General features: G+C 42.6%; 48 protein-coding genes, 2 tRNA genes and 1 pseudogene (1 of these 51 only partly in view). 23 read left to right on the forward strand and 28 right to left on the reverse strand.

From position 1 onward, the window contains the following. Window positions 1–49: 49 nt before the first annotated feature. A complete protein-coding gene (locus tag BJP37_RS35020) occupies window positions 50–241 on the forward strand; it encodes a DUF4351 domain-containing protein (RefSeq protein ID WP_269087080.1) in 192 nt (63 codons plus the stop codon). Between the two features lie 287 nt (window positions 242–528). On the opposite strand, the gene BJP37_RS28835 is transcribed toward BJP37_RS35020, so the two are convergent. From BJP37_RS28835 to BJP37_RS28850, 5 genes are all read right to left on the reverse strand, one after another. Next, window positions 529–3,471, reverse strand: coding sequence for a tetratricopeptide repeat protein (locus BJP37_RS28835; RefSeq protein ID WP_075903991.1), 2,943 nt, complete (start codon window positions 3,469–3,471; stop codon window positions 529–531). Window positions 3,472–3,752: 281 nt separating this feature from the next. Next, complete coding sequence (locus tag BJP37_RS28840; protein WP_075903993.1) at window positions 3,753–8,792, reverse strand: WD40 domain-containing protein; 5,040 nt, start codon at window positions 8,790–8,792, stop codon at window positions 3,753–3,755. Then, the gene (locus BJP37_RS28845; RefSeq protein WP_075903995.1) at window positions 8,771–10,141 is read right to left on the reverse strand and encodes an AAA family ATPase; all 1,371 of its coding nucleotides are present in this window, start codon (window positions 10,139–10,141) and stop codon (window positions 8,771–8,773) included. Before BJP37_RS28845 ends, BJP37_RS28840 begins: the two co-directional genes overlap by 22 nt. Window positions 10,142–10,187: 46 nt before the next feature. Next, window positions 10,188–10,319 carry a hypothetical protein gene (locus BJP37_RS44015; RefSeq protein ID WP_269087081.1) on the reverse strand — a complete coding sequence of 44 codons (132 nt, stop codon included), beginning with the start codon at window positions 10,317–10,319 and terminating at the stop codon, window positions 10,188–10,190. Window positions 10,320–10,472: 153 nt separating this feature from the next. After that, window positions 10,473–11,006 carry an ureidoglycolate lyase gene (locus BJP37_RS28850; protein WP_075903997.1) on the reverse strand — a complete coding sequence of 178 codons (534 nt, stop codon included), beginning with the start codon at window positions 11,004–11,006 and terminating at the stop codon, window positions 10,473–10,475. A gap of 341 nt (window positions 11,007–11,347) precedes the next feature. Between BJP37_RS28850 and gntT the strand changes: the two genes are divergently transcribed. Continuing rightward, on the forward strand, window positions 11,348–12,667 hold the full coding sequence (gntT, locus tag BJP37_RS28855; protein WP_081431370.1) for a guanitoxin biosynthesis MATE family efflux transporter GntT: 1,320 nt from the start codon (window positions 11,348–11,350) through the stop codon (window positions 12,665–12,667). Between the two features lie 455 nt (window positions 12,668–13,122). Beyond that, complete coding sequence (locus tag BJP37_RS28860) at window positions 13,123–14,601, forward strand: sodium-dependent transporter (protein WP_075904001.1); 1,479 nt, start codon at window positions 13,123–13,125, stop codon at window positions 14,599–14,601. 165 nt (window positions 14,602–14,766) lie between these two features. On the opposite strand, the gene BJP37_RS28865 is transcribed toward BJP37_RS28860, so the two are convergent. The 4 genes from BJP37_RS28865 to BJP37_RS28880 form a co-directional block, all read right to left on the reverse strand. Continuing rightward, on the reverse strand, window positions 14,767–15,528 hold the full coding sequence (locus BJP37_RS28865; RefSeq protein ID WP_070395489.1) for a phytochelatin synthase family protein: 762 nt from the start codon (window positions 15,526–15,528) through the stop codon (window positions 14,767–14,769). Between the two features lie 77 nt (window positions 15,529–15,605). Continuing rightward, window positions 15,606–16,868, reverse strand: a complete 1,263-nt coding sequence (gene iscB, locus BJP37_RS28870) for an RNA-guided endonuclease IscB (protein ID WP_075904003.1) — start codon at window positions 16,866–16,868, stop codon at window positions 15,606–15,608. Between the two features lie 548 nt (window positions 16,869–17,416). Continuing rightward, window positions 17,417–17,689 carry a cyanobactin biosynthesis PatC/TenC/TruC family protein gene (locus BJP37_RS28875; protein ID WP_075904005.1) on the reverse strand — a complete coding sequence of 91 codons (273 nt, stop codon included), beginning with the start codon at window positions 17,687–17,689 and terminating at the stop codon, window positions 17,417–17,419. Between the two features lie 95 nt (window positions 17,690–17,784). After that, on the reverse strand, window positions 17,785–17,991 hold the full coding sequence (locus tag BJP37_RS28880) for a cyanobactin biosynthesis system PatB/AcyB/McaB family protein (protein WP_075904007.1): 207 nt from the start codon (window positions 17,989–17,991) through the stop codon (window positions 17,785–17,787). A 400-nt stretch (window positions 17,992–18,391) separates the two neighbouring features. Here BJP37_RS28880 and BJP37_RS28885 point away from each other — a divergent pair, with 400 nt between their 5' ends. From BJP37_RS28885 to BJP37_RS28910, 6 genes are all read left to right on the forward strand, one after another. After that, on the forward strand, window positions 18,392–18,601 hold the full coding sequence (locus BJP37_RS28885; protein WP_075904009.1) for an ion channel: 210 nt from the start codon (window positions 18,392–18,394) through the stop codon (window positions 18,599–18,601). A gap of 141 nt (window positions 18,602–18,742) precedes the next feature. After that, on the forward strand, window positions 18,743–18,883 hold the full coding sequence (locus tag BJP37_RS45210; RefSeq protein ID WP_438941517.1) for a hypothetical protein: 141 nt from the start codon (window positions 18,743–18,745) through the stop codon (window positions 18,881–18,883). Between the two features lie 86 nt (window positions 18,884–18,969). After that, window positions 18,970–21,078 (forward strand): GNAT family N-acetyltransferase, encoded by a 2,109-nt coding sequence (locus BJP37_RS28895; RefSeq protein ID WP_229415478.1) that lies wholly within the window; start codon window positions 18,970–18,972, stop codon window positions 21,076–21,078. 21 nt (window positions 21,079–21,099) lie between these two features. Beyond that, the gene (locus BJP37_RS28900) at window positions 21,100–21,546 is read left to right on the forward strand and encodes an ASCH domain-containing protein (RefSeq protein ID WP_075904013.1); all 447 of its coding nucleotides are present in this window, start codon (window positions 21,100–21,102) and stop codon (window positions 21,544–21,546) included. 171 nt (window positions 21,547–21,717) lie between these two features. Next, window positions 21,718–23,334, forward strand: coding sequence for an McrB family protein (locus BJP37_RS28905; RefSeq protein WP_075904015.1), 1,617 nt, complete (start codon window positions 21,718–21,720; stop codon window positions 23,332–23,334). Window positions 23,335–23,493: 159 nt separating this feature from the next. Next, window positions 23,494–24,678, forward strand: a complete 1,185-nt coding sequence (locus BJP37_RS28910) for an McrC family protein (RefSeq protein WP_075904017.1) — start codon at window positions 23,494–23,496, stop codon at window positions 24,676–24,678. Window positions 24,679–24,726: 48 nt separating this feature from the next. On the opposite strand, the gene BJP37_RS28915 is transcribed toward BJP37_RS28910, so the two are convergent. Both BJP37_RS28915 and BJP37_RS28920 read right to left on the reverse strand, forming a co-directional pair. Then, window positions 24,727–25,200, reverse strand: coding sequence for a L,D-transpeptidase (locus BJP37_RS28915; protein WP_229415479.1), 474 nt, complete (start codon window positions 25,198–25,200; stop codon window positions 24,727–24,729). A 97-nt stretch (window positions 25,201–25,297) separates the two neighbouring features. Continuing rightward, the gene (locus tag BJP37_RS28920; protein WP_198954219.1) at window positions 25,298–25,945 is read right to left on the reverse strand and encodes a bifunctional 4-hydroxy-2-oxoglutarate aldolase/2-dehydro-3-deoxy-phosphogluconate aldolase; all 648 of its coding nucleotides are present in this window, start codon (window positions 25,943–25,945) and stop codon (window positions 25,298–25,300) included. A gap of 90 nt (window positions 25,946–26,035) precedes the next feature. Between BJP37_RS28920 and BJP37_RS35025 the strand changes: the two are divergent. From BJP37_RS35025 to BJP37_RS28930, 3 genes and pseudogenes are all read left to right on the forward strand, one after another. Beyond that, window positions 26,036–26,264 (forward strand): annotated as a pseudogene (locus BJP37_RS35025) (hypothetical protein); the annotation flags it as partial. Window positions 26,265–26,380: 116 nt separating this feature from the next. Beyond that, window positions 26,381–26,710 carry a DUF433 domain-containing protein gene (locus tag BJP37_RS28925; protein WP_070395498.1) on the forward strand — a complete coding sequence of 110 codons (330 nt, stop codon included), beginning with the start codon at window positions 26,381–26,383 and terminating at the stop codon, window positions 26,708–26,710. A gap of 8 nt (window positions 26,711–26,718) precedes the next feature. Further along, the gene (locus BJP37_RS28930; protein WP_070395499.1) at window positions 26,719–27,069 is read left to right on the forward strand and encodes a DUF5615 family PIN-like protein; all 351 of its coding nucleotides are present in this window, start codon (window positions 26,719–26,721) and stop codon (window positions 27,067–27,069) included. Window positions 27,070–27,522: 453 nt separating this feature from the next. Here BJP37_RS28930 and BJP37_RS28935 read toward each other — a convergent pair. From BJP37_RS28935 to BJP37_RS41675, 3 genes are all read right to left on the reverse strand, one after another. Beyond that, window positions 27,523–27,594: transfer RNA gene (locus tag BJP37_RS28935), tRNA-Thr, on the reverse strand. A 200-nt stretch (window positions 27,595–27,794) separates the two neighbouring features. After that, a tRNA-Tyr gene (locus BJP37_RS28940) sits at window positions 27,795–27,879 on the reverse strand. A gap of 71 nt (window positions 27,880–27,950) precedes the next feature. Then, window positions 27,951–28,091, reverse strand: a complete 141-nt coding sequence (locus tag BJP37_RS41675; RefSeq protein ID WP_198954220.1) for a hypothetical protein — start codon at window positions 28,089–28,091, stop codon at window positions 27,951–27,953. Between the two features lie 198 nt (window positions 28,092–28,289). Between BJP37_RS41675 and BJP37_RS28945 the strand changes: the two genes are divergently transcribed. Continuing rightward, window positions 28,290–29,276, forward strand: a complete 987-nt coding sequence (locus BJP37_RS28945) for an SGNH/GDSL hydrolase family protein (protein ID WP_075904022.1) — start codon at window positions 28,290–28,292, stop codon at window positions 29,274–29,276. Window positions 29,277–29,915: 639 nt separating this feature from the next. Here BJP37_RS28945 and BJP37_RS28950 read toward each other — a convergent pair. Beyond that, window positions 29,916–31,001 carry a Gfo/Idh/MocA family protein gene (locus tag BJP37_RS28950; protein ID WP_143727850.1) on the reverse strand — a complete coding sequence of 362 codons (1,086 nt, stop codon included), beginning with the start codon at window positions 30,999–31,001 and terminating at the stop codon, window positions 29,916–29,918. Window positions 31,002–31,319: 318 nt separating this feature from the next. On the opposite strand from BJP37_RS28950, the gene queC reads away from it, so the two are divergent. Then, window positions 31,320–32,006 carry a 7-cyano-7-deazaguanine synthase QueC gene (gene queC / locus BJP37_RS28955; RefSeq protein WP_075904026.1) on the forward strand — a complete coding sequence of 229 codons (687 nt, stop codon included), beginning with the start codon at window positions 31,320–31,322 and terminating at the stop codon, window positions 32,004–32,006. 82 nt (window positions 32,007–32,088) lie between these two features. Here the strand turns inward: queC and BJP37_RS28960 are convergent, their stop codons facing one another. Then, a complete protein-coding gene (locus BJP37_RS28960) occupies window positions 32,089–32,937 on the reverse strand; it encodes an FkbM family methyltransferase (RefSeq protein ID WP_075904028.1) in 849 nt (282 codons plus the stop codon). Between the two features lie 1,651 nt (window positions 32,938–34,588). Here BJP37_RS28960 and BJP37_RS28965 point away from each other — a divergent pair. Together BJP37_RS28965 and BJP37_RS28970 are read left to right on the forward strand one after the other, a co-directional pair. Further along, complete coding sequence (locus tag BJP37_RS28965) at window positions 34,589–35,914, forward strand: MFS transporter (protein ID WP_075904030.1); 1,326 nt, start codon at window positions 34,589–34,591, stop codon at window positions 35,912–35,914. Window positions 35,915–36,167: 253 nt separating this feature from the next. Next, complete coding sequence (locus tag BJP37_RS28970) at window positions 36,168–37,400, forward strand: glycosyltransferase (RefSeq protein ID WP_075904032.1); 1,233 nt, start codon at window positions 36,168–36,170, stop codon at window positions 37,398–37,400. A 172-nt stretch (window positions 37,401–37,572) separates the two neighbouring features. Here BJP37_RS28970 and BJP37_RS28975 read toward each other — a convergent pair whose 3' ends face one another. Next, the gene (locus tag BJP37_RS28975; protein ID WP_075904034.1) at window positions 37,573–37,824 is read right to left on the reverse strand and encodes a DUF6761 family protein; all 252 of its coding nucleotides are present in this window, start codon (window positions 37,822–37,824) and stop codon (window positions 37,573–37,575) included. A gap of 376 nt (window positions 37,825–38,200) precedes the next feature. Here BJP37_RS28975 and BJP37_RS28980 point away from each other — a divergent pair, with 376 nt between their 5' ends. After that, window positions 38,201–38,935: a response regulator transcription factor gene (locus tag BJP37_RS28980; protein WP_075904036.1), complete on the forward strand. Its 735-nt coding sequence runs from the start codon at window positions 38,201–38,203 to the stop codon at window positions 38,933–38,935. Window positions 38,936–38,977: 42 nt separating this feature from the next. Here BJP37_RS28980 and BJP37_RS28985 read toward each other — a convergent pair whose 3' ends face one another. The 5 genes from BJP37_RS28985 to BJP37_RS29005 all read right to left on the reverse strand — a co-directional run bounded on the left by BJP37_RS28985 (window position 38,978) and on the right by BJP37_RS29005 (window position 43,382). Further along, window positions 38,978–40,078, reverse strand: coding sequence for an acyltransferase family protein (locus tag BJP37_RS28985; protein WP_075904038.1), 1,101 nt, complete (start codon window positions 40,076–40,078; stop codon window positions 38,978–38,980). Window positions 40,079–40,176: 98 nt separating this feature from the next. Further along, on the reverse strand, window positions 40,177–40,935 hold the full coding sequence (locus tag BJP37_RS28990; RefSeq protein WP_075904040.1) for an ABC transporter ATP-binding protein: 759 nt from the start codon (window positions 40,933–40,935) through the stop codon (window positions 40,177–40,179). A gap of 406 nt (window positions 40,936–41,341) precedes the next feature. Continuing rightward, window positions 41,342–41,950 carry a hypothetical protein gene (locus tag BJP37_RS28995; protein WP_229415480.1) on the reverse strand — a complete coding sequence of 203 codons (609 nt, stop codon included), beginning with the start codon at window positions 41,948–41,950 and terminating at the stop codon, window positions 41,342–41,344. Between the two features lie 253 nt (window positions 41,951–42,203). Then, entirely contained in the window at window positions 42,204–43,043 is an 840-nt protein-coding gene (locus BJP37_RS29000; protein ID WP_075904042.1) for a DUF4351 domain-containing protein, read from the reverse strand. Between the two features lie 117 nt (window positions 43,044–43,160). Beyond that, entirely contained in the window at window positions 43,161–43,382 is a 222-nt protein-coding gene (locus tag BJP37_RS29005) for a hypothetical protein (RefSeq protein ID WP_075906567.1), read from the reverse strand. A gap of 497 nt (window positions 43,383–43,879) precedes the next feature. On the opposite strand from BJP37_RS29005, the gene BJP37_RS29015 reads away from it, so the two are divergent. Then, a complete protein-coding gene (locus BJP37_RS29015) occupies window positions 43,880–44,311 on the forward strand; it encodes a MerR family transcriptional regulator (protein ID WP_071106764.1) in 432 nt (143 codons plus the stop codon). Window positions 44,312–44,474: 163 nt separating this feature from the next. Here BJP37_RS29015 and BJP37_RS29020 read toward each other — a convergent pair whose 3' ends face one another. Next, a complete protein-coding gene (locus BJP37_RS29020) occupies window positions 44,475–45,329 on the reverse strand; it encodes an Rpn family recombination-promoting nuclease/putative transposase (protein ID WP_075904044.1) in 855 nt (284 codons plus the stop codon). Between the two features lie 680 nt (window positions 45,330–46,009). Here BJP37_RS29020 and BJP37_RS29025 point away from each other — a divergent pair. Continuing rightward, entirely contained in the window at window positions 46,010–49,366 is a 3,357-nt protein-coding gene (locus BJP37_RS29025; RefSeq protein ID WP_143727851.1) for an SdrD B-like domain-containing protein, read from the forward strand. Between the two features lie 663 nt (window positions 49,367–50,029). Next, entirely contained in the window at window positions 50,030–50,581 is a 552-nt protein-coding gene (locus BJP37_RS29030; protein ID WP_075904048.1) for an Npun_F5560 family protein, read from the forward strand. A gap of 108 nt (window positions 50,582–50,689) precedes the next feature. Here the strand turns inward: BJP37_RS29030 and BJP37_RS40240 are convergent, their stop codons facing one another. Further along, entirely contained in the window at window positions 50,690–50,848 is a 159-nt protein-coding gene (locus BJP37_RS40240; protein WP_158069815.1) for a hypothetical protein, read from the reverse strand. 115 nt (window positions 50,849–50,963) lie between these two features. On the opposite strand from BJP37_RS40240, the gene BJP37_RS29035 reads away from it, so the two are divergent. Continuing rightward, on the forward strand, window positions 50,964–52,898 hold the full coding sequence (locus BJP37_RS29035; protein ID WP_075904051.1) for a WD40 repeat domain-containing serine/threonine-protein kinase: 1,935 nt from the start codon (window positions 50,964–50,966) through the stop codon (window positions 52,896–52,898). A 90-nt stretch (window positions 52,899–52,988) separates the two neighbouring features. Here the strand turns inward: BJP37_RS29035 and BJP37_RS29040 are convergent, their stop codons facing one another. The 3 genes from BJP37_RS29040 to BJP37_RS44020 form a co-directional block, all read right to left on the reverse strand. Beyond that, the gene (locus BJP37_RS29040; protein WP_075904053.1) at window positions 52,989–53,606 is read right to left on the reverse strand and encodes a PEP-CTERM sorting domain-containing protein; all 618 of its coding nucleotides are present in this window, start codon (window positions 53,604–53,606) and stop codon (window positions 52,989–52,991) included. A gap of 179 nt (window positions 53,607–53,785) precedes the next feature. Then, entirely contained in the window at window positions 53,786–54,463 is a 678-nt protein-coding gene (locus BJP37_RS29045) for a PEP-CTERM sorting domain-containing protein (protein WP_075904055.1), read from the reverse strand. A gap of 348 nt (window positions 54,464–54,811) precedes the next feature. Continuing rightward, window positions 54,812–54,937, reverse strand: coding sequence for a hypothetical protein (locus BJP37_RS44020; RefSeq protein WP_269087082.1), 126 nt, complete (start codon window positions 54,935–54,937; stop codon window positions 54,812–54,814). A gap of 657 nt (window positions 54,938–55,594) precedes the next feature. Between BJP37_RS44020 and BJP37_RS29050 the strand changes: the two genes are divergently transcribed. Together BJP37_RS29050 and BJP37_RS29055 are read left to right on the forward strand one after the other, a co-directional pair. Further along, window positions 55,595–56,749 (forward strand): DUF819 family protein, encoded by a 1,155-nt coding sequence (locus BJP37_RS29050; RefSeq protein ID WP_075904057.1) that lies wholly within the window; start codon window positions 55,595–55,597, stop codon window positions 56,747–56,749. Between the two features lie 280 nt (window positions 56,750–57,029). Beyond that, window positions 57,030–57,392 carry a hypothetical protein gene (locus BJP37_RS29055; protein WP_075904059.1) on the forward strand — a complete coding sequence of 121 codons (363 nt, stop codon included), beginning with the start codon at window positions 57,030–57,032 and terminating at the stop codon, window positions 57,390–57,392. Window positions 57,393–57,572: 180 nt separating this feature from the next. On the opposite strand, the gene BJP37_RS29060 is transcribed toward BJP37_RS29055, so the two are convergent. After that, window positions 57,573–57,671, reverse strand: the final stretch of a protein-coding gene (locus BJP37_RS29060; protein WP_075904060.1) for a tocopherol cyclase family protein. Its footprint extends 999 nt past the window's final position; only the last 99 of its 1,098 coding nucleotides appear in the window; the start codon falls outside the window, past its right edge; its stop codon occupies window positions 57,573–57,575.

Consider the following 57,671-nt stretch of genomic DNA (forward strand, 5'->3'; position numbering starts at 1 on the left):
GGCATAGATCTTTCCCGACTCACTCTATACAATAAGTCTACACCCGGATTTGATATTACAGCAAGGAAAACTGGAGCTAATTATGCGTCAGTTGACACGCCAGGTTGGAACAATTGAGCCTACTCTAGAATCACTCATCAACAACTTATCTGTTGCTGATTTAGATCAATTGAGTGAAGCATTGTTCGATTTTTCCGATGGCTCGGATTTATCCAGTTGGTTAGAGGGACTGAAAGGCTAATCAGATGTAAGCATATGCGCTACGCGCACGCTACGCGAACAGCCGTCAGCGGTCAGCTGTCAGCCCTTGGCTTAAAACAAGATATTCGGCTTAGGAGTTCAACGGACTCAAAGCCAAATACAATGAATTCCTTGGCCGAAAGGCCAAGGAACTGAGATTAAACCAATGCTTACCTCTTTAATTCAAAAGCTGATAGCTGATAGCTGATAGCTGATAGCTGATAGCTGATAGCTGATAGCTGATAGCTGATAGCTGATAGCTGATAGCTGATAGCTGATAGCTTAGAATCAGCAACGTCTACGAATAGCCTCAGCTAAATAATCATAAATCAGTTGATATTGAGCTTCTGGTTCTTGCTGCCATCTCATCACTAAACCTGACTTGACCAATAGCTCTAGGATAAAATCTAAGTTGTCAGTGGATAACTGTAACTCTGCTCCTAAATCGTCTTTTGTTCGGAATGGTCGAGTGCCATCCTTATCCGTTAACAAACCCAAAATTTTCCAAGCCGCGTTTTGGTTTTCTGAACCACAATCAGAAACAACCCCTTCTAAATAGCGCTCCACTAGCTTTTCTTTTGATCCGTTTTGTCGATAAGCCGCTAAAGTATTGATTTGCTCAGTTTGCAGTTGCACTCCCACTATCTGTAATTCAATCGGGCTTACTTCTCCCACTGGTTCATTCTTAGCTAGGTCGTTTACCAACTCATCGACTAATGCATCCTCTAGGTAAAATTTAGCTCTAGTGGTTAGATTATAAATAATCGATTTTGCCTCGTCTGGAGAAAAATTACCGACATAATAAAGGATACCTTTATTAAGAATATCATTATTAATGGCATCCAAATCTACCTGACGAGCGCACTTTAATAATAGGTGTAGATAATCCTCCCGTAAACACAGGATAACTTTGAGATAAGGAATATTAAGACAGTCACGGAAAAACTCAAAGAAGCGTTTTTGTTCAGCTGGCTCTCGGCAAGCAAAGAAAAACTCTTCAAATTGGTCAAAAATCAGGATGTTAATCTGGTTTTGCCGTTGATTTTTTTGCAACTGGTCTAGAAGAGTAGCCGGTTCTTCGCGTAGCGTGGCCTTTTGGCCAAGGTTGTTTTTATAACCTTCAACCTTTAAACCTTCAACCTTTAGACCTTCAACCTTTAAACCTTCAACCTTCAACGGTGAAGAACCTTCACCCTTCGCCTCTAGGATACGTTTACCCAACTCTTTTTCCCAGTCAGTGTAAACCTTCAACCTAATCGGGACTATATCACGGTTACCAATGGGTTGCTGTTTTAGGGCGGGGATTAGCCCAGCTTCTAGTAAGGAACTCTTGCCCACTCCAGCTTGACCATAAATTACAGTTAGTTTGTGCTGGGTACTGGCAATGCGTTGCACTAGCTCTTGTACTTTGTGTTGCCAATGGGAAGCAGTCATGGCCTGAGATACGGTAGCGCTACCTTTACTCTTGGTCTGTGCTAAGTGATTCTGTGCTAAGTGATTCTGTGCTAACTGATTCTGTTGGGAGGATTTGAGTTTACCCGCACCGATAAAAGCAAGTAAACCATGCTCTTGTGCGATCGCAAGCCGTTCTTGTTTTACTGTAAATGCTGCTTGATATCGTTTTTGTTGCCAGTAGAGGGTTCCTAGAGTTTCCAGGATTTCCAGGTAGAGTTTCGGCTCATCACTAATCCCTAACTCCCTAGCCCGTTCCAGATGGCGAATCGCTGTGGAATGCTGACCCAAGTGCTGTTGGGCTTGAGCCAGAAGTAACAGATAGCGACCAACGGGAGATTTCTGTGTGATCTGTTCTGCATCTTGATCTATCTTAACTATTCCATTGAGGCAAGATAAAGCAGAATTTTCCTGATAGTCAAGGTACTGTTGCTGTTTTTGGGGTTGGATACTTGCCGGATGATAGGACAATTTTTTACTTCCCCCTCTTCCCTGTGTTCCATAGGCCAACAAATCTTCCCTATCCTGTGCAGCACCCTGTTCTTCTGTGACTTTTGTTATAATTACATTGGCATATAGTGCGTTTGTGTAAGCCTCCTGCCAGCAGGATTTTTGTAGCGCCACTGTTCCTAGAAATCCATAATCCTGAGCTAGTTGCACAGGAGCAGAGTAACTTCTGTGTAGCGCTAGAGACTTTTTAGCTAGACTTTCCAAATCCTCCCAGGCTTCCAGAGATTGCAGTATCTCACCGAGTTTATTAATAAACTTAGCCACTAAATCCGGTCGTTGCTCTTGTTCGAACACCACCAGACACTGCTCTAAATACTCTTTAGCCTTGTACCAATTTTCTTGATAGCTAGGGTCTCCTGGTCTATACTGCTTAGCCTGATCGCAATAGCATAATCCTAGGTGAAACAGGAGAACTGCTTCTCGCTCCCGACGTGAAGGGGTAATAGGCTTAGAGGTTATGAAGGTAGGCAGACCAAGTCCGGGGAGAATCTCACCATTGTTTTCTGGCTTGCTCTGCTGCTTACCTGGTTTCTGTTGCCAGAATTCTAAACTTTTCTGATAGTGGGTAATAGCAACATCAATCTTGCCCAATCCATAAGCCTCTCGACCCCAGACAAAGTTAAGACTGGCTAGTAACTCTGGTGGCAACTCGTGGTTGCCACTTTCCAAATCCCGTAAGGCAAACTTAATTTCCTGACTATAACCAGCACCTAAGATAGCATCATTGGGGGAAATTTCACTGGCACCTAATTCTAATACTGTGCTAAATAAAGACTTGGCTTTTTGTTGTAGGTTACTAATTAGGCTTGAGGTTGGGATTTCAAACATAACCGTTGTTGCCCAACTGTGGAAATCTGGTGTGATGCGAATCAGCTTACACAGCACCTCATCGTTAATCCACAACACTAATGGAAACTGGAAATTTTTGCGAAACTCTTCTCTAACTTGGTTTGTGGCGATTAACAGCTCATCAAGGTCAGTGACTGACTCTAAACCAAACACCATCAAAGCGGCTGGCTGTTCCTCTCCGATTTCCTGTCGGAGGGTGGTGTAGAGTGTACAAGCAGATGGCTCTAGGAATACTTCCCGGATTGGCACAGAGGAAATTTTGTGTAGTCTGCGCACCACTCGCTTACGCCACTTGGCATAATTACAGTGTGCGAACATCAGTAAAAACTGTCCCTCACTAGCAGCTATTGCCCAGGCTAGTTCTTCTACAGTATCCCGGTGGTGATTAGCTACAGGGTCGAGTAGGGGTGATTTAATCATGATTTTAAGGATATTGCTTATGCCAGCAAGTGCTTATGCCAGCAAGTGAGGTAATTATGTTATCAGGAAATTAAATTCTATCCTGGTAGCAAAATGGCAATTTTTTGTGATTTTTTTGTGATTAGTCATGATAGGATTAAGTGTTAAGTAGTAACACTTAAATACTTAACACTACCTAGCACTATCTAACCGTACTACTTAACACTTATTAAAATTGCCATAGTTTTTTGCAATCCCATTCCAGACTGCTTCTGACAGAATCAGGACTCAGCAGGGAAGCACTAACGACACCAACGACGCTCCCTCTTATTGACCTTAGTATTGTGCTTTAGATAATCCTGCAGCCAATCGCAAGCAAGGGAGTGTAGTTGATCAGGATGTCTGATAGTCTCTAAATTCCATATAATTACTCTAGCAGATGAATCTGAAGAAGCAATAGTCTGGCCATCGGGACTAAAACTGAGGCTAACTACAGCACCATCATGGCCAGAAAAGGTTTGAGGTTGTTTACCTTTGGTGTTCCAAAGCTTGACAGTTTTGTCAGCACTAGCGGTAGCAATGGTTTCACCATCGGGGCTAAACACCACACTCCAGACGGTATTGTCATGACCTTTAAGAGTTTTTAGTTCATTACCATCACTAACATTCCAGAGTTTAACCATCTTATCCCTGGTAGCAGAGGCCAGGGTTTTACCATCGGGGCTGAAACCGACACTCAGAACCCAATCCTTATGACCATCGAGGGTTTGCAGCTCCTTGCCATCACTAACATTCCAAAGTTTGGCAGTCTTGTCTGCACTAGCCGTAGCAATCGTCTCACCATCAGGACTGAACCTGACGCTGTTGATCCAATTTTCATGACCAGTCAGAGTTCTAATCTCAATACCATTCTGATTCCAGAGTTTAACCGTGTTGTCCCGACTAGCCGTAGCGATAATTTTGCCATCGGGACTGAAAGCGATACTCCTGACCACATCCTTATGACCAGATAGGGTGTGCAGTAACTTACCATTCTTATTCCAGATTTTGGCAGTATTGTCTGCACTAGCGCTAGCAATAGTCTTACCATCAGGGCTGAAACTAACACCCCACACCCAATCGGTATGACCAGTCAGAGTTCGCTGTAATTGACCATTTAAGCTCCAGAGTTGGATCGTGTTGTTCTTGCTAGCGGTAGCAATAGTCTGACCGTCGGGGCTATAACTGACGCTGTAAACGGTATTCTCATCCCCTGTGGGAATAGGGAGTTCATTACCGTATCGACTCCAAAGTTTAACCGTTTTGTCAGCACTAGCACTAGCCAAGGTCTGGCTGTCGGGGCTGAAATTAACGCTCCATACCGTACTTTCATGACCGGTAAGGGTTTCGAGTAGCTTGCCATTTCGATTCCAAAGTTTAACCGTGTTGTCAGCACTAGCGCTAGCAAGGGTCTGACCGTCCGGACTGAAACTGATGCTAGTTACAGTACTTTGATGAATTTCATGGTCATCCGTTCCCAATGTCTGATACCGAGTACCGTCAAGTTTCCAGAGTTTGACAGTTTTATCCTTACTACCAGTAGCAATCAGTTTTCCGTCGGGACTGAAACTGACGCTAAAAACCGCATCGTCATGGCCTTCTATGGTTAGAGGCTTTTTGTTGTACAAGCCATTCCGGTTTCTACGCCAGAGTTTAACCGTGTTGTCAAAACTCCCGGTTGCCAGCACCTTGCTATCGGGGCTGAAACTAATACTGAGCACTGCTTTATCATCATGGGCTTCTAAGATTTGGGGTTTTTTGCCTTCGAGGCTCCAGATGATAACTTTTCCATTCTCGCTAGAAGCAGCAAGGCTTTTGCGATCAGGGCTAAAACGCACGCTCCAAACTAAATTCGTATGCCCTGTCAGGGTTTGAATATACTTACCATTCCGTTGCCAAACTTTAACGGTTTGATCTTTACTAGCCGTGGCAATCAACTTGCCATCAGGACTGAAGGTAACACTTCTGATTTCATCCTGATGTCCATGCTTTCCTGCTAACGTGTAGAGTTCTTTGCCTTCCTTGGACCAGATTTTGACAGTTTCGTCGGAACTAGCCGTAGCAATTAGCTCACCGTCGGGACTGAAACTAACAGTGTTGACTGTATCAGTATGACCTTCTAAGTGGTTGCGCTCTCTAACCCTATAAAAGGCTTGCTGTAGAGAACTCATCGCTATATCCTTAGTGTCAGAGCTTACCCGAACTGACCACTTGAGTTTTTTTCCTGCCTGTAAGGCATCTTTTAGTGGATCGAGGGCATGACTATTGGAACGATAAAGGGCTTCTGAGGATTTAATCAGAGCTGTGATTTCGTTGTTTCTGGCTTGAGCCCAAAATATAGCAGCAAAAACGGTTGAGATCGCTAACATAAAAACTACAGCAATGGAGCCGTTCAGTGCTATCTTCGACTTCTGTAACCGGGCTTGAGAGAGCCGATGTTGCTCTTGGACTTCCTTAAGTTTTGCGAGTAATTCGCTATCTTGCTGCTGGCGAATCACAGAAACTAGATAATCATGAACCAGTTGATAGCGGTTAACCGGACTTTCTCGTAAGAGCACCACTAATCCTGATTCGACTAGGATATTTAATACTAAATCTAACTGGTCTATTTTTTCTATTGCTAAATCTACTGCCAAGGCGTTTAAATCTTTTTCCAAATCCTGGCGGGTTTTAGGGGGGCGGGTGTTATTTTCTTCAGTCAGTAAATACAAGATAAGTTCAGCAGCTTTTTCATTCTCGGAACCACAATCAGCGATCACTTCTTGCAGATAACGCTGCACCAATTTTTCTTTAGGACCTTTTCTCCGATAATGAGCTAGGGTAGTAATTCCTTCAGTTTGTAGTTGAGCTCCTACGATTTGTAATTCAATGGGACGAACTTCGCCTTCACTGCTGCCTAGTTCCTGAACTAAGGTGTTTACTAAAGCTTCTTCTAAATAAAATTGAGAGCGCTCGGTTAGGCTGCGAATAATAGATTTAGAATCGTCTAAGGAGAAATTTCCTAAATAATAAAGAATATCTTTGTCGAGAATGTTATTGTTGATTGGATAAAAGTTTTGATGACGAATTCCCTGCAACAAAAAGTACAAATCATTTTCCCGTAATGACAAGATTACCTTGACGAAAGGAATCTGAAGACACTCCCGGAAAAAATCAAAAAAGCGTTTTCTTTCCGTAGGATTGTCCCAAATAAAGAAAAACTCTTCAAACTGGTCAAAAATCAGCACCGTTAGCAAATTGCGGTGTTCATTTTGTCGCAATTTCTCTAAAATGGTGGCTGGTTGCAGGTTAGTTTGGGTTGAATGTTGCAGGTTAGTTTGGGTTGAATGTTGCAGGTTAGTTTGGGTTGAATGTTGCAGGTTAGTTTGGGTTGAATGTTGCAGGTGAGAAGACTGCTGTGAACCTTCAACCTTCAACCGGTCAACCTTCAACCCAGAAAACCCTTGACCGTTCAACTGGTCAACTTTCAACGGAGAAGATGCTAAGGATTTCCAGACTTCCCTGACCCAATCGGTATAAACCCTTACCAAAATTGGTACGACATCACGGGTTCCAATTACCTTAGTTTTGAGAGTGGGGACTAATCCAGCTTCTAGCAGGGAACTCTTACCTACCCCTGACTGACCGTAAATCACTGTCAGTTTGTGCTGGGTGCTGCCAATACGTTCCACTAAGCGCTCTACATCGTTCTGACGTACAGAAGCAGTGATTTCCTCCGCAGCAGTTTCCTGCTTTAGGAGTAAGGTAGAAGTTTGGCGTAGATGAGGTTTAAGCCGACCAGGTCCGATAAAGGCACGGAAACCGTACTGCTGCTCAACGGAGAATCGTTCTTGTTTGACCCGAAAGGCTTCTAGATACTGCTTTTGCCGGAAATAAAGCGTCCGCAATTTTTCCAAAATGCGAATATAAAGTTGTGGGGCATCCATTGGACCGGTTTCCTTAGCCCTTTCCAGGATAGTGATCGCCTCCTCCGACTGACCCAAATGCCCCTTCGCTTTAGCCAGAAGCAGTAGATAGGACATTTGATACTGTCCGGAGGTATTAGTTAACCGTGTTAGGAGTTCTAAAGCTTTCCTAGCTGCTTGCTGAGCGCCCATCCAACGGCAGTCTTGAAGGGCGACTGCAGCGATAAATCCATAATCTTGAGACAGTTGCAGTGAATTTCCATAGGTTCTGTGCAGTACCAGGGAGCGTTGCGCCAGACCTTGTAAGTCTTTCCAAGCTTCCAGTCGTTGTAGGGTTTCGCCAAGTTTAGTAATAAACTTGGCGATTAAATCTGGGCGTTTTGCTTGTTCAAATGTATCGATACATTTTTGAAAATACCCTCTGGCTGTGATCCAGTGGTGACGAGTTTGGGAGCGATTGAGTTCAGCCAGGTTCAGATAACACAAACCGATATGAAACAGCAGTAGAGCTTGACGTTCTACTGGTGAAGGGGTTGAGGGGTCTCTCGGCAACGTCCGGAGGGAAGTAGGTATTTGGGTAGTTCGACCCAGTCTGGAGGTAAAACTAGTCTGCTGTTGTGTTTTCTGCTGTTGTGTTTCGCAGCTCCTAGATTGCTGCTGCCAAAAGGCTAAACTTTGCTGATAATACTCTAACGCCTGTTCGATCTGACCATTAATATAAGCTTCTCGACCAAGGACAAATGGCAAACTAGCTTCTTGGGTTATGTCTAAGACATCTCCACGAGTTTGCAAATCCCTCAAAGCTGAGTCCAATTCTCGGCAATAGCTGGAACCGAAAATAGCGGTATTGGGTAGGAACTGATCCCCACCGGCATCCAAAATACGAGTAAATAAATAACTCTCTCGCTCTGCTAGAGCTTCAATCAATTGACTAGAGGAGAGGACAAAATCTGTGCTTGTTGCCCAACTCTCTAAATCTGGCACAAACCGAATCAGCGTTTGCAATACCTCGTCATTTACCCATAACACTAGAGGGAAGGGGCAATGCTTGCGAAACTCCTCCCGCACTTGGTTGGTAGTGATTAGTACTTGCGACCGGTTGCTCAGGGACTCTAAACCAAAGACCATCACCGCAGCTGGCTGTTGATCCCCTAGCTGCTCCAAGATAGTGGTATAGAGACTTTTAACCTTAACCGACTGGTTCAGGTATATTTCCTGGAACTCAACAGCACAGACTTGCCGCAACTTCCGCACAATGTACTCCTGTAAAGCTTCATAGTTGCGGCGGGCTAAAATCAGGGAAAACTCCCCTTGGGACGTCTCAATCGCCCAGGCGAGTTCCTGCATTGAATTAAAGTTGTAGGCATCCGCATCTTCTACGCGGTATAAGCTAGGCATGATTTGAATCCTTCCGCTTCTGCCAAAATGGGATTAACGTCAAACCAAGACCCATCTTGGTCTCGGTACTCATAGACGAACATGCTGCGGATCAAGACTTGGTAACCTTCATCTCCAACTACCTTCTTGTGTTTAGCAACATGACACAATAGTTCCCACTCATCGTCTGAGATGGGTAGGGTTAGTTCATTGCGCCGGTCTCGAATTACAGTTTCTAACATGCCTTGAGACAGAGGTAATCGTCTTTCTTTCTTGATCCAGGTACTGAGGAACCGAAGCAAATTTCGCACATGACCCCCGCTAGCGTAACACAGGCGGTCTAAAGTGTCAGGGGAGTCGAACACCTCTTTTACTCTAGCAAGACGCGACCCAGGCTCTAAATCAGGGAAGGCTCTGGCGAGTACCATTTGTCGCAGCAGTGCCATGCCCTGTTCATGGGGAGTACCATCTCGTAACCTTACCGGTACCATTGGTAACACTTTGGGATCTACTACAAAGCGCTGAGTCAAGGCACTATAGTCATTAGAAAATCGTAGGGCTAGGGGCATGGTGTAGACCACATGACAGTGTAACCCCTTTAACTGGGCTCCGCGATCGACAAATAGATATTCCGGCTGATCACGTCCCCAAGGCTTCTGGGAAGCGTCCACCCGATCGAGGTTATCTACAATCACCACTAGCCCTTGTTTCCCCAGTTGTTGGAGGTTTGCGATCGCAGGTTCGAGCAACTCTTGGTTAATCACTTCTAACAACCGATTGGTTTGAGGTTCGAGATATTGCCGTAACCGACTGCGCAGATCCGGGCTATCCTTAGCCTTAGCGGTAATCTCACCAATCCCAACTGCTAGGGAAACCGCCCCCTCCGTGTCTACTCCAACCTCACCAATCCCAGGAACTCCTACCCGACCGCTTAATTCAATTTCAGTGAGCAATAGTTTAGCCGCACCTGCCAGTAATTTTTTAAAGCCTTTCGGTTCACCTAGCTTAATTTTGTCTAAGCTTTCACTGACGCGACGGGCAATAGCGAGTAAAATGTCCCCAACATCTACATCTCCCATTTCCAAGTCTTGAGAAGACTCAAAATAGACCACGTGAAAGTCAGCTTCTTCCAATTCGGATTTCAACCGCAGTAATTCCGTAGATTTACCACAACCAATATGTCCAGTAAATAGCTCACAGGTCGGCTCATCCATGGAGAAGAAGGTGATATTGTCCTTCAACTCTTCGATGATCTTGCCCCCTCGCACTGAGGAAAAATCGATATAATACTTACGGTCTTCAGGCTGTTCTACCGTTAAGGTTTTGCTGGGATTACAGGCTTTATATAATTTTTGTATGTTTACTGTCATAGGTTTCCTTTCTCATTAGTCATTACTCATATTATCTGGCACCAAGTTAAAATTTACCTGTCAAGGTAGGGAATCGGGAATCGGGAATCGGGAATCGGGAATCGGGAATCGGGAACAGGGAAAAGTCATAAAATTTGAGGATTTTATAACTGATTATATATCCAATACTATTAGTCATTAGTTAGTTTGGCTTAGTTTTTTTTTATTATGTTGTGACTAATTATGGGATTATGATTTACTTGTTATTCCCCATTCCAGTTTATCACTTCCTATAGGTATCAGTGTAGGAATTGTGATAATTTTTGATGCCATATTCCCTGCTCCCTACTCCCTACTCCCTGCTCCCTACTCCCTGCTCCGCTGTTCCCTTTGCTATAACAATTTCAAACTGTAACTGATGGCTGTCTATAAAATCATGGGTAAAATGATCGACGACATTGGTATCAGCAAGTTCCAAATTGTAGAAATCTATAAATTCTTGGTCAAAATAGGGACCAGCATGCCAAGTTCCTACTTCTAATTTAATAAAGCAGTTACCTGGAATCCGAAAAGCGGCGATATCCTCTAAAACTGGTTGGTCATCCTGAGTGGGAGGAGCTACAGCCATGAACCAGTCTTTCCCTTCTAGAGAACCGAGACACTGAGTACATTGGACGTGGCGAGTAATTTTATCAAACTTACGACCTTTGTGGTGTAGCCGCATGATATAAAACCGGGATGTCCCATTGTCGAGGTTTAACTGAGCATCATCTTGATCATAGGGTTTGCCATCTTCACTGGCAAAGATGACTTGACCGTAGGGCTGAAAGTTCTCTGATGTCACCCATTCCGCGTGTAGTTTTTGAATCGTCTTGACTTTACTCATCCTTAGGCTCCGGCGTCAGTAGTTAAAAATTAACAGCTTATTGATTTTAGCTTGTGCAAGTGCCTTGCTGTTCATCTTGCAACTAGTCTTTACACTTTTTATATGATATCCTTTATAGGGAATTTTTCAAAAATTCTTAAATCAATCATCAGTTTAATCTTTATGGTTAGGTTCGGCGTACATTCTTTATATTATAGTCGATTAATCTATCTCTATTAATCTCTAACTAGAAAAATAGGATTGGATATAATATTTAATCAAGCCACTAATCTGACTTACTAAAAAAGATTAAAATACCTTTATTATACCATTAAAAATGCCCTAATTATTAAGGTTAATTGATGACTTTTACTTGCTCAAACCAAGACAATGTGCTCTATCGCTTCTGGAAATTGGCGATCATCAATATTCTGTCTAATCTGACCGTACCCCTTGCGGGTTTAATCAGCGTGGCTTTCTTGGGTCATTTAGATCAAATCCGCCACTTAGCTGGAGTCGTAATCGCTACTATCCTGTTTAACTTCATCTACAAAAGTTTGGGGTTTTTACGGATGGGAACTACTGGAGTAACCGCTCAAGCCGTCGGAGGAAATGACCGAGATGCGATGTTGCTGGTGGGACTTCGTAATGGCTTAATTGCTCTGATTTTAGGTGTACTTATCTTAAGTTTACAGTATCCTCTCAGAGAGCTGGGATTTGCGCTGTTAAGTGCTACACCAGATGTCAAATTTTCTGGTATTGCCTATTTTAATGCTCGAATTTGGGGAGCTCCTGCAACATTACTCAATTTCGTAATCATTGGTTGGTTTCTCGGTAGAGAAATGAGTGGTAAGGTGTTGCTGCTGTCTATTATCGGTAACACCGCTAATATAGTTTGCGATTACTTCACTATTATTCGGTGGGGTTGGGAAAGCACTGGCGCTGGATTATCGGTAGCAGTTAGTCAATACGTGATGGTTTTAGTGGGACTAGTTTTAGTGACGCGAGAAATCCAGTGGCAAGAGCTAATATCAGTAGCGAGGCGAATTTGGAACTTGTCGGAAATAATAGCTACTTTTACCCTAAATAGTAATCTTTTTATTAGAACCTTAGCGATTATTTTTACCTTGTCTATTTTTACCAATATGAGCTCAGCTTTGGGTACCACAATCTTGGCGGAAAATGCTTTAATATTAGAGGTGTTAAGCATGGCTGCTTATTTGATTGATGGATTAGCATTTGCTACGGAAACTCTGACGGGTAATTTACAAGGTCAGGGAGCAAAAGAGCAGTTAGTACCTTTGTTGAGAATGGCTGGAGGAAGCTGTTTGCTATTAGGACTTAACCTTGCTTTCCTGTTTATGCTGTTTCCCCAGACACTCTTTGGCCTGTTAACAAACCACGCTGAGGTGATCGAATCGATTACTCTCTATATTCCTTGGTTACTGGTAGTGTTAGCATTTGGTTCCATTGCATATATGCTGGATGGTTATTTTCTGGGCTTAGCCGCAGGACAGACCTTACGTAATTCTACTGTAATCGCCTTGGTGGTGGGATTTGCGCCTATGGCTGTGGCGTCTTGGCAGTTTCAAAGTGTTCATCTTCTTTGGTTAGCTTTATCCTTGTTTATGGCAGGAAGAGCGATATTACTGGGCGTAAAGTTACCAAGCACGTTGAATTGAAATATAGGGTTTGTATTTGAGATGTAAACCTATAGCAATTATCATAGCTATGAGGTAAAATTTTCTGGATTTTAGGGAACAGGGAACAGGGAACAGGGAACAGGGAAGAGAAAAGAGGGAAGAGAAAAGAGGGAACACGTAAAAAATCCTGTGTATCTCATTAGGCTAAAAACCGCTATATAGGGTTTGTATTTTAGATGTAACGTAAGCATTCAGCTATCAGCCAATGGCTGAATGCTTAGGATGTAAACATAAATGAGATACACATAATTTTTTCCCTATTCCCGACTCCCGACTCCCTACTCCCGATTCCCTACTCCCTAAAACCTGTGATGGAATAAGCAAACCCATGGCAATAATTTAAAGAAGTATGAAGTATCAAGGATTAATTGTAAAGGATGAAGTATGAAGGATGAAGTATGAAGCATGAACTATCAAGATAGAGGGAATTGTAGATGGCTCGTCAACGTTGGGCTTCAAGAACAGTATTTCTCCTCGCAGCAGTAGGTTCTGCAGTTGGCTTAGGGAATGTGTGGCGGTTTCCCTACCTAGCTGGGAAATACGGTGGGGGAGCATTTCTAGTGCCTTACCTGATCGCTTTAGTCCTAATTGGGGTTCCACTGTTGATGCTGGAATTTGCGGTAGGACAAAAAATGCAACGGGGAGCCATAGGCTCATTTAGGAAATTACACCCCAATTTCGGCAGTCTCGGTCTGTTTGCCCTGATGTCAGCCTTTATCATTGTCTCCTATTATGCAGTTGTGATGGGCTGGAGCTTGATTTACTTTCTGGCATCCTTTGGGGTCAAGTGGTCGAGGGATGCTAAAAGCTACTTCTTTGATAGTGTTCTGCAAATCAGCGATGGGGTCAACGTATTAGGTGGTATCAACTGGCCAATCTTATGGTCTCTAGTTGTAGTCTGGGTCTTGATTTATTTCTGTGTTTGGAAAGGCACGACCAGTGTGGGAAAAGTCGTTGTCTACAGCGTGCCACTTCCAATTATTTTGCTGGGCGTATTGCTATTACGAGCAGTAACGTTACCAGGTTTCCTCAATGGCTGGAAACTGTATCTTACTCCGGTTTGGAGTGCATTAGTTGACCCCGAAGTTTGGACAGCTGCATTCTCACAGATTTTCTTTACCTTATCTCTGGGATTTGGAATTATGGTGACTTATGCTAGCTACAAAAACTCACAGGATGACATTGCTAAAGATACCTGGTTAACTGCCTTGATCAACAGTGGTATCAGCTTATTTGCAGGCTTTGTGGTGTTCGGAATCTTGGGATATATGGCAGGAGTTACCAACACCCCCTTGGCAGAGCTGGCTGCTTCTGGTCCCGGTCTAGCGTTTGTGGTTTTCCCGGAAGCTTTAAGCTTAATGCCCTTACCTTGGCTGTTCAGTCTGCTGTTTTTTGTGATGCTGCTTTCCCTAGGCATCGACAGCGCCTTTTCCCTAGTAGAAGCTTTGAATGCGACTATCCTCGACAAACAACAACAGGGAAATGTTGCTAAGGTTTCAATTGGGGTTTGTCTAGGGGGATTTATTGCTGGAATTATTTACACTACCAGAGCTGGATTATACATTTTAGATATTGTAGATCATTTTGTTACTAACTATAACTTGATGTTGGTAGCTATTTTTCAATCTATCCTAGTGGGATGGTTGTATGGTGCTGAAAAGCTACGACGATACATCAACAAAGTTAGTGATTGGAAGGTTGGGAAATGGTGGAATTTTTCTATAAAATACCTGATTCCTATGGCTTTAGTCGCTTTGCTAGCAACCCAGTTTTCTAAAGATATTAGGACTCCCTATGAAGGATACCCAGCCTGGGCTTTAGGAATTGGCTGGGCAATGGTGTTTTTGCCATTACTTATTTTCCTGTCTTTGCTGGTCACAGACAAGACATTGATCAATGGGAGAACCGATTAATTTTAAGGATTAGTTTGTAAGTCGTTGGCCGTAGGCCACGCTAGGCGAACAGCGGTCAGCTTTCAGCGGTCAGCGGTCAGCTATCAGCTTAAAATAAACCTCAATATTGATAGATTAATGAGAATGCCATCAATTTGACCATCAATTTGACCATCAATTTGACCATCAACGGGTACTCACCAGCACAAACCCCCGTGTCTTTTTAGACTCTGAATCCTTAGTCGCCATGGCTTGCCACAATTCTTCAGCCTTGACCCAGACCGGAGGATACTTGTAACGAGAGACATCTAGGATCAGAAAACGGTCTGCTTCTTTGTTGTAGGCAGCTATAGGAGAAATATGTCCCCCAGTTTTCTGAGCAATGGCTTTGCGTAAGTAATTGACTAAGACAAAATTTTCCGCTTCTTGCAAATTCTTTACCACTATGTTGCGAAACTGATCCAGGGTCAAATCACCACCATGGTAAACCTCTGCTCTAACTGGATAAGTTTCCAATAATCCTGCTAATTGTTCCAAAGTCATGCCCCGACGAGCAATCACCTCAGCCATCCGCACTTCCTCAGTTTTGGCATTCAAAACATTCTTCTGGGTGAAGCGGTTAGTCCTAAATTCCGGTGCCTCTGGAGCTTGAATTGATAAAGCATTTAGCACCATGACCATACTAGCTACTCCACAGTAAGCCAGGTTTTCCTGAGTGACAAACTGAATACTTAGGGGCAAATAGTCTTCTCGGGCTTGGCTTGCCATCAGTAACCTTTCTCCGTGATCGGAATCGAGGTTAATCAGATTTTCGGTCAGTGGAATTGTCTGGGCTAAGCATCCTCCATTGATAAGGAAAAACCCAATTAAAGTAGCTTGTAGGGGTATACGGAATACTTTTAGGAGACTTTTTTGAGCAGATTTTTTACCATAGTTGTAGTTAATCATATATACCAGTTCTCAATTGGATGAGGGACTTTAGTCTGGATGTAATAGGAGGATTGTTTCCAGGTAATTCTTGGTATTCACTGGCAAAATCCGTAAGTATAACCATCTTTTCTGTGAACTCTGCACAAGTTTTTAACGTGTAAGCTTATCGCCTTTTTTCCAGAAACTGTGTAATTGAAGGAATTACTCTTACTTCTAGGGTTAACTCTTCCAAACTCCCCAGTCAAAAGGTTTTTGGCTATGTCCCCACTACACCAACCTTTGATTGGCTTCAGCGGGTTGTGTCTGATGGGGTAACCGTATTTATTGAGTGCCGCTTTTTGTCTGCCCCCTTGTCCTTTACAAGTAACCAGAAGCGGTTGAAAGGTTTTCAAAGTCAAAGCCTCAATGTTCCCAACACAAGCAGCATCGATCCAATGTTCCTTAGGAAATCCTAATTTAGTCCGGTTGTACTTAGTCTGTGCTCCCGTTCCAGTAACCACAGGTTTCGTCTTTTGAAGTACTTTAACTAGCTTGTTCCGAGTTGTATTCACCGCCGCCGCATCTTTTAATGGCGAAAGCGCTTTGGTTTTGATTTTTTGAAGTAGGCTTGGCTTCTTTTTCAGAAAGTCCTCTATAGGTTTGTTCCCTTTGCGTTGATTGCACTTTTCACAAGCCAAGCAAAGATTACTTACACGTTCACTTCCTCCTTTGGATTTTGGATAAATGTGTTCAATCTGCAATGGAACTGATTTTTTCCCACAGTAAGTGCATTCCCTTCCCCATTTTTCGAGTAAATACTCTCTAACCTCATACCCAGCTAGTTCTCCTTGCTGGTACTGAATACCACTGATTTCAGGATTCTGCATTTTTTGGGCATCAAACTTAACTCTTTCAACCCAAATTTCGTTAACTGGGCAGAATTTAATCAATCGTTTCACCCAAGTCTGGGTAGTCAAAATTCTGTGTTCTAGACTAGGGGGGAGCCATCCCTCTGGACGCTTACGGTTAAGGAACCTGGGTTTCCTATAGCGGGTGTTTCGGTTACGTCTCCCACGCCTTACAGCGCTTCTAGACGAGAGTTTTTTCTTAATTAATCCTCCTCTGTGTTCTAGCTCCATTGCCCAAATGACTTGGCCGTCTTGGACTAAGGCAAATCCAGTCACCTTACTGCCAGGATCAATTTTGATTTTACATGGTGATATGGTTGGATTATTGATCGACGTTTTTAAGATGATTGTGAACGGGTACATCCTGAAAACCGCCGCTTTACCTTTATCCAATAACCGACGTGCTTTCTTTGGGATAATTGGGTTTAATGGTTGAAAGTTTGCGTCAATAACAAATACGTAATTTTGCATTTTTAGTGCTCTCGATTCGGTAAAGTTATCCTCGACAATGTTGGAATGGCTTGTGTTTTGCTAATCACACATTTTGCCTTTGTCTTAATGACTAGCGACAGAGCCAAAAGCTGGAGTTCACTCTTGGGTGTCATGACCAAACCAACGTAGGAAGCTAATCCTTAGTCTGCAACCTAGTTGATAATTCCAGGGATTACCGGAAATTACCAAGGCTTACACTAGGTGGTGGTTTTAGGGAGTAAGGAGTAGGGAGCGGTGCGCGCCCGTTCGCGCCCCGCGTCGGCAAAGCCCTCAAGGTTCGACCCAAGGGCGATTTACTCACCCTAGGAGGCGCGCACCTTGAGCGAATTTAATTACGGGTCAAGGGCACGCCCTGGGAGTAGGGATGGATCGCTTTTGTAAAAATACGACCATTGAAGGCTATTATCATTTCAGGATAATTACCATTAATATAATAAAAATTTCCCCCATCTCCCTATCTCCCTACCCGTGAAATTTTAGTCGGACGCAAGAAACAGCCCTGCTATCCTTATCCCCTCATGCCCTGATTAAGCCCAAATGCGTCCCCGACGGAAAGGGGGGTCATTGTCTGGCTTCTGGTCTTTAAACATAACCTTCCACCGGGCATAATCTTCTAGACCAGTAGCAAGTAACACTGATTTCTTTTCTTCCTGTTCATTAAGCTCTGGTTGAACAGATGGAGAAGCAACCTCTGGTTGAACAGATGGAGAAGCAGCAGCAGGAGCAGCTTTGGCTTTTGGCTTCGCCTGGGTTTTTCTGCGACGACCGCGTCTGGGAGTTTTAGTTTCTTCTTCTGGCATAATTGTTTTTTACTGTTTGTTAGTGTTTGTTACGGTTTACGACATCTTATGTAACTGTTACCCATCTCTTAGTTTGACCTAGGGGCACCACCACATCAATACCATCCGCCCCAGCCGGAGGTTTTCAGTTGCTGATAACTAGGGTAAGCAAAGGGTGCTGGGTCATTGTAATTGGCACCATGGGTCAAGTCCATGCGAATAGTCACCAAGTCTTGGCCTCGACCATGAACTACATCCACTGCCCGATAGGGTTGAATCAGATCCGGTCTTTTGACTGGTGCTACTTGTTTGGGTAATCTCATCAAACACTCCTTTTCTGGTCAGTAGTGATATAATACGAACATTATTGCTTAGGAAGCAAGTTCTTTTTTGTTTCCATTTGGTTTTTTTCCTAAGTTTATAAAAATCTAAAAGCTGAAAAACCCGTCTCTTTAGATCGGGGATAAAAGCCCATAGCGGCTTGAAGCGCCGTGATCAAAATATCTTATAAAGTCCCGAAACTTTAGTCTAAGTGTTGTAGAATAAAATAGGAAGAAGTTGAGGTCAGATACGAAACCTTAGAGCTAATTTGTAAAGTAAATATTAAGAAGCTTGAAAGCCTTGCTATGATTATCTTTTGGTTATTAAATAGTTCAATTGTTCTAGTTTAGCGCAAGCCTGATCCTACAAGGATTACAGCGAGTTTACAAATCAGCTACAACTGTGGGCTATGGCGATAAATCTCCCGTTAGTTTTGTCGGGCGTTTGGTGGCAATTGTTTGGATGTTTACTGGATTATTCGTGGTTGCCTACTTCACCGCAGCCATCACAGCTGATCGTCTTGAATCGAATATTTCTGATCTTATCGATCTATTCGGAAAACAGGTTGCTACTGTCGCAGACACGACCTCTGCCAGATATATGAATCAATAGCCAGTCAAGCTGATTGAATTTGAGCAGCTGGAAGATGCATACAAAGCTCTCAAAGCGGGGCAAGAGCAGGCTCTAGTTTATGATTCACCAACGTTACTTTACCAAACGTCACAAAACCGAGAATACCAGATTGTAGGTGAGTTGTTTGCTGAACAAGACTACGGCATAGTTTTGCCTCAAGGTAGTCATTATCGCGAGCCAATCAACCGAATTATTTTGCAATTACAGGAAGACGGAGAACTGACCAACCTAGAGCAAAAGTGGTTTCCTTCTAACCAGTAAGATTAGGTATGCTTAATCACGTACAATAGGGTCGATTCCATGCATAGTAATTGGTAATTGGCCATTGGTAATTGGTAATTGGTAACGTGACACAAAAGATAGAGCTTCAAATTGAAACAATTGATGAAAAATCCCTGCACCTAAGGACAGTCAAGGCTTTGGGACGAGCACACGCAACCACTCTTGGTCATTTTCCTGAAGGAGCGTTTGATCAACACGCACTAAGTCGTCAAATACTTGTGGCTCTTACTCCTGAAAAAAAGTGTACCGGTTATTTGTTATACCGGAAGGTGCGTAGGCATAATATCATCGTTATTGTTCATCTGTGCATCGAGCCATCATGGCGTGGTAAGGGGATTGCTAGAAAGCTGGTTAATTATCTAAGTCAGAACACTCAGGACTTTTACGGCATTAAACTCAAATGCCGTCGTGATTATGAATTACATAAAATGTGGTCTCACTTAGACTTTGTTCCTTTGACTGAAAAACCCGGAAGGAGCAAGGATGGAAAACTACTTACCGTTTGGTGGCGCGATCACGACCATCCTACCCTATTTTCTGCGGTTGCTACCCAAAAACTTGAGTCTAAATTATGTGCAGTCATTGATACCAGCGTGTTTTTTGACTTGCAAGGAGATGAAGCTAGGTCAAAGGCCGAATCCGACTCTCTACTAGCTGATTGGTTACAACCTGACTTGGAGTTATGTATAACTAATGAAATATTTAAGGTGATCAATACTATTGATGATACTAAACAAAGGAATGCTAAACGCCAGTTAGCCGATACCTTTACTCAACTCCCTTACAATCAGAAAGACTTTCAAACAGCTTGTCGCGCTCTAACCAAGGTTTTGTTATCAACTCAGATAACTCTCAATAAATCTGACCTACGTCAGTTAGCTATAGCCATAGCTTCAGATGCACCATTTTTTTTGACTCGTAATTCACAAATACTAGCGATCACAGATGCTATAAATGAGGAGTTGAACTTATCAATTCTTAGTCCTACTAGTTTAATTGTTAAGCTAGATTATCTTCACGAATATATTAACTATCAGCCTGTACGCTTAGCAGGTACAGGTATCACTAGACAAGTTGTTCAGAAATTAGATCAGGTAGCTTTCTTGAGTCAAAGGTTTTTGGTTAGTCCTAAGGGAGAAAAACTTAGTGATTTTCAAGGAAGGCTGGGCTATATTATTGCTAATCCTGATAAATTTAATTGTTATATTATTCTCCATTCAGAAAATAATCCCCTAGCTTTAATTGCGTATCATACCCATAAAAAATATGAGTTAAACGTTCCAATTTTTCGGGTTAGATCTGGTCCTCTTGAAGAAACCCTGGCGCGGCACTTAATTTTTTGGTTTATATCCCTGTCAGTACGTGAAAATCTGCCATTTACACGAATTACTGAACCTTATTTGGATCACACTATTCTTAGCGGTATTCAAGATGATGCATTTTTTAAAGTTAAGGATGGTTATTTAAATGCCAATCTTGCCGTTGCGGTTACGGCGACAGAATTATCAGACTATCTCACTACTTTAGCGAATCGAAGTCAAGATTATAACTTTTGCCTAAAAATTGCTGATACCCTCAAAACTGATAAATTAACCACAGCGGTAAAAACAACGCTAGACGTTGAACGCATACTGTGGCCAGCAAAAATTATTGATGCTGATCTTCCTACTATAATCATTCCTATTCAAGCAGAATGGGCAAAGGAATTATTCGATGAAGACTTAGCTAACCAGCTCCTATGGAGATCGGAAACTGATCTGGCGCTAAAACGTGAACTTGTTTATTATCGAAGCCATCGAAGTAATGGTGGCTTAAAACCAGGGGTTGTTGGTAGAATTCTTTGGTATGTAAGCTATAATAAAAAGTATTGCGGCACAGGAAAGGTAAGAGCGTGCTCTAGACTTGATGAAGTAGTCGTAAATAAACCTAAAAATCTCCATCAACAGTTTCGACGATTGGGTGTATATGAATTAGAAGATTTAATGAAGCTTACCAAAAATGATCCTAATAAAAATCTGATGGCACTTCGATTTAGTGATACTGAACTGTTTAAAAATCCTATAGATTTGGCGGAAATTAAAGAAATACTTGGTAAGCGTTTAACACTTCAATCACCGTTGCGGATTGATAAGGAACAATTTACAATGATATATAGAGAAGGCACCCAAAATTAATAAAAATTACTCGTGTTAACAATGCCCAATGTGTTGTTATTATCAATTCGTCCTAAATATGCTAATCAATTATTCAAGGGAACCAAAAAAATTGAACTTCGTCGGGTGCGTCCTCGATTAGTACCAGGGGATATTGTTGTGGTTTATGTCTCGGCTCCAGATAAGGTTTTATCGGGTTTTTTTGAAGTGGAAGACGTTATTCAAGACCGCCCGGATATCCTTTGGTATAAAGTAAAGGACAATGCTGGTATAGAAAAAAAAGATTTTAATGAGTATTATGAGGAAGCCGCCGTCGGTTATGGGATTTGCTTAAAACTCATAGAACATTTTGAGCCACCAGTAACCTTACAAGATTTGAGAGCAAAATGGGCTAACTTTAGACCTCCACAATCTTATCATTACTTGACGACTAGTCAATTTGAGTATCTTAAGTCTATTGTACAGAATAAAATGGAAATTATGTCATAGCCTTATATCAATTAGCTAAATATTTGCTAAGAAGGGATTTTGGAATGGGTCATGGAGAATCGATAATGGATAATAGCAAGCCAATAACCCACTAGTGAGAATCAATGACTAACTAACTAAAATTTTATAATGTCTCAAACATGTTCTAATAAAAAAAATTAGGTGGATAGTATGGTGGGGGATAAGAAAGCTGAATTGGTCAGTCTATTTCAGGAATTTATCAGTTCATATCCCTACACACCGGTTGGGTTAAGTCACATGGCAACCTACAAAGAGCAGCGTCGCCTTTGGTGTCGGAATTTTGAAGCTATCTCTGCCATAGTGGAGTCTGGAGAAGCTATAACAGAACCGATACTATTTCAGCTATTCCCTGATAGAGAATTGGCGATTACGTTGAATAGTCAATATGGTGAGGGTGATGGTTCATGGATACTAACTATTCCTAGAAAATATGATAATTATTTAGAATTACAATTGCCGTCAACACTGACATCCCAGCAGCAATGGATACAAAGGTTAGTAGAGCAGATTGGTTACGACATCCTTGAATTTGTTGGTCGCTGCACTAAGCATCCTAATCAGTTATCAGCAGCTTGTGATCAGTTTTCTACAGGGGAATACTCTAAAGGTTTTCCGACGGAAATGCTGACGAATCTCCTCAATGGGCTGCAACCAGATAGGTTTCTGTTAATCAATGATAATTCTCGACAGGTTATCAATTACTTTGTTAATACATCCTACGGAAAGAGACTGACAGATTATCCAGCGGCCAATGCTACAGGATTGAAGCTGATTAAAGCATTAGATAACACTATGCATCAACCGGGTGTACCAGTGCTCAGAGATAATGATTTATTCGATATGTTTTGCTACTGGTTGGTTGCGGTTAAAGGGTATAATTTTTCCGGTCAAGACGAGGTTATCGAATTTACCTCTGATGGTTCAAGGATGGCGTTACCAGAGGACTATACGGTAAGCGACTGTGCTAAAGATACTGGTTTTGATATCGCAGAGTTAGAGGGATGGATACGTGCTATTGAACGCAAAGGACAAGGAATTTTTTACGGCCCACCAGGTACAGGTAAAACCTATACTGCTCAAAAAATTGCTAACCATTTAATCAGTGGAAGTGATGGATTCACAGAACTTGTCCAATTCCATCCTGCCTATTCCTATGAAGACTTTATTCAAGGTATTCGTCCACAAAGTCAAAATGGGGAATTGAGATATCCTTTAGTTCCAGGCAGATTTATAGAATTCTGTAATAAAGCTGAGTCTCGGCAAGGAATTTGTGTTCTAATCATCGATGAAATTAATCGTGCTAACCTCGCTAGTGTGTTTGGAGAATTATTGTATCTACTAGAGTACCGGGATCAAAAAATTCCCTTAGCTGGCAGTAACCAACTATTCAGTATCCCGAAAAATGTTCGGATTATCGGTACTATGAACACAGCGGATCGTTCTATTGCTCTAGTTGATCAGGCATTTCGCCGTCGCTTTGCATTTATTCGGCTCTATCCCAACTATGAAATCCTGAGACGATATCACCAAACAACGGATTTTCCAGTGAATGGATTGATTAAGATACTGGAACAAATAAATAATGCGATCGCAGATCCTAACTACTCCCTGGGAATCTCTTTCTTTCTACTAGAAAATATAGCTGAAGAAATTGAAGATATCTGGCAAAGGGAAATTGAGCCATATCTAGAAGAATACTTTTTCGATCAACGGGATAAACTAGACCAATTTCGCTGGGACACTATAAAATTAAGAATTAAGAATTAAGAATTAAAAATTAAAAATTAAAAATTAAAATTCTAGCGTTTCAAATACTTATGAGGTAAATTCAATGTTCTTACCCCTACTCCCTACTCCCTACTCCTACTCCCTACTTCCTACTCCCTATTCCCTATTCCCTGTTCCCTGGGTGTAGCCCTATAAAAAATGAGAATAATCAAACTAACGGAGTATCAGCCAGATAAGATCCCACGCTACCAGATTTCAGAATCCGTAATCGATGAATTGCAGCAAAAATACAGCAATCAGGTAACAGTAAATCTTGAATACTCCAAAACCGGGGATTACTGGCAACTAACCTCTCAAGGATGGGTAGGTTATATTCCCCTAACCAATGAACTGAGCATCCAACTCCAGCCGAAAGTCCCCCTAAACAATCTTTTCGGAATGCTGGACTATGCCTATAACCTTAGAAGCTTTCACATTCTAGAGGGGTTGATTGATTGTAAATCTCTAGAAGAATTTTACCATTACCTGGTCAGTATTCTCATTAATGGCATACGCGATCGCATTCGCCAAGGACTCTACCGCACCTACATCCCCACAACTGCTCAACTAGCATACCTTCGGGGGCGTTTGGATGTACAGCAAACTATCCAGAAGCCATGGGATATCAAACTTAACTGCCATTACGACGAACACACTAGTGACATCGAAGATAATCAGATTATCGCCTGGACACTCCACTGTATCTGTCGCACTGGTTTATATAGCGCTAAAGTAAGTCCAATGTTGCGCCAAGCCTATCATGCCCTACAAAACCTTGTCACCCTACAACCTTATAGCGCTAGGGATTGTATTGGACGAAACTATAATCGGCTCAATCAGAATTACCAAAGGTTACATGCTCTTTGCCGCTTTTTTCTCGAACATAGCGGACCAAGTCATCAAACAGGTAGTAATACCATGTTGCCCTTTCTAGTTAACATGGCAAAACTCTATGAACGCTTTGTGGCTGAATGGATAAAATCGCACTTACCCAGTGGCTTTGGCATTAAGATACTCGAAAGAGTAGACATCGACAAGACATTATATTTTTACATTGATATAGTACTCTACGAGGTGGCAACTGAGAAAACATGCTGCATTCTCGATACTAAGTATAAAATCCCTATTAGTCCATCTCGTGAGGATTTTAACCAAGTAGTAATCTATGCCATCACACAAGATTGCCAAGAGGCAGTTTTAGTATATCCAGCTCCTTTAACTCAATCCCTTGATGTTAAAATTCGTGATATTCGAGTCCGCAGCTTGACGTTTTCCCTGGATGGGAATTTGGAAGAAGCTGGTGAACTATTCCTAAAGAAATTAACAGGACTTACCCAGAAATAGGAAACCAACCCTACAGGTAGAGTGACTAATGATTAAACAGACTTGATATCATTCATCATTGGCAAATTCCTCAACGCCCTGATGAATCACCACTGGTGTTCCCACAGAGGCCCAATCAAATAACCACTCAGCATGATCCACAGCTACATTGACACAGCCATGACTTACTGGCGTACCAAACTTACGATGCCAGTATGCCCCATGGATAGCATAGCCCCGGTGGTAATACATGGCATAAGGTACATTGGCCAGATCGTAATCTGCACCACGCATTCTGTCCTTGCGACGCTTGGATTGAATCGTGAATGTACCAGGATGGGTAGGTGTTGAATCTTTACCAGTGGAGACAATTATTGCATAAACCGGTTGTCTACCTTCCCAAGCAATCAGCCTTTGATTGGTTAGGTCTATCTCAATCCAGCGTTCTTCTGAATCTTGTAGTTCCATCACTCTGGTAGCGATTTGCTCACTCACAGGATTGGTCAACGCTGGTGTTGTCCAGACAGCCAAGGCGATTAGCATCAGTGGGAAACTGGCAAACCAGGTTCTTAAGGGACTTAGCCAGTGGAAAAACATATAACCTTAGCAGTCAATCAAACAAATCACCAACATCATAGCCTCAACTCAGAGAATCAGGGGCTAATCGTTGCTTTAGCTGTTTTGCTCGTTTTGCGATCGCATTCCAATTCCCCCCATCAATGAGGGATTTAGGAAACAAATTCCCAGAAAGACCCACAGCGATCGCTCCGATATTAATCAATTCCTGAGCATTGTCTATAGTAACACCACCAGTAGGAATTAACGGGATGTGACCGAGTGGTCCAAGTAAGGCTTTGATGTAACTAGCACCACCGACCGCCTGAATCGGAAACACCTTAACACAGCTAGCACCAGCATCCCAAGCTGTCACAATTTCTGTGGGGGAAAGTGCTCCGGGAACCACTGGCACGTTAGCAGCTACTGCTGCTTTAATAACTGCTGTATCTACATGGGGACTAAAGATAAACTGCGCTCCAACATCAATGGCCTGATGTAACTGAGATTGGTTTAATATCGTGCCAGTACCAATGATACAGTTGGGTAATTCTTTATGGAGCTGACTAATCAACTCAGGAGCATCAGCGCTATTCCAGGTAATTTCAATTAACCGTATACCCCCAGTGGCTACTGTCTTAGCCATCTGCTCTCCTAGGGATTTCGAGGATGCTCGAATCACAGCAATTACTCGCTGCTGTCGTAATAGGTTTAACCAGTTATCAGTGATCAATTCTAGTTACCATTAGTTAACCTCAACACCCTTGTGCGTTCCCGTAGCGTGACCTACGGTCAAATCGCATCTGGATAACTAGCAACTTGGGTTAATAAAATTTATATGACTATATATAGAAAATGAAAATACAAGATTGAGACATTATTTAGCAAGACTACATCGACGCACTCTGTGCTACTCTATATTTGAACAAGCGATGCAGCAAGGTCTTGGGAGTCTCTCCCCACTCGCGCTTTGCATCAATAAAATCTTGGATTTATCAATTAGGCTTCTTATTTATTATTTAAATTATCATAAAATTCCCCTTTATAGTTAAATCATTTCGATATTCAGCAACGCCCAATTTTGAGACAGTGTTTTTAAGTTCACTGAGCAATTGCGCTAGTCAGGTAAGTTACGATGGTTTTATACTGGATTTAGGAAAGTTAATCTATGAGCCTCGTTTTGGAACGTGAGACACCGCCTCTGCGAGAAGATGAAACCGGAGCGATTCGAGTTGGAAATTCAAGGGTTTTGCTAGAGACTGTTATTCGAGCGTTTCAAGATGGTGCATCCCCTGAGTCTATTGTGCATCGATACTCGACTCTATCTTTGTCCGATGTTTACAATACAATTGGCTACTACCTTCGACACCAAGATGCGGTAGAAACATACTTAAATCAGAGAGAGCAGTTAGCTGAATCAGTGCAGCAACGTTTGTCTAGTATCCAACCTGATCTCAGCTTAATTCGTACCCGTTTGCTATCTCAGCAGAATCAGTAGAAACGGTTATGCTGAGTTTGCTGAGCGATGAGAATTTCAACGGTGACATTGTTCGAGGGCTGTTTTTGCGTCAACCCAATCTTGACCTACTACGGGTTCAAGATGTTGGCTTGCGAGAAGTAGATGATCCAGCGATTCTAGCTTGGGCAGCAATTAACGGACGTATCCTTCTAACTCATGATCGTGCAACGATGCCAGATTTTGCCTACAACCGCCTAGTTTCAGGAGAGTCGATGGCGGGCATCTTTGTCGTCAATGATCGAATGCCAATTCGACAGGCAATTGATGAATTACTACTACTGATCGATTGTAGTGAGCAAGCAGAATGGAAGGGAATTGTGCTGTATTTGCCTTTGTGACAGCTAAAGTCTCTGACAGTTGCGGCGGCATAATTATTGACACTCCCCGGTCTAAAGACGCGGGGATTCTTGCTTCCACGGGGTGACTTGTTATCCCTTGCCGGAGCCTGGAAAAATAGAGGTCGATTCGACCCAAGCGTAGTTGGTCTTTGACCTAGGTTTCGGTGTGCCCCACCGTACCTTTTTTTTATATAGATAGATACTTTTTTTATCTAATTTTTTCATAGACGTTCAAGTCGTTAGACCCAATTACGCAATATGTACGGTCTACATATTTTTTACGTTGCCTACTTATGATTAGATAGTATCTCTCTACTTTTCAAGTCTATTGTTTATACTTTCATTATAGCACATCTATTACAAACTTTCATTGAAAGCCGTCCTAGAAGGACGGGGCTTTAAACCCAAAATTTTCGGTAAAATTTGGTAACTATTCGTAAATTTATGCTTAAAAGCCCGTGACGAGGATTGAACTCGTGACCTCACCCTTACCAAGGGTGTGCTCTACCACTGAGCCACACGGGCTAGATTTAAATTATTAGATTTACATTATTGGTTTGATTTAGACTATTGTACTTTGGCCAAATTTACTCTGCCAAGGTATCAATTAATCAGCTTTTGATTTACCGACGCCAAACCAGTCATGGTAATTAGTTAACGGTTAAAATCAGCAAATTTTCTGCTGACTTATCAAAAGCATATTTAGGTTATATCCCAAACCATTGTGGTGGGCCGGGCTGGATTTGAACCAGCGTAGGCATAGCCAACGGATTTACAGTCCGCCCCCATTAACCACTCGGGCACCGACCCTTTTAGCTCACATTTATAAATGTTAGCACAGCTTTTAGGAATTGTCAAGTTTTTCAGAAAATCGACGGAAATTAGCCAATGCTGTAAGCGTTGTGCAATGCCCACCAGATCAGAACGCTGATACTGCCCAAAACCATAATTGCTGAAATAACAACGGCTGTGGGGCTATCAGCTCCTTTAAACTTCATGATGCCACGATTGAGGTCTGACATAGTTTGTCGCTCCTGTTTGAGTTATCAGGGATCTAACCAACAAGTCGATTATAGCCAGGGCTAGATCAGGGGGAAATTTACCGATTAACCTTGGTATACTCAGCTTTGAGCGGTTATACTCGGCTTTTAAAGTGATATCACTACTGAAAACCTAGACAAAACTATAGGAAAAATTTATAATTTATATAGGATTTTCTTGTGAAAGTATTGCTATTAACCTTGGCAGTGCTAGTCAGTTCCTTGGTAGCGCTAGAGGTCGGTTTACGATGGCTGCTCGGCTTCGGTAATCCCCTGATTTATGTGGCAGATGAGGAAATTGGCTACTTGCTAGCCCCTAACCAAAGCACCAGACGGTTTGGCAACCGCATTGTCATTAATGAATATTCCATGCGCAGTCCCACCATCACTCCTAGGCTACCGCCATCCATGCTGCGGGTGTTCCTACTGGGGGATTCTGTTGCGAATGGGGCTTGGTGGACAGACCAAGACCAAACCATATCAGCACTGCTCCAATCTCAATTAGAACTATGGCTGACCAAAGACGTCTTACCAAGTCTAACCAAGGAGAAACCATTTGAAACAGTCGAAGTCCTTAATGCTTCTGCTAATTCTTGGGGACCACGAAATGAGTTAGCCTATCTACGACGCTTTGGCACCTTCAACGCCCATGTAGTGGTATTACTGATTAATACCGATGACTTGTTTGCTACAGCACCGACTTCTGTACAAGTCGGACGCGATCGCAATTATCCCAGCCAAAAACCCCTCTTAGCCATAGCCGAGATCTGGAGTCGCTATCTCCTGAGAGCACCAGCTATTCCTGAAATGGAAGCAGTCAGAGCAGAACCAGGAGACCGGGTTGGCTTTAATCTCAAGGCCATTGGGGAAATTAAGACCCTAACTGATGCTGCTGGAGCCAAGTTAGTGCTAGGGATGACCCCCCTACTCCGGGAAATTGGTACCAAAGGACCTCGTGACTATGAGTTAAAAGCCCGTAAACGCTTGAGTGACTTTACTCAAGAGCAAAACATTACTTATCTAGATTTTTTAGAAGTATTCAATAACACCGAAACACCAGAAATACTTTACCGTGACCACATTCACCTTAGCCCCCAAGGAAATCAGAAAGTCAGCGAAGTGATATCAACTCAGGTAGCTTCATCAGTTATCACACTTGTCAATTGACACTCCCCGTCCTATAAGAACGGGGATTCTTTAATCAACGACTCAACTTGCTCAATCAGGTCCCGACCAGATTGAGTAGAGGCCGAATCTCCGTGCATCGTTTAGATAATGGATCTAGGTTTCGGTGTGCCCCACCGTACCTTTCTTTTTTATAAATAGATAGATACTTTTTTAATCTAACTTTTTTCATAGACGTTTAAGTCGTTAGACCAAATTACGCAATATGTATCTCGTACATATTTTTTACGTTGCCTACTTATTGATTAGATAGTATTTATCTAGGTTCTTAGTTTATTGTTTATAATAAGATAATAACACGCTCTGTGAAAACTGTCAAGTTTTAGCTTAAAAAGAAAGCCGTCCTATAAGGACGGGGCTTTAAACCCAATTTTTTCGGTAAAGGGGAAAGGGTTGATCGCAAATCCGGATTAAAGACCCCCTGTTGAAGTCAGTCTTCTCAGGCAGACTTTGTACTCTTCGAGAATGCTTCACCTACCTATAGCCGCGACTTTTAGTCCTCATGGCTAGAACGGATTTATCCAAGCGGATTTGGCTAATTTGTTCCTTACCCCCTTAGGCTCCTCCTAATGTCGGTCAGTTACAAGTGCAACTGACCCCTAAATTATCAACAAAAAGCCGTTAACAGGGAACTGTCATAACCGAAGTATGGAGTTTATGATTCCCATTATCTACGTTGTGCCAAACTTGACCATCAAGAGCCATCTGCTCAATCAAACTGGCCAAACGCAATGCTTTCAGAGCTTGTTCACCCCCGACAGAAGGTTGATTACCACCCCGTACACAATTTACAAAGTGTTCTAACTCAGCATGGAGTGGTTCAATGTTACTGGTATAAACCTTCTCAATCAAACCATCCTGTCGGTAAAGCACTTGACCATAGTCGGTCATATAATTGGCAGTGGTTTGCCGATGAATTAGAATCTCATTATTGAGGAAATCAGCTTCCGTTAGAGAATTTTTGCAATGGGCAGCGATGCGACGGATTTTTCGGTGTGTCACTTTACTGGCCGTGACAGTACCAACAATACCATTGGCAAACCCCAAGGTAGCAGTGACGTAATCTAAATACCCGGAATCAGAAGCACGGCTGCCACTAGCGGTTAACCTTGTCACCGGTGAGGCTACCAATTCTAGTAATAGATCTATATCATGAATCATGAGATCCAAAACCACCGAGACATCATTGGCTCGGTCAGAGTAAGGACTCATGCGATGAGCTTCCACAGCCAGCAATTGTTCTGTCTTCAGAACTTTGCTCAGTTCCTGGAAAGCTGGGTTAAAACGTTCAATATGTCCAACTTGAAGAATACATTGGGACTCTGCTGCAGCATTCACTAAGGATTCTGCCTCAGCAATACTAGCGGCAATCGGTTTTTCAATTAAAATATGGACTCCAGCTTGTAGACAAGTCATCCCGACTTCATGATGTAGACGGGTCGGCACTGCAATGCAAACCGCCTCTACATAGGGAAGAAGATCGTGATAATCTTCAAAAAAGCGAACACGGTACTTACTGGCAATATTTAAACCACGCTCGACGTTAATGTCTGCCACACCCACAATTTCAACGTCTTTGAGAAGACTCAAAACTCGGGCATGATGTTGTCCCATATTGCCAACGCCAATCACACCGATTTTGATTGGCTGCGGTAAGTTGCGCTGGACTTGATGATCTCGATGTCTTTGATAAGTACGATTCTGCACTCTTTTTTGCTCCTCCACCACTGGTAATAAGTCGATTTACTTAATCTAAGTCGCCTTAAACCATCCAGATAGTACCACAGCAACTATAAATGTGAAGAATTTCAAAGCTTTGTCCATCCTATTCAGCCTAAAAGAACCTTTAAAACATGTGTTCTATACTTATTGTGGTTTGACGAAATATGGAACACTAACCCTATGTGTCAGTTTGTGGGTTGTCTGTTGACAGAGCAATGAAATTATTAATTGGTAGTTGTAGTAACAGTGCAAAACGTTTGATTAGGCATTATCCTGATGAGACTTGTGATATCTGGTTGGATCATGTCTAAGAAAGTAATTGTGTTGTTATCTGGAGGTTTAGACTCTGCTACAGTTTTGTATCAATCAGTAGGAGACGGTTATGAGTGTTATGCCCTTTCCTTTGATTATCAGCAGCGACATCGACGAGAACTCAAATCAGCGTACGCAATTGCTAGTGCAGCAGGTGTTAAGGAACATCAGGTAGTCAGGTTTGACTTACGGCAGTGGGGAGGTTCAGCGTTAACCGATGATAACCTTGACCTACCCAAGGAGCGTAGTCTAGAGCAGATGTCTCAAGAAATCCCCATTACCTACGTTCCAGCCCGTAACACGATTTTTCTGAGCTTTGGCTTATCCTATGCAGAAGCAATTGGTGCTGAGGCAGTCTATGTCGGTGTCAATGCCTTAGATTATTCTGGCTATCCAGATTGCCGTCCGGATTATATCCAAGCAATGCAGACAGCTTTTGATTTGGGGACGAAACAAGGTAGGGAGGGCAATGGAATTAAAATTGTCAGTCCTCTGATTGACCTGAAAAAAACCGAAATTATCCAATTAGGCAATCAGCTGGGTGTTCCTTGGGAAAAAACCTGGTCATGCTACACAGGTAACGATTTAGCTTGTGGTGTTTGTGATGCTTGTCGGTTGCGATTGGCTGCCTTTGCTGAGTTGGGATTGGACGATCCACTTACTTATCAGGAAGGCTGAGTGCCTCCGTGTGAAGGGTGCTGAGTAAGCTGAGTAATCAGTGTGTTGGTAGAATAACAGGGATTTTAATTGCTGTTGGATACTAAGATAATTGATTTAGCTGATAGTTACGGCTGGCGTAGATACGGTAAACCCCTGTATCTGCCAGCAATACTTCTTGATCAATCACTAACTGGTAGCCTTTCCGTTGGAGTAAGTTTGTGATCTGCTTTAGTTTTATCCCTGCTGTAATCTGATCAACCTCCATGACAATTTGCTGAATTTTTTCCCAATCCTTTTCCTTGATGCCAGCCAGGATATCTAGCTGAGGTTGATCAGCATTAATTTTGAGTAAATCAATTTTTTCAATGTTATGTTGATGAATCATACTAGATATACTCTTTGAGTGCTTGGAAAGTCCAAAATTGAAGACTTTGGCATTGGAGCCATACAGTGATGCATTGATCTGCAACAGTTCAAAAACATCTGGTAAGGTTTCAAAGGAGAATAGTCTGGCATTTTTACAGATTTGCTGAGCAAACAGGGTGAACATACCGATGTTTGCCCCTATATCAAAAATACAATCCCCATCATGGATAGTTATGCCATGTTTAATGTAGGTCTTTTCTTCAAATATTTCTTGATATAATTCATTGGTTTTTTGTTCATTTTCATGAACGATTACTAAATTATTTGGTAAATGGTAATCGTTATGATTAACTAGCAATGCTTCGGCTTTAAGAATATCAAAATTGGTAGCTAATCCTAGGTTAGAGTGATTTGGTGATAATGGCTGATTGGCAGGAGACTTGATCCAGTCTTCAAAACTAGAGCAGATGACAGGACTCCCATTTTTTTTAGTAGATATTAGACTAGACTTATCAAATATTTTTTCAACATGTTGATTAGATTTTGATAAGTTTATTTTGGATGGAATATTTCTATCTTCCATCCATAAGTTAAGAGATTGATTTAAGGGTTATGCTGTCAGGGTAGCTGTTAGTTTAATAGTTATTTCAGATAGTTTATTTGCGTTTAATACCATAGGTATTTTCGTTAACTATATTGATTGAAATGCACAGTAGTAATATCACGAATTATAAGTAGTTATCTTGACATAGATATTACTGACTTACTTATAGTGTAGTAAAGCGCCCTGATTTAAATTTAGTTAATTAAAGCAATTTTAAGCAATCTTAATTTAACTTTCATTAAACTTATAAAAATCAAGAAGACTCTGGCGATATTATTTACCCTGAATTTTATGTTAATCCTCTTCCGAATCTAATCATTTCGACATGGATTTATATGGCAGTGAACTTAAGAGGAAATAAACCTGCATCTATACAATATTGACTTATACATATTAGTAATTGGTTGCCATTTTGGCAAAATTTTCAGTTATGAGGAAGGAGAGGCCGTGGGCCACGCTACGCGATTGACCGTAGGTCACGCTAAGCGAACGGAGATTCTGGAGGAGCGAGAAAATCCCGATGACCAGCAATATGTTGATCAGTAAGGATGAATAAAACGATGACGACTGATCATACTATGAAACTATTTATAGTTACTGGTTTAACGTTGATTAGTTTTACAATATGCGATCGCGTCCAATCAAAGCATGTCTTGTGAATCCAATGGTGTCCTTTAGCTCAACCTCCTCTTACCGAAATTAAAGTCAATCATTATGATTCCAAATACTAGCAGTGATTTTTGGGATACTTTGGGGGGTCAAACCTAGGTATATTTTATAACCGATAGCTTGAAATCAATTTAATAGGGTTACAGTTGACGCTTGACCCTTGAGTGTGAAGGATAAACGCTCAAAAAAAAGTAAACTAGTGAACTCAAATAATCCAAAACGGAACTATCTAAGGAAGTAGATATAGTTAAGCATCTTCAATATCTCAATATCTCAATTGATTTAAAACTCCCGTTTAGGATACTTGTTTTATTTGCCAATCAAGTATATAATAGTTAATGGGAATCAAATCAATTTTAATCCTAACTGTTAAAACTCTTCTTAATAACCAGGGTAACTGGTCTTTTCTTACCACTAAACGTAACTAGTTAGTAAGGAGTCAGCAGTCAGCTCTCGGCTGTGGAGCTTCTCAACAGAGGTGTCCACAATAGCTCATGTCTTCCTTCCTGTTGAGATAGGTACTAAGGAATTATTCTGATCAGCAAATTCAGCACCATGTCACCCACAGAGGCGCTTGTCGGGCAAAAGCGATGCAGCGCAGCCATGGGGGAGCAAGTGCGGCCTTGGGGAGGCAGCGCCGCCAAAGGGGGTCCCCCTCATGAGCGACTGCCGTGGTTCCCTCTCTCGCGCTTTGCATCAAGACAATGTCACCACAATGTAACCAAAAATGTCACAAAGAGTACTCATCAAGGGTACCGTCAAACATAAAACTTGCCAGCATACTAGATATATCAGTAAGCCCACCCACAACAGTCTTTTTCCCCGAGCTAGACTGTTTTACCTCTCAAGGTGTAAGCTGAGCGGGAACTGGCAAGGGGTTCAGTCATTCATGTATAAAAGGTACAATAATCCCGCCGATGGCGGAGTATAACGACGAGTAAAGTAGAAAAAGACACAATAAATGCAGATTTTCTTTCTGATCTGGTTGGGACAACTAGTATCCCTTCTGGGGTCTAATCTTACCGAATTTGCTCTGGGTGTTTGGGCTTACCAGACCACTGGTTCAATCACCCAATTTGCCCTAATTTCTTTATTTATTCACCTACCAAATATTATAATCTCACCCATAGCTGGTACATTCGTAGACCGGTGGAATAGACGCTGGGCGATGATTCTCAGCGACTCCGTGGCAGGGGCTAGCACACTGGTGGTTATGGCTCTGGTGTTCTCGGGCAGGTTAGAGATCTGGCACATTTACCTAGTCGTAGCAATCAGTTCAACGTTTAAGGCTTTCCAGTTGCCAGCCTATACAGCAGCTACGACTCAGCTGATGCCTCAAGAACATCTTAGCCGTGCTAATGGCATGATGCAAGCCTCTAGGGCAACTGCCAAGATTCTTGGACCGACCTTGGCGGGTGTGCTGCTGGAGACCATCCACTTGCAGGGAATTCTATTAATAGACTTCATCACATTCATCTTTGCCCTAGCAACATTGCTAAGGGTTCAGATTCCCCATCTCCAGTCTACCCATCACACTCATCAAAAGCAAGCCCACTTCTCTCAACTGCGCCAAGATCTAGTATCAGGCTGGCGTTACATTGCCAAACGCCAAGGACTACGAGGGTTGCTGATGTTCTTTGCCGTGGTCTACTTCAGTATGGGTATTCTTCAGGTGTTGTTCTGGCCACTGGTGTTAAGTTTTGCCTCCAGTGCTGAACTTGGGGTCATTTTATCTATTGGCGGTTGTGGGATGCTGATTGGTAGCTTGGTCATGACTACCTGGGGAGGACCCAAGCCCAGGATATACGGTATTTTTAGCTTTGTAATCCTGCAAGGCTTGTTCTTACTTTTAGGTGGGTGCCGCGCTTCTGTGAGCTTGGCTGCTCTTGGGGCTTTTGGTGTCTTATTTGCTCAACCTATTATCGTTAGCTGTAATCAGACTATCTGGCAGAACAAAGTCCCAGCTAATCTGCAAGGACGGGTCTTCGCCTTACAACTGGCAATCGAAAACTCGTTATTGATCCTTGCCCACATGCTAACCGGACCGTTAGTCGATCATCTTTTAGAACCGATGATGGCTACCGATGGATTGTTAGCAGGTAGTATTGGCCATATCATTGGCGTTGGTCCAGGGCGTGGGATGGGCTTGCTGTTGCTGTTGATGGGATTGCTGAACATCCTGGCAAGCTTTATCGCTTATCGATATCCACCTATACGGCGAGTGGAAAAGGAACTGCCGGATGCGATTCACCCTAACCTAGGTTTAACTACTTCGACTAGTGTTTGATCCCAAATCGGCTTCAAAAACCCTCTTTATGATTCCAACATTCTTTCTCCTGTTCTCAGTCACGCTTAGTCACGCTTAGTCACGCTCCTCATGCTTTTTGCTTCAAAAGGGGGTAATTAACCCGGATTTGGTATGAAACGTTATTAGATTTGCCTGATCTGTTCTGCTAAGGATTTATGCAAAAATTGATCCATCCTCAATGCTTTGCCCCTAAAAATTAAACACCCTCTGAGTGGGTTAATTCTACTAACCTATGAAAATTGCTATTATCACCTCTGGATTCTTGCCTGTCATTGATGGCGTAACAGTTAGTGGATTATCTAGGCTACAACGACTGAGTCAGTGGGGACACCAGGTGTTGTTATTTTGTCCTGACTACAGTGCGTTAGAAGATGTCTATCCCAATTGGCGAGATTATACTGGTCAAATCCTGCCTGGAGTGAGAATCATCAATTTACCGAGTACCTCATTCATGGACTTAGAGTTTGAGCGTCAGGTGCGTAGAAGTTCCTATTCAATCCTGCTCCAGGAGTTAAAAAAATTCCAGCCCGATATTATTCATGTTGATGAACCAGAAAGACTGTTTTTTGGCTTTTTTAGAGTGCCTGGGGTCGCTTTTGCCAAAAAGGCTGGTATTCCCTGTGTGAGTTTTTTTAGGACTAATTTTCTCGACTATGCCGAAGATTACTTTTCTCTACCGTCTGTGGTCGTCGCTGGAATTAAATTTATTTTTAAAACCATATTGCTTTCAGTTTATAATTCTTATGATGTCACCCTAGTGTCTAGTCGGATTACCCATAAAAAGATTATCGATCTAGGCATTAAAAACACCACTTATGCCAATTTGCTTGGCTTTGATGCTAGTAAATTCTCTGCGGATTTACAGGAGGAACAGTTTTTCGAGAAGAACTATGATCTTAGAGGGGTTGACAGTAAAGTTAAGTTAGTTTTCTTAGGTAGGTTAACTCCAGATAAGGGGTGGGAATTTACCCTGAATGCCTTTTTACGAGTTGTACAAGAGGTCAACAGTGACCAAATCGCACTGATCATTGTTGGTGATGGTCCGATGCGGGATGAAATTGCTACCAGGTTAAGCAAGTTAACACCAAATAGTTACTTCCTAGGTAGAGTCCCACCGGAAAATGTTCCAGCTTTGTTGGTCAACAGTGATATTCATATCACAGCATCTGAGAAGGAGACTAGAGGGCTAACTATATTAGAAGCCTTTGCTGCTGGAATTCCTGTGCTCGCTCCTGAAGCAGGTGGGGTAGTGGAGAATATCCAAGACGGATGGAATGGCTTTTTGTTCACTCCCCAGAATCAGGAAGATTTCTCCGACAAGCTCAAAGTATTAATTGAGAACCCAGCGTTGCGACAGGAAATGGGTCGCAACGGTAGGGAGTGTGTTTCCCAATATGGTTGGGATCAGAGGGTTGAGAATTTAGTTGCTATTTGGGAAAAGCAGATTGCTAAGAAAACCCACTGATATCAAGTCCAGTTAATTACTCAAGAGAATAGCCTATCGCTTTTTGGGAATGGGTAATGGGTAATGGGTAATGGGTAATGGGTAATGGGTAATTGCCTATTACCAGCTAACGGATAGGATGAGTACTCCAATAGACTTGATATGATTGAGTGGGGTTCTGTGTGTTTAAGGTTTAAAAGTAGTCGGTTTCTGGCTGCGGCATTGGTACCATCTCAAAGTTGGATGGATCACGAAGATAACGAATGGCATCTTCTTCTAAGCGGTAGGTTATATAGGATTCAAGGGTATTTGTGTGTTTGAGGGCAGAAAGATAGCCATCGATATATAGCCGCAATTCATCGAAGCTATAACCTCGATTCCACAAATCGACTAGGGAGTCAGTAAGTTTTTGATAGCAGCGTATAGCTTGAGGATCTTGCAGCATAGTCTTAATAAATTTTGAGTATCAACAGTAGTGGTATTGGCTCACTCAGTAGAAACTCGGATACGCCAACTTAATTTCAGTTTAGCAAAAGTAGCAAGTCCTCGATACGTTTCTCAATTATTTGTTATGTTAGCTAGACTAAATTGCATCTTATATGCTATAATTAAAAATGGTCAGTTAAAATTAATGGTAAATTGAAATTTTACTATTGTCCTTATTGTCCCTCTGACCTGGTCGCGATCGTGCCACTAGGAAGTCGTATTTTAAGAACCCAAGCCAATATCGGTATCATCAGTAGCAGTTGTTACAGAATGTTGACGTGACCTTTGCTAGGATTAGATCCCAACGGCTAAGGCTAAGAGGACTTTAAAGTGCCGTGGGCTCAGTTAGAATTCAGATTATTGAAGGAAACCCTCATTTGCGATCGCTTCTAGGGTCCCACCTAAAGAAATCCGGCTATGGGGTGTACCAATCACAAAATCTTGATCAAGCCAAGGAAGACTTTCACCATCGCCAACCCAGTCTGGTTATCCTAGACTCTGATTTACCAGACAGTGATGGGGTTGAATTTTGCTGCTGGCTTCAGCAACAGCGAAAATCTCTAATTTTAATGTTGTCTGCTCGTAATAGTGAAAGAGATATCGTCACTGGTCTTAAAGCTGGGGCAGATGATTACCTGACCAAGCCCTTTGGTATACAGGAATTTATGGCACGGGTAGAAGCCCTAATTCGTCGCCTCCGCATTACGGTGGCTCCCCTGTCTCTAGACTACGGTGATCTCAAAATTGATTTAGTCCAGCGTCGTGTCCGCTTTAAAGAAGAGTTTATTGACCTGACTCCCCAAGAATTTAGCTTGCTCTACGTACTCGCCCAAGCAGAGGGAATGGCTTTGAGTCGGTCTGAATTATTGCGCCGTGCTTGGCCCAATGCTATTGACAATCCACGCACTATCGATACCCACGTCCTTGCCCTGCGCAAAAAAATAGAAACCGATCCTCGACAACCCAGCATTATCCAAACGGTTCGCAATGTTGGCTATCGGTTTAATCAAGGGATCAATGAGAATGATCTAAAATCTGGGACAGAATTGGCAACTCATAAGAGTTATTAGAGGTTGTTGGTTAATTAACCCTTAACCCTTAACCCTTAACCCTTAAATTTTGATCAACCAGCGTCGCCGATACATCCCATAGAGAATCACCCACCACAACAGTACATTGACTATCGCAAAGATCAAAGAACCATTGATCGCTCCCGCCCACGACCGAAACAGATTTTCATAAATCCAAGTATAGGTACTCACAGCATTATCACCTGTCCCTACCTTAGTTCGATACAGGATGCGAACTACTAAACCAGATGCGACAAACAGAAAAATTGCGTTTAACCCCATCACTTCTAGGGGCCATCCCCATCGGCGAAATCCCCGCACTTCAATTAACTCATAACAAGCTGCCAGTAACAGCATCGACCAACCAGCAGAAAAGACTACATAGGAACTTGTCCATAACTGCTTGTTAATTGGGAACCAGAAATCCCAAACCCAGCCTAAACCAAGACAACCTAGACCAAATAGTACTAATCCCAAACTAGTACGGGACTGTATTGGTTGATGGCGTAGCCAATCCCCAACGAAATAGCCAGCTAAGACAGTAACTACCGCCGGTAAGGTGCTAAACAGTCCTTCTGGATCAAATTGAGCTTGTTTATACAAATGGTTTGTTCCCAATACCATACGGTCGATATAGGCAGCAAAATTTCCTTCCGGTGTCAGATTACCAGCACCATAATCAGGAACTGGCACTAAAGACATCGCTGCCCAGTACCCTAACAAAACTATTCCGGTCAGTACCCACAAACCCCGTCGTCTTAGATTTAGCACTGCTACAGCACTAAGGAGATAGGCAAGACTAATGCGCTGCAAGACACCCATAATCCGAATAGTATCCCAGTTGTAAGTCGGAAAACCATTGAGCAGTAAGCCTAGGGCAAATAGAATGGCACATCGCCTGCCAATACGCCAATACCCTTGGGATACGGATTGGTTGTTATTGGTGTACTTGACTAAGGAAAAAGCCATTGCTACACCAGCAATAAATAAAAAGGCAGGAAATACTAAGTCTGTGGGTGTAAAACCATGCCACTTAGCGTGAAGTAAGGGGGGATAGACATAAGACCAACTTCCTGGATTGTTGACTAGAATCATGCTAGCCATGGCAATACCTCGAAAGACATCAATAGAGGTTAGACGCATGATAGGCAAGAGGCAATAGACAAGAGGCAAGAGGCAATAGGCAAGAGGCAATAGGCAAGAGGCAATAGGCAAAATAACCGTCAACTGTCAACAAATGATTAAAACCACTCTTGAGATGCTTCAGCTTCTGCTTGTACTAATCTCTCTCGCAACTGTTGCCAATTAATCTTCTCAGCGGTCGTGTCTTGGAGTAACTGAGTATTTTGCAAATACAAGACTCGATTACAAAATAACTCAGCCATATCTAGCTGATGATTGACCATCAAAATTGTGATCTGCTCCTTTTGGGCTAAATCGGTAAATACCCTGATCACCTGAGAGGCTATACCAGCATCTAAGGCTGAGGTAGGCTCATCGAGTAACACTATTCTTGGTTGGACAACTAGTGCTCGTGCGATCGCAACCAATTGCCGTTGTCCCAAAGACAGTTGTAACTCTGTACGCTCTAACCACTCCGCTGGGATGCGCAGTCTCTCTCGAATCCCTTGTGTCCGTTGTGCAATCGCTTTTTTTGGCAGCTGTTGCAATACCAACGGATAAGCTAGAGCCTCCTGAACGGTCATCCCTAACAGTTTTGGTTCTTGAGGTACCAGCATTACCTGTCGGCGCAATTCTAGGACAGAGATATTCCGGATGTTCTGATTATCTAGGTAAATATTTCCCTGGGTGGACTCACTTAGTCGGTTCAACAGGCGCAACAGAGAGGTTTTACCCGCACCGGATGGTCCAATCACGCTGATGCGATCGCATTGGCTGACCTCGAAAGAAATATCAGTTAATATAGGTATTCCAGCCGCTTTAGCCCTGGTTGAGAGGGTCAGGCTTACCTGTTTGAGCTGCAACAGGGTATTAGTCAATCGCTTCGCTCCAATTCAAAATTATCAATGTTTTAGCTATCAGCTTTCAGCTCTCAGCTCTCAGCTCTCAGCTCTCAGCTCTCAGCTCTCAGCTAATGGGCTACAGATGGTGTTACAGATAGTGCTTTTATAGCGCTACGCGCAAGTCAGCAAGGTTATTGCGTCAGAAGTCAAAAGTAAGGGATTACTTACGTTTCGGAGTTTAGGAGCGATGCAGAGGTGCGACCCGTGGCGAATTTAATTCTTAATGCGGAAAACGCACCATTACGGTCTTGGGGGTTTCCCCCATGAGCGACTGCATCAAGACAATGTCAAACATCTTAATGCGTAGTGCTATAGTACCTCAAGTACCGTGCCCGTAGCCCATAGGCTGATAGCTGATAGCTGATAGCTGATAGCTGAATGCTTACATCAAACCCTGATTTATAGCTGTGGTTATTGTCCAGCCATCTACCAGTAATAGCAAGAGGGTGAATCCAAACAAAATTAGATACATCCAAGGCTGGGCTAGAGGACGAATATCGGTGGTATCTATCCCGGTATAGTTTTGTACTAACTTAACTAAGCGATTAAATCCCACTACTCGCATTGGTAGCAAGTAAGCTTGGTCAGAAGACTGGCTAATGAAATAGTAAACAAGCCCCCCTTGACCTGTGGTGCGCATTTTCAAGTCTTTCACCTCTTTCCAGTCTAATTGCCAACCTTTGCGAAAGAATCGGGGCACCCAATTGGGATAAGCCACCTGAATTTTTTCGTCATCTACAATCACCTGTTCGCTTAAAGCTCCATAGAGGGCTAAAAATCCTAAGCTAATGCCTACCCACAGGACTATTGGCGATACCGGAGTCGATGATACTTTAGCTAAAAACGGTAATGGTATCAACAGCGCCCAATAAAATGTTATTAAGGTAATTCGAATTATAGGAGAGATGCGAAATACAGAAGGGATATACTGTTTAGTTTCAGGTTTAGTTTCAGGTTTAGTTTCAGATGCTCTTTGTTGATTTGGTGACATAATTAAAAAGGGTTTAATAAGGGAATAGGGAATAGGGAATAGGGAATAGGGAGTAGGGAGTAGGGAAGATGGTAAAATTTATGTTTACCTCAGGTGCGACCCATAGCGAATTTAATTTTTAATGGGTCAAGCGCACCTCATAGCTATGATAAATGTTATATCAACTTCAAATTCTATAGTCTATTGAGCGCATCAAAACTCATAGCCGAGAAAAAATTACCCCACGGTCGAGGTGGGGTGTGGCTCTATTTAATTAATTGGGCAACTGTTGACTAAACTCATCTAAAGAATTCACAGTTAATGCTATGGCGATTAACTCGTCTAATTGTTCGAGAGTTAAAGCTGGCATTTTCCGGGATATATCTAAAGTAATATCTCCAAATCGCAGGTTAAGGATGCGCTCTAAACTCCGGCGACGTTCTTGTTGAATTCCTTCTTGTAAAATTTCTTGATACCAGGGTGATTCTCGTAATACTGTCATATCCCACCTCATGATTTGTTGAATTAACGGTATCTTATGCACAAAGCTAGCAAAGAAAGCTAACAATGGTTCTAGTTGGTTCAAAGTTTGATCCGCTCGTAGTGCCTGCACTGCTGAGCGCAATTTCGATTCACTACCACCTCCTTTTAAGATTGGAACAAACGGTAGTAGCGATGGTAAAGGTTGTGTCAGTACCAAGTCAGCATCTACTTCCCACAGATTAATTACCCGATAATCTTGACGGGCATTCAGTCCCATGAATTCGCTTTCGTAGCAATTTTCAATGGTAACGGTGGCTGGGGGCGGCAAGATGTTAATTAATACTGGATAAGTGGATAGGTTATATTTCTCCTCAGCTAGGGCAACATAATTGCGCATGCGCTTAGGCATGGCCTGGCTATAGCGCAGTTGTAATTCATTGAGAATCAGAAATTCTTGATGTTCAGGACTAGAGGCTTTGACAATTACGTCACTTTCCCGACTAATCCATTGAAATTCAGCATCGAGTAACTCCGATGCTCGCACTTGGGGATTACCCGTTACCCATTGCACCCAGGCATTGGGCGCGAGACTGATTAGACGTTTGCTACCAATATCTGCAGGTTTTGCCATAGACAATTACCGAATCAATACTAATTACTGAGTCACGCCCAGGGCTGTTTCTGGGGTCGGACTAAAATTTGATTACTGGGAAGCTGGGTCTCCCACACTTCCCACACTCCCTGCTCCTTAAGATTCTTCGTCTATAGGCTGGCCGTCTATAGGCTGGCCGTCTATAGGCTGACCAATATCGAAGATAATGATAAATTTCCCATCAGGCATCAGCCGTTTAAGAGCCTGCAAGTGACCTTCCGCATCAGAACGGTTCCGGAAACGAGCAACAACCACCCGTTGCATTTCGGGCAACAGCCGAACAACCACCCATGGGTGTAGGCGTTGAGAGTACGACATAATCAAGATATATCCTTTAACTGGGGTACTAGAGCCAGCCTGTGGTCCTGGAGAAACTTTCGGCTGGCTCTTACCGTGGAGCGTTTTAGCGCCCACGGTATTTTTATACTAGCACAAATAATCTTTAATTATAACATATTTTTTAAAATTTTGTAACAAAAGGTGAGCAGGGAATCGGGAATCGGGAATCGGGAGTAGTGGAGTGGGGAAAAATCTTGTGTAACAAATTAATTAATTTGTTAGAGAACTATGCGTGATGCGACCTTGGAGCCGCTTCCAATTCCCGATTTCTTAACTATTCCGGTATTAACGCAGTCGCTAATAGTGGAAACAACAGCACTTGACTTGCTACCCACCCTTACAATATTTACCACCTTTACCACACTTTCCTCCCTGTTCCCTGTTCCCTATTCCCTGTTCCCTAAAAAAATAAGTTGCCAATTTTTCTTTTATCTATTAAACTAGTATTATAGGAATAGTTAAAGGAGAGTCAACTGATGAACAAGTGTGTTGGTACTACTGAAGCAGCATCTTTATTAGGAATTTCCTCTAGACGATTGCGGCAACTCCTAGAGAAGGGTCGCGTCCGAGGTGCCTATAAAACTGGTAAATTCTGGATTATTCCTCTGTTCAACCATTTGCCACAAATTACCAAAGGTACCCGTGGACCAAAGGGCAAATGGCGTACCAGTCGTCCCCCTGCTTTAGCTAAAATTAATGTCAATCGCAATCACATTGGCTCGAATATGAAGAAAAGTCCCAAAGACCGGAAGCCAGTGATTTCAGTAAAACGAAAGGGCACTAATCTCTACGGCAACGAGGTCGAAATCCTCGGTCCGTGTAAGATTGTCTATCAGCCGGATAATCCACTCGATTGTGGCGCTCGTTTGTGGATCGAAACTTTTAGTGATATTCACTTCATTTCTTGATGCAAAGCGCGAGTGGGGGAAACTCCCTTTGGCACCTCTGCATCGCTGGTGGCAGTTTCCCAGCTATAGCAATCCGATCTGATTCGTAAAATAAATGGGCTGTTTTAAGGTAGAAGGCAGAAGGTAAAAGAGTTTCAGGAGCAATAAATCGCTTCGCGACTATTCAAAAATGCTCAACGTCTTCTTTAGTTAAACCAGTTGTTGCCACGATTAAATTGATATCAATCCCTCTTGCTTTCATAGCTTTGGCTATTTCTGTGGCTTTCTCTGCTCTCCCCTGTAATTTTCCGGCTGCTTCTGCCCCTTCCAGTAGGCTAATTTCATAGCGTTTATTTTCCAGATAGTTCTGATAAGCTACTTTTTCTGGTAAAGGTAAACTCTCAATCCTTAGCTTATCCTTAGCCTCAGCTAATCCTCTGGCTTGGAACTCTTCTTTGATTTCACTATTCTTTAGGAAATAGATCCATTCATCTAAACTGTTTCTGGTTACGTTATCAAACTGGTTGACTCTCAATATATAATATTCGGGAAATATCTGATAGACTTGCTCTAGTTTGAACAACTCCTTCTGTAGGCTGGATAGTCCTAAAGAGTCACGATGATGACGACCTCGGAAATCTAGTTTCCCTTCATAGATGTAATCTTGTCCTTGTCCTAGAGTAAAGTAAACAATATTAATCGAGTAGACTTTTTTGAGTTTACTATAGGGCTCTCCTTTATCTAGATATTGGGTGAGCAGTGTGGAGACACCAAATAGCATTCGATGAAAGTAATCATTTTCGGAACTGTTTTGGACTTCCACGAGCAGTAACTCTCCAGCACTATTGAGGGCTAGAATATCAACTCGATTCAGTTTATTGTCTTCGGTGAGCCGATTACTTTCCCCTTCTAAAATCGATTCAATAGTAATCTCTTCTCCTAGTAATTCGGTGATAAAGCCTTCTAGGACGACATAATTAGCTTTATCCCTCAGCAGTTTTTTGATTGCCCAGTCAAAGCGGATGTGTGTCTTGGCCATGATTAGTAGGGAGTAGGGAGCGGTGCGACCCGTGGCGAATTTAATTCGCCTACGGAAAGCGCACCGAGGGAGTAGTATAGTTGAAAAGCAGTGTTAACTCAAAAATTAATTGATTTTATTATAGATGGGATTGAGTTTATTGATTTTATGAGTAACTCTACCGGTAACACTAGTTGTTGCTTGGTTTAATAATGATGTGGAATTCACGGATATCAACTCCTCCGTAACCTCAAAAAAATTCCGTAATTCTCTCTAGGCAATAACCACATCAATTAGGCAATCCTAGATGAGGAGAGTAGTTTAACTGGGAGGAAAACTCGGATGCCTTCCCGTAGCGTGACAAGCGGCTCAATCGCTTATCTGAGTGCTCAGTGCTGAGTGTTGAGTTATTCGTTATTAATGATTAGGGTTCTACCGAACTGATTTTATGCATAAAATTGCGCTTATTGCCCACTAAGTATTATAGGGCGGGTGATTGATAAAAAAATATTCTTTCAAAAAATCAAACTCCTGTAATATCAGGATTATACTAATTATTTTATAAACGTTTTATATGGCAACTTTTATAGAGCCACGATTAGTTATTTATTCGGTGTTGCTCAACTAAATAATTGATTGATATCAAGACTATTTGGGTCAGTTACCAATTAGCTTTTCTCTTTAATTCATTGCGGCCAGTTATGAAGTCTTTATTCAATTATCTTAAAAAAATCCCACACCATTCCTCAGACTTTTCAGAAGCGTCTGAGGTAAATTTTGCTCCACAGCCTTTAGGCTTTAACCTGATCGGGGTAACTAACCTAGCTCAGGCTACTTTCCCTATCTTGGTGACAGGGTCTGCTTTGCTGGTGGCTACTTCTACTCCAGTAGAAGCACAAAGTGTGACTTATGACAATACCACTAGTGCGGCAATAACATCAAACAGCTGTAGTTCACCAATAGTGCGAACTTTTAACGTTACTGATAACTTTACGGTTCAAGACGTTAATCTGGGATTTAATGCGGATCACACCTGGCGTGGCGATCTTCGAGTCACGTTACAGCATCCGGATAGTACCTCTGTTGATGTAATCAGCAATACTGGCGGCTCGGCAGATGGATTTGATGTTCTTCTAGACAGCAACTCTGGGAATTCCCTAGATGATGGGGACAATGATGATACGGCAGCACCTCTCTATGACCGGACTGTAGCCCCGTCCAATAGTCTTGCTGTTTTTAATGGCAAAACCTCTAATGGTACCTGGACTTTAGAAATTTGCGATAGTGTTGGTGGTGATGAGGGTACTTTTAACAGTGCAAGGCTGGTTTTAGATGGTACAGCTTTGCCTGTTGACTACGGTGATGCTCCTGATAATACCGCCAGCACCGGTAATGGAGATTACCAAACCTTATCCGCTAATAGTGGTCCTACTCACACCATTGACAATACCACCTATTTAGGGGCAGGAGTAACAGCTGATACCGATGGCTTTGGAGATGGCACGGATAATAATAATAACGCTACCGATGATACCGATGATGGGGTTCAAATCAATAGCGCTACTCTCCAGGGACAAAGTCTACCGATAGGGGATAATGTCACTTTAGATATTACTACGGCAGGGTCTGGAGTGCTCAATGCTTGGATTGACTGGAACGCAGATGGAGACTTTGATGATAGTGGTGAGCAAATTGCTACCGATGTTAGTCCTTCTGGCAATGCGATCGCATTAAATGTCACTGTTCCAGCTGGAGCTAGTATTGGTAATACCTATGCCCGTTTCCGGTATAGTTCTGATACTGGCCTTACTCCTACTGGTGCCGCTAGTGATGGTGAAGTAGAGGATTATCAAATTGCGATCGCTGACTCTACACCAACAACTGCCTCTGTAGGGGATAAAGTCTGGGAAGACCTAGATGGTGATGGTATCCAAGATGCTGGAGAGCCTGGAATTGCCAACGCCCTAGTCAATATCTACAAATCTGACAACACCTTCGTTGATGCCACCTTTACCGACAGCAATGGTAACTACAGTTTCAGCAACCTTGACCCAGGGGATTACATCATTGAATTCACCTCCCCTGCTGTGGCCTATAACTTCACTAGCCAAGATGCTGGGGATGATACCCTAGACAGTGATGCCGATCCAGTAACAGGTCGCACTGCTACCTTTACCTTGGCTGCGGGAGATAACAATACCAGTATTGATGCTGGACTTACCCTCAAAACCAACACTATTGTGGCTTGCGATGTAATACCACGCCAGCGTACCAATTGGACTGAAACCCTAAACGTACAAAAATTTGACTCTGCTATGGGTAGCTTGGCGAAGGTGGAGCTAACCCTGAGTACCCTGATTGCACAAGAGTTAATTTACGAGAATACGGTAGACCAGTCAAAAACAATAACCGTGAACCAAGATGGACAAGTCAGTGTCTCTTTACCTGATACTAACGAGAATTTTACCAGAAATTACAGCCAATCCACCGACTTCAATCTACCAGTCTATGATGGTAATCTTGACTTTGGCGGCACTTCCGGTGGCCAGACTCCCACTATTATTGCCAATGAAACCCATACCGAGGAGTACACTAACCTAGCTGATTTCATTAGCTCCTCATCACCAGTGGAAACTGTCAGTATCGAGGTGAATACTACTTCTGCAGCTAGTTTCATTAACTCTGATAACGCTTCCACTGGCTCTACTAGCGAGGCAAGTGTCGGATTGTGTGCTACCTATACCTACAGCATAGTCCCGGAAGAAGCTTCACCAGAAGCCGGAAATATCGTTATCAACGAAGTCCTCTACGCCCAAACTGGCAGGAGTGCTGAGGCTAATGATGAATTCATCGAACTCTATAACTCTTCCGATAATGCTGTAGATATCAGTAACTGGAGGCTAGCCGATAGCAACCTGATTTTTAACAGTACTGATAATACTGGCAACATTACTGGTGATGCTGCTAATCCGGCCTATATCTTCCCCAACAACACCACTCTCCAACCAGGAGAATATGCTGTGATTTGGATTGGCAACAATACATCAGACCATCAAGCTGCCGATGCTGCATTCCAGGATTGGTTAGGAAACGCAGGCAAACTCAATAATGCTGGAGAAGATATCTGGCTGTATGACGATGAACTCAAGATTGTAGACTACATTGCTTATGGCTCCAATAACGCCATCAATACTCCACCGTCAGCTGAATTGAATCTGTGGGATGACACCTACCAACGAGACTTAGATGGGGCAAGCACTGGTCAATCGATTAGTCTCACCCCCAATGGAGAAGACGGAAATACTAGTGCTTGTTGGGAGCATACCCTTAGTAATGATGCCAATGGCCGTTGTCCTGAATTCCTCGAAACCAGGGATACAGATACGGTTAGTGTACGCCAAACTAGTGTTGGAGTCTATAACAATATCTTGCCCAATGTCATCCTGGTCAAGCGGATTACTGCTATCAAACCGAAAGATACCAACGAGTGGATAGAGCTACCACAATCAGGTTCACCCTTTATCGATGGCATTGATGGTGGCAGTTCTGAGAATAACGTTGGTTCCGACCGTGCTGCTGATGACAATGACCCCAACTGGCCAAATCCTGATGTTTATCTGCGGGGATTAATTAACTCTGGGCAAGTGATGCCAGGGGATGAGTTAGAGTATACTGTTTACTTCCTCTCCAATGGCAGCAACAATGCTAAAAACCTGCGCATCTGTGACCGAGTACCTGGAGAAACTACCTTTATTCCCGACTCATTTAATGCCACTGCTGGCTTCCCCAGTAGTGATGTCGGGATTGCCATGTTCCAGAGCACCAGTGCCCTAGCCTCAGGTGGTCCAGCTGAACCGAACATCTATCTTACTAATATTCCCGATAGCGATCGCGGTCGGTATTACGAGCCAGGAACATCAGTGCCAGCCGGATGTAATGTCACCTTCAATCAGAATGGAGTAGTAGTAGTGGAAGTTGGGGATGTGCCAAACGCTGATTCCCCCGGAAACCCACCCAATTCCTATGGATTTATTCGCTTCCGGGCTTTAGTGAATTGAACCTCCCCACCCGTCGCAGGGATGGGGATTCCCAGGCACAGCCGTGGGCGACTGTTATCGACCTGGGCGTGACTTTCCCGCGCACCGAACGCGCCCCGCGTGGCCTATGGCCAGGGTAGCTGAGTAGGGTCTTTTGCCCTGTTTTTTTGAGACCCTTACTTTTTATATTAACACTATTTGAGACGGAATATTCATCCCCGAAGACGAAACCGATAGATAGGTTCGCCTTTATGGTTGGTCGGCTGTGCGAAAAAGGGTCAAAACTGTTTGATTAAGGCGACCCTATCCTTCTCTTGATGCAAAGCGCGAGTGGGGGAAACCACGGCAGTCGCTCATGGGGGGAACCCCCAAGACCGCGCTGCCTTCCCAAGACCGCGCTGCATCGCTACGGTAAATTCAAGACCTAATTCGACGGGGTATTCTTTTCCCTCTCAAACTCTCCCACTCTGATAAATCAGAATTTAGAATGAAGAATGAAGAATGAAGAATGAAGAATTCTAAACTCTAAACCTGAAGGTGATCTGGGCTAGATGTGCTATGGCATGGTCAATGGCCGGGTTTGGATGGTACATTAGCTGCAACAGTATATTTTGTGATCAGTGATCGACACCCCCGGTTCGCATCTACTATTGAAAATTGTATATTTACTTGGAGTGGTAAGCCATGGTGAGGCAGATTGAAACCCTATCGAGATCAGCTCTGCAAACGGAAGTATCTCACTTACGGGAAGAGTTACAGCTTAGAGACCAGTTAGTGCAGCAGCTGTCTCAAGAACTATTCCGCTTGGTGAAGGGGAATGCTAATTTCAAACCTCCCCAAGAGGTGTCTGAGCGCCATAAGGCTCAGATGGTGGTCTTGCGAGAACAGTTGCACGATGTGGAGCAGCAGGTGGAATTTTATCAACAGCAAATTGCCACCCGTGACACGGAAATTAAGCAATTGCGGGAATCAGTAGAAGAATTAACCGAGCGCTCTCGTCAGCTAGAACAAGTTGTACAAGAGCTACCAAAAATTTATCACCAGAAGTTTTCGGAACGGATGGCACCAGTCAAAGAGAAGGTGACCATGTTACAGCGGGAAAACCGACAACTCCACGCAGAACTCCAGAGTGTCAGTTACCGATTAGCGGTCAGAAGCCGCAATATCACCCGGGTTGATCTACCGAGCTTCAATCGTCAGAATGCTAGTCCAATCCCAACTTTTGGTAGTGTGTAAAAGCCTTTGGGTTAGGGGTGACTCATCTGGAAGGTTGAAGGTTGGGTTGTTGAAGGTTGAAGGTTGAAGGTTGAAGGTGGGTTTGTCGAAGGTTGTTCGCCTTTGGCGTTACCTAAGGGTAGGTTGGTTTGTTGTTCGCGTAGCGTGGCCTTTTGGCCAAGGTTTCTGTATAGCTGACGGCTGACAACTGACCGCTGACAGCTGCTGACGGCTGACAGCTGAGGGGTGACTGCTGAGGTTTATTGCTTGGTTTGCAACAGTTAACATTGGGGAAAACTTGGGGAAAACTTGGGGAATACTTTCAACAAATCTGTCAACTGGCTAACTTGTTAACTTGCCAACCCTTCGACTTGCCAACCCTTCGACTTGACCACCCCATATCATGAGCTACTGTCTTAATCCTAAATGCCAAAATCCTCAAAATCCCAATCAGGCCAGGTTTTGTGCCTATTGTGGAACTAGATTACGATTAGGCGATCGCTTCCGTGCTCTGAGGCTAATTAGTATTGGTGGTATGGGGCGCACCTTTCTGGGGGTGGATGAGGCAGATGATAGCAAGACTAAGTGTATCATCAAACAGTTATCCTTACAAAATCAAGATACCAACAATGCTCAGAAAGCGGCTGAGTCTTTCCGCCAAGAAGCGACTAGGCTGCAAGTGCTGGGACAACATCCTCAGATTCCGGAACTTCTGGCCTATTTTGAGGCGGATCATCAATTAGGTATCCCAGGAGAACCTGCTCTAGTTCACAAGTATATCGAGGGTGAAAGCTTAGCCACAGAACTGGAAACCGAAGGGACGTTTAGGGAAAACCAGGTTCGGCAAGTCCTGATTGAATTGCTGCCAGTGCTGCGCTTTATCCATAGTCATCAGGTAATTCATCGGGATATCAATCCGCACAATATCATTCGTCGGCCTCCTCCTGAGTCCTCTTTGTCCAAGTTACCAACACGAAAAACCAGGAAGAGGTTTTATTCTTGGGGGGGAAGGGGGAGCGAACTGTTTCTGGTGGATTTCAGTGCTGCTAAGCTGACTACAAAAACTGTGCTAGCACGAACGGGAACTATGATTGGCTCTGCGGCTTACACGGCTTCGGAACAGTTGATGGGAAAAGCGATCGCAACCAGCGATTTGTACAGTTTAGGGGTTACCTGTATTCATCTACTTACCAATGTTCACCCCTTTGATATGTTTAATAGTCTAGAAGGGAAGTGGGTTTGGGTCGATTACCTCAGGCAACCTGTCAGTGAGCAGCTTATTCGCATCCTGAACAAAATGGTAGAAAATTTACCAGACCAACGCTACCAATCAGCCATTCAAGTCCTAGCAGCACTTGGTTTACCAGAGGATTTCGCTGCTATACCAGTAACGTCTTTATCTACAACAGTTACCCCTAAGTTTGATACTCCTACTTGGAAATGTGTACATACCTTTTCTGAAGAGTCGAGTGGAATTAATTCTATCGCCTTTAGCCCGAATGGACAAACTATAGTTAGTGGTAGTACAGATAAAACTATCACGATCTTTAACTGGCAAGCTAAAACAGTGGTAGCCAAACTTTCAGGACATTTAAATGTGATTGAGGCGGTTGGGTTTAGTCCAGATGGAGAAATTATCGCTAGTAGCAGTTGGGATCATACCATTAAACTATGGCATGGGTATACGGGAAATTTAATCCATACCCTTTGTGGACATTCTGCTTGGGTAAAGTGTCTGGCAATTAGTCACAATGGGCAACTTATAGCTAGTGGTAGTGCGGATCAGACTATTAAGCTTTGGATGCTGAAGAAGGCATCATTACAGACAACTTTGTTTGGCCATTTAGGAACCGTTAATACAGTAGCTATTAGTAAAGATGGACAACTGCTAGCTAGTGGTAGTGCTGACAAAACCATTAAGCTTTGGAATTTAGTAACTGGTAAGCTTGCCGCAACGATTACTGGACATTCGGCATCGGTAGAGTCACTCACCTTTAGCCCTAGTGGTCAAATTTTAATTAGTGGCAGTGCTGATAAAACCATTAAGATTTGGTTGCTGAAGAGGGATCGGTATTTACAAATACCAAAAAAACCGTTGCTTACTCTCACCGGACATGGGAATGCTGTTAAATCTATTGCCATTAGCCCTCAAGGGAATACCTTAATCAGTGGTAGCGCCGATAAGACTGTCAAAATCTGGCATCCTGGTAGTGGTGAATTGCTCTATACTCTCACGGATCATTTAAGCGCTGTCACTACCGTTGCTATTAGCCATGATGGTGCTACCATTGCTAGTAGTTCTCAAGATAATACTATTAAGATTTGGCAGTTTGTGTGATGTAAGCTATCAGCCGTCAGCTTATGCGCTACGCGCACGCTACGCGAACAGCTTATGCGGGCTGACGGCTGATAGCTGATAGCTTACAATCTATGATTGTTTCCGACGTTTTAAGGTTGAGGCAAAAAGCCACCCTCCTAGACCCAACATTCCCATCAATGTTGTTGGTTCAGGAACAAGTGTATAGGTGACAGTTCCACTTCCGAGAATAGGCTGGCGCGGCTCGTCTTCTGGAGTATAGAAGGTAGGATCGAAACCGTCAGTGAAATCACCATTAGAAAAACGGAAAAAATCTCCAGAGAATTCACCAACGGCGGTAAAAGGATGATAAACTACATCGTAATCTAACCCCAGTAATTCTCCGTTTAGGAAATTGACAGTTGGGAAGTCTGGGAAACGCTCGTCGTCCTCTTCATTTATTCGAGGATCACTAAATAGGGTAATTGACAAACCATCGTCAACTCCTAAACTCTCAGCTCCCACCTTAGTCAAACTTGAATCGTCAAAGGTAAACTCACCGTTGTAATAATCAGGATTGGGGGCAATATCGAGTTCAGAAGAGCCAGTCAGGAAAAAGCTCTTTTCCAGATTCACTGTGAAATTATATTTGACAGTTGCTGCTTCAACGAAGTTGATTCCGACTACCCCTAAGCTTAAGCTACCGCCAACGATCGCTGTTGCTACTTTAGTTAAAGTCTTGATTGTCATTGTTATTCTCCTAGTACAAGAAAAAAAACACCAAAAATTTCACCTCTTTTCCAGCTAAGAGGGAAGCACCCCGTGCCTGGATTTGTAGATTTCTCACTACCGCGATCGCATCATATGGGTATAAGGGTTTTTGTCATGGAAAAATCTTTCCTTTAGACATAAAATTGCTGGAAAATCTGCTATTGTTTCCGACGCTGTAAACTTGAAGTGAAAAGCCACCCTCCCAGACCCAACACTCCTATCAATGTTGTTGGTTCAGGAACCGTGGAAACTTTGGCAAATTGTCCTTTTGTTTCTAACTCAGTTAGTCGATCAATATAGGTGTCACCAACCTTGCCCGTCTCAATCAGTTCCTGGGTGGTTCGAGTCGGAAACGCAACATCTTCATGGCTACTAAAACCGATAGGAAAACCAAACTCATCCAACCAATCATCTACATGGACGTGAGGCGTACTACTTTGCGGTGGTTTTGACCAGAAGGTTAAACCATCGCTTCTGGAGCCATCTCCAATGTTGATTCCATCTGGGTCAAAGTAAGTCCCCGATTGGAGTATTTGCTTTGTTTGAGTATCAAAATTGAAGTTAACCCCTGCATCGAAATGATTATCGGTATAGGTTCTCAAAAAATTGCCTTGAGGATCAAAAAATGAGACAATCAGAGAATCTAAGTCACTGGTCCTGACGATTCCATCGGTATAACTTTGCGTTTCGTCATAGCTAAATAAACCGGTAACGCTAAAGCCAGCAATTTGACCTGTCCAATCAAATCCAAAGGTAATTGCCTCAGCTACGGTAGGGATAACGATGCTTAATGCTGTACTTAGGGTGATAACGGCTGTCTTTAAATAGCAAGACATAAGTTTAAACCTCCTAGAATCAAATGATCTGCTTTCGGCAGAAGGAGTTAGTAGTCAGTATTTAGTAGTTGCTAAACTCAAACTTACGAAGGATTTCTGAGTAAACATTTTTAACTCCTTCTTTTGAACTTATTATTAGTTTAAAAAATTTGCATTTTAAAACCGAATATGCTCTGATAAAACCCAATGTTAAAAGCCCCAAAATTGAATTGAATTCAGGAATGTGAAGCAGCTCAATAAATCGGGTATAGCATTATTGGGTTAGGGTAAGCATTGAGCTAATCTGCTACAGATGGTGGTATAGATTGTGCTTTTGAATAAAATGGGTAAGCATTCGTTTAATCTGAGTTACATCGTCACAGCGTCGAAGGCTGTGCCACAAAGCACCTCAAGTAGCGTGGCCTTGGCTTTTGGCTTTTGGCCAACGCCTGAATGCTTACTACCAAATAGCGGACGAGAAAAAAATGTAGGCATTGGTTGAACTGCTCTAAATCTCGAATGCCTCCTTATTAATAGTTTTTATCAATTAACGCCGAGTTTAATCTATCAAGATTTTTAATAAAACTCAACCCTCAACTATGAAGATAATATAAAAATTTTATAAAGATAAGATGAAGATACCTTGACAATTTAAACTGATACACCTCAGAGGGTCACCACTGGACTCTGTTTATGATACAATTAAAGATTATGATTTAAAGCTGAGGGTAAAATTACGAGTAATCATCTGTTGCTAGAAACGATTTAATCAGGTTTTCAGCCTGATTGTTGAGGGCGACTTGCTCTGGGTTGAGCTCACTTTCTTTAGGGTAGAGTCCCGAGCACCGAACACCCATCACTTAACCCCTGTCTACTTTTCAGCCTTATTGTCACCTGATCAGCTGATCTACCTAGGCTTGCTGGGCTCAATCGTTACTCAAACCCTTAAGTAACCAAACCTCAGGGGAGAAAAATTTTGCTATTTGTTGACCTATATTGACTATAAGATTCATAAACTATTAATAAATTATATCAATTATTGACTAGTTAGGGAATAGGGAGTAGGAAAGAGCTCCAAAGAGTGTTTAATGTTGTGATAAATTAGCACTATTATTCATAACCTATTTATATATAGCGGTTCTCATAGCTATCATGGCAACCTCTCTAATCAATCCTAATCAAGATTTCGCTCTTTGGGCTGTGTTGCTGTCAGCAGCAACGATTGGATTCTGGGCAGAACGGACTCCTTGGGGAGCTAAACTATCTGGGGCTGTTGTCACCATTTTGGTAACGTTTATCCTATCTAATCTTAGGATTATCCCACCGGATGCTCCCGCCTATGGGGTGGTCTGGTCTTACTTAGTTCCATTAGCTATTCCTTTACTACTATTCCAAGCTGACTTGTTTAGGATTGTGCGAGAGGCTGGACCTACTTTAATTGCCTATGGAATTGGTGCAGTGGGAACAATTTTAGGCACAGTAGTAGCTTACTATCTGATTCCTTTAGGAGAAGAAGGTTGGAAGTTGGCAGCAATTTTTTGTGCTACTTATATTGGTGGTTCAGTTAATTTTGCGGCAACCGCTGAAAGCACTGGGTTACGAGCAGGAGATTTACTCAGTGCTGGGGTAGCAGCAGATAATTTAGTGATGACCTTGTACTTTTTAGTGCTGTTTTCTTTACCTTCCATTAAGTGGCTACGGGGAATTTTTCCTAACCAGCGCTCCCATGAAAATACTCATTCTAGTCAGTTTAGTATCTTTGATTCCCAGTCTCGACAACAACTATCTGTTTTCAAGATCAGTTTGGCATTAGCTATTAGTATGATTGCTTGTGCTGTAGGTTATGGTCTCGCTAGCTGGTTGGGCTTCAACAAAGGGGGAATTCTGGTGGTAACGATTTTAATTGTAATGTTAGCGACAGTATTCCCAAGCTATTTAAGTAGGATAACGGCTGCAGAAAAAATTGGCTATCTGCTGATGCAGGTATTTTTTGCTGTAATTGGAGCCAGCGCTAATGTGGAAATAGTGCTACGAGTGGGATCAGTTCTGTTTATCTTTGCTGGATTAATTCTCGCCATCCATTTGTTAGTGTTACTGGGAGTTGGGCGATTGCTGGGTTTGGATTTAGCTGAATTGGTGATTGCGTCGAATGCTAATATGGGTGGGCCAACTACAGCAGCGGCTATGGCAACAGCACGGCAGTGGGATAAGCTAGTTACTCCAGCGATTCTCTGCGGTACTCTGGGTTATGCTGTTGCTACGTTTATTGGTGTAGGATTAGGGAATTTTCTGCGCTCTTTGGGTTGATATAGAAGTCCTAAATGATTCGTAAAATAGCCAAAAAATATCGCTATAAACCAATACCAGCAACTAGTTTATATTTTGCATATTTGACAAATGATTGAGAATTGCTATATAGTATTACTAAGGCTGATAAGCAAACTGATAAGCATTAAGTAATTTCCCCTAAAAAATGTGCTTTTGGGATACTGTATTTGGGGTAATACTAAGTATCATAACGGACTAATTGTAATTTTTAATATCCTAGATTGGCGAAAGTGCTGTTAAAAAATCAATAAATGATGTTATGAAACTACTTTATAACACAGAAACAAAGAAGCTTGAAGCTGAATTTAACTGGAAAATTTTTATTCTTCCATTTTCCACTTACCAAGCTGCATTGGGACTTGTTAAATATGTAGTAGATTTAGTCAAGTCACCAGGTAATATTTTTAAAAATGATAATGAAATTATTCAAAATGATAGTGAAATCATTAGGTCAATCATTGAGGAGGGACGCAAGCAAAACGTTGATGAAATGGAAATTGAGATGAGCCGTGATGCTGCTGCGGGAATTAATGTAGATGGTATACAAGGTGTCGATGTGACATTCGGAAGCAAAGGGAAAATAAATTATGTCATGAAGATCAAATATAAGTCTGATGACTAATCAAGCTGTCTAGTTATTCTCAATAATTCCTATTTAATAACATAAAAGTCAACGATGATAAAAGCTGAAAAGCTGTGGTAATCAACTTTTAGGTGCGACCCGTGGCGAATTTAATTCTTAATCCGGAAAGCGCACCTTTGCCTTTTGCCTTTTCTCTCTTGCCTGGCCCATAGCGCTATATCACAAAACCCAAGGCAATTTAGCAGAAGAATTCCAGGGTTTTTGCCAAGGAATACCACCAACTTCTAATCCACATAACTTACTTTCAGCTATCAAAAT

Origin of the sequence: Moorena bouillonii PNG, assembly GCF_001942495.1 — a bacterium.
Lineage (GTDB): Bacteria > Cyanobacteriota > Cyanobacteriia > Cyanobacteriales > Coleofasciculaceae > Moorena > Moorena bouillonii.

What these genes read in the sequence shown, in the direction of transcription:
- BJP37_RS28835 (WP_075903991.1), bottom strand. Translation starts at nt 3,471, where the DNA reads ATGATTAAATCACCCCTACTCGACCCTGTAGCTAATCACCACCGGGAT.
- BJP37_RS28840 (WP_075903993.1), bottom strand. Translation starts at nt 8,792, where the DNA reads ATGCCTAGCTTATACCGCGTAGAAGATGCGGATGCCTACAACTTTAAT.
- BJP37_RS28845 (WP_075903995.1), bottom strand. Translation starts at nt 10,141, where the DNA reads ATGACAGTAAACATACAAAAATTATATAAAGCCTGTAATCCCAGCAAA.
- BJP37_RS44015 (WP_269087081.1), bottom strand. Translation starts at nt 10,319, where the DNA reads ATGACTAATAGTATTGGATATATAATCAGTTATAAAATCCTCAAATTT.
- BJP37_RS28850 (WP_075903997.1), bottom strand. Translation starts at nt 11,006, where the DNA reads ATGAGTAAAGTCAAGACGATTCAAAAACTACACGCGGAATGGGTGACA.
- gntT (WP_081431370.1), top strand. Translation starts at nt 11,348, where the DNA reads ATGACTTTTACTTGCTCAAACCAAGACAATGTGCTCTATCGCTTCTGG.
- BJP37_RS28860 (WP_075904001.1), top strand. Translation starts at nt 13,123, where the DNA reads ATGGCTCGTCAACGTTGGGCTTCAAGAACAGTATTTCTCCTCGCAGCA.
- BJP37_RS28865 (WP_070395489.1), bottom strand. Translation starts at nt 15,528, where the DNA reads ATGATTAACTACAACTATGGTAAAAAATCTGCTCAAAAAAGTCTCCTA.
- iscB (WP_075904003.1), bottom strand. Translation starts at nt 16,868, where the DNA reads ATGCAAAATTACGTATTTGTTATTGACGCAAACTTTCAACCATTAAAC.
- BJP37_RS28875 (WP_075904005.1), bottom strand. Translation starts at nt 17,689, where the DNA reads ATGCCAGAAGAAGAAACTAAAACTCCCAGACGCGGTCGTCGCAGAAAA.
- BJP37_RS28880 (WP_075904007.1), bottom strand. Translation starts at nt 17,991, where the DNA reads ATGAGATTACCCAAACAAGTAGCACCAGTCAAAAGACCGGATCTGATT.
- BJP37_RS28900 (WP_075904013.1), top strand. Translation starts at nt 21,100, where the DNA reads ATGCCCAATGTGTTGTTATTATCAATTCGTCCTAAATATGCTAATCAA.
- BJP37_RS28905 (WP_075904015.1), top strand. Translation starts at nt 21,718, where the DNA reads ATGGTGGGGGATAAGAAAGCTGAATTGGTCAGTCTATTTCAGGAATTT.
- BJP37_RS28910 (WP_075904017.1), top strand. Translation starts at nt 23,494, where the DNA reads ATGAGAATAATCAAACTAACGGAGTATCAGCCAGATAAGATCCCACGC.
- BJP37_RS28915 (WP_229415479.1), bottom strand. Translation starts at nt 25,200, where the DNA reads ATGCTAATCGCCTTGGCTGTCTGGACAACACCAGCGTTGACCAATCCT.
- BJP37_RS28925 (WP_070395498.1), top strand. Translation starts at nt 26,381, where the DNA reads ATGAGCCTCGTTTTGGAACGTGAGACACCGCCTCTGCGAGAAGATGAA.
- BJP37_RS28930 (WP_070395499.1), top strand. Translation starts at nt 26,719, where the DNA reads ATGCTGAGTTTGCTGAGCGATGAGAATTTCAACGGTGACATTGTTCGA.
- BJP37_RS41675 (WP_198954220.1), bottom strand. Translation starts at nt 28,091, where the DNA reads ATGTCAGACCTCAATCGTGGCATCATGAAGTTTAAAGGAGCTGATAGC.
- queC (WP_075904026.1), top strand. Translation starts at nt 31,320, where the DNA reads ATGTCTAAGAAAGTAATTGTGTTGTTATCTGGAGGTTTAGACTCTGCT.
- BJP37_RS28960 (WP_075904028.1), bottom strand. Translation starts at nt 32,937, where the DNA reads ATGGAAGATAGAAATATTCCATCCAAAATAAACTTATCAAAATCTAAT.
- BJP37_RS28965 (WP_075904030.1), top strand. Translation starts at nt 34,589, where the DNA reads ATGCAGATTTTCTTTCTGATCTGGTTGGGACAACTAGTATCCCTTCTG.
- BJP37_RS28970 (WP_075904032.1), top strand. Translation starts at nt 36,168, where the DNA reads ATGAAAATTGCTATTATCACCTCTGGATTCTTGCCTGTCATTGATGGC.
- BJP37_RS28975 (WP_075904034.1), bottom strand. Translation starts at nt 37,824, where the DNA reads ATGCTGCAAGATCCTCAAGCTATACGCTGCTATCAAAAACTTACTGAC.
- BJP37_RS28985 (WP_075904038.1), bottom strand. Translation starts at nt 40,078, where the DNA reads ATGCGTCTAACCTCTATTGATGTCTTTCGAGGTATTGCCATGGCTAGC.
- BJP37_RS28995 (WP_229415480.1), bottom strand. Translation starts at nt 41,950, where the DNA reads ATGTCACCAAATCAACAAAGAGCATCTGAAACTAAACCTGAAACTAAA.
- BJP37_RS29000 (WP_075904042.1), bottom strand. Translation starts at nt 43,043, where the DNA reads ATGGCAAAACCTGCAGATATTGGTAGCAAACGTCTAATCAGTCTCGCG.
- BJP37_RS29005 (WP_075906567.1), bottom strand. Translation starts at nt 43,382, where the DNA reads ATGTCGTACTCTCAACGCCTACACCCATGGGTGGTTGTTCGGCTGTTG.
- BJP37_RS29015 (WP_071106764.1), top strand. Translation starts at nt 43,880, where the DNA reads ATGAACAAGTGTGTTGGTACTACTGAAGCAGCATCTTTATTAGGAATT.
- BJP37_RS29020 (WP_075904044.1), bottom strand. Translation starts at nt 45,329, where the DNA reads ATGGCCAAGACACACATCCGCTTTGACTGGGCAATCAAAAAACTGCTG.
- BJP37_RS29025 (WP_143727851.1), top strand. Translation starts at nt 46,010, where the DNA reads ATGAAGTCTTTATTCAATTATCTTAAAAAAATCCCACACCATTCCTCA.
- BJP37_RS29030 (WP_075904048.1), top strand. Translation starts at nt 50,030, where the DNA reads ATGGTGAGGCAGATTGAAACCCTATCGAGATCAGCTCTGCAAACGGAA.
- BJP37_RS40240 (WP_158069815.1), bottom strand. Translation starts at nt 50,848, where the DNA reads ATGTTAACTGTTGCAAACCAAGCAATAAACCTCAGCAGTCACCCCTCA.
- BJP37_RS29035 (WP_075904051.1), top strand. Translation starts at nt 50,964, where the DNA reads ATGAGCTACTGTCTTAATCCTAAATGCCAAAATCCTCAAAATCCCAAT.
- BJP37_RS29040 (WP_075904053.1), bottom strand. Translation starts at nt 53,606, where the DNA reads ATGACAATCAAGACTTTAACTAAAGTAGCAACAGCGATCGTTGGCGGT.
- BJP37_RS29045 (WP_075904055.1), bottom strand. Translation starts at nt 54,463, where the DNA reads ATGTCTTGCTATTTAAAGACAGCCGTTATCACCCTAAGTACAGCATTA.
- BJP37_RS44020 (WP_269087082.1), bottom strand. Translation starts at nt 54,937, where the DNA reads ATGCCTACATTTTTTTCTCGTCCGCTATTTGGTAGTAAGCATTCAGGC.
- BJP37_RS29050 (WP_075904057.1), top strand. Translation starts at nt 55,595, where the DNA reads ATGGCAACCTCTCTAATCAATCCTAATCAAGATTTCGCTCTTTGGGCT.
- BJP37_RS29055 (WP_075904059.1), top strand. Translation starts at nt 57,030, where the DNA reads ATGAAACTACTTTATAACACAGAAACAAAGAAGCTTGAAGCTGAATTT.